Here is a 55,432-nt window from a genome sequence, read left to right on the forward strand (position 1 = left end):
CACCGCCTTCGCAGCCTCGCTATAGCTCGACAACTCCTACAAGTGATCTCCATAGGCGGGAGAAGATGTCTGGCTTCGAATGACATCAAATTGTCATCTACTCACCACTTGTCTGCCACATTCCCTCGCTACTGTCCTCGCCAATGAGATCGATCTCAAGCGAGTGACAATGACTGACTTGAAAGACGTTGCACGGCTGGCTGGCGTATCTCGCGCCACCGCCGCCCGCACCTTTGCTTCCCCCGACCAGGTGCGCCCGACCACCCGTGAACAGGTGTTCGCTGCCGCCCGTGAATTGGGGTTCCGGCCCAATCTGCTGGGTCGCCAGTTGCGCCTGCAAACCACCCAGTTGATCGGCGTAGTCGTGCCCAACCTGCTCAACCCGGTGTTCGCCGAACAGTTCCAGGCCATGGAGCGCGCCGCGCGGTTGCGTGGCTACAGCCTGTTGCTGGCCACCACCGACTACAACAGCGAGCGCGAGAGCATTGTGGTGGAAGAACTGCTGCGCCAACGGGTCGACGGCCTGGTGCTGACGGTCACCGATGCCGAGAGCAATGCCGTGCTCAGCAGCCTGAACACCGAGCAAACCCCGTTTGTGCTGGCTTATCACCAACCGAGCAACCCCAACTACAGCGCCGTGTCGGTGGACAACCGTGCCGGCATGGCCCTGGCCACCCGTTATTTGCTGGAGGCCGGGCACCGCCGCATCAGCATGGTCGCCGGCCCCGCGTTGCAGTCCGACCGGGCGCGCCTGCGCTACGCCGGTTACTGCGACGCCATGAACGAATACGGCCTCGACAGCCGCCCGGTGATCGAAATGCCGGCCCACACCCAAGCTGAATTCGCCGCGATCGAACCGTTCCTGCAGGGGCCGGACGCACCCACTGCGCTGGTGTGTTCCAACGATTTCCTGGCCATCAGCCTGATCGCCGAACTGCGCCGCAACCGCTGGAACGTCCCCGAACAACTCTCGGTGATGGGCTTTGATGGCATCAGCCTCGGCACCCAGATGCACCCGACCCTGTGCAGCGTGGTGCAGCCCATCGCGCTGCTTGCCAGCACCGTGATTGACCAGTTGCTGGCGCAGATCGCCGGCAACGATCCGATTTCCCATTGCCTGCCTTGCCATATCCGGCCGGGCGACAGCACCCAACCCCATGAGGAGACGCCTGATGCGCGCGTTCAGTAAAACCCTGGCAGCCGTGCTGCTGTGTGGTGCCGCCAGCCTGGCCCAGGCCGCCGAAACCGCTATCTGCTACAACTGCCCGCCCGACTGGGCCGACTGGGGCACCCAGCTCAAGGCCATCGCCGCCAGCACCGGTGTGCAAGTGCCGCTGGACAACAAGAACTCCGGCCAGTCCCTGGCGCAGTTGGTTGCCGAAAAAGCCGCGCCCGTGGCCGACGTCGTTTACTACGGCGTGACCTTCGGCCTGCAAGCGCAGAAGGCCGATGTAGTGGGCACCTACAAACCCAAGGCCTGGGACCAGATTCCTGCCGGTTTGAAAGACCCGGCCGGCCACTGGTTCGCAATCCACTCCGGCACCTTGGGCATCATGGTCAACGTCGATGCGCTGGGTGGTTTGCCGGTGCCGCAAAGCTGGGCCGACCTGCTCAAGCCTGAGTACAAAGGCATGGTTGGCTACCTCGACCCGTCCAGCGCGTTTGTCGGCTACGTCTCGGCTGTGGCGATCAACCGCGCCATGGGCGGCGACCTGGACAACTTCGCGCCGGCCATCGACTACTTCCAGAAACTGGCGAAAAACGCCCCCATCGTGCCCAAGCAAACCGCGTATGCGCGGGTGCTGTCGGGTGAGCTGCCCATCCTGGTGGACTACGACTTCAACGCCTACCGCGCCCGCTACAAGGACAACGCCAACGTCGCCTTCGTGATCCCCCAGGAAGGCAGCATCAGCGTGCCCTACGTGATGAGCCTGGTGGCCAACGCACCACACCGCGCCAATGCCGAGAAAGTCCTCGACTTCGTGCTGTCGGACGAAGGCCAGGCACTCTGGGCCAAGGCCTACCTGCGCCCGGTGCGCCCGATGAAAATGCCGGCTGACGTGGCGGCACAGTTCCTGCCTGACAGCGACTACGCCCGCGCCGGTGTGGTGGACTACGAAAAAATGGCCGCTGTGCAGGAAGCCTTCGCCGCCCGTTACCTGAACGAGGTCAAGTAAGTGGCAGCGTCCGCAAAACACGCAAGCTGGGCTTTGGCTCCCGCGTTTGCTGTGCTGCTCGCATTCTGGCTGTTGCCGCTGGCGCACCTGGTGCTACTTGGCGCCGAGAGCCGCGACGCGAATGGCAGCGGCTACTGGCAGGTGCTCAGCAGCGCGCAGTACCTGGGCAGCCTGGGGCAAACCTTGATCCTGGCCGTGGTGGTGACGCTGGTCGCGTTGGTGATCGGCGGCATCAGTGGCGTGTTCCTCGCTCGACACCAGTTCTTCGGGCGCTCGGCATTGGTGGCGTTGCTCACTTTTCCTTTGGCCTTTCCCGGCGTGGTGGTGGGTTTCCTGGTGATCCTGCTGGCCGGCCGTCAAGGCTTGCTGGCTTCACTGGGCCTGCAACTGGCCGGTGAGCGCTGGATCTTCGCCTACTCGCTGGCGGGTTTGTTCGTGGGCTACCTGTACTTCTCGATTCCGCGGGTGATTCTCACGGTGATGGCGGCGTGCGAGAGCCTCGACCGCAGCCTGGAGGAGGCTGCGCATTCCCTGGGTGCGGGGCTTTGGCGCGTGGTGTGCGACGTGATCGTACCGGGGTTGGCGCCTGCGTTGGCGTCGTGCGGGGCGATCTGTTTTGCCACGTCCATGGGCGCCTTCGGTACGGCCTTTACCTTGGGCACGCGGCTCAATGTCACACCGGTGGCGATCTACAACGTGTTCACCAACTACGCCAACTTTGCCGTCGCCGCTGCGCTGTCGGTGGTGCTGGGCGCGGTGACCTGGGCAGTGTTGCTGCTCACCCGGCGCCTGGTGAAAAACGCGGGGACTGTGCTGTGAAACGCTCATCGCTGTTTGTGATTCAACTGCTGTTCACTTTGCTGGTGTGCGCCTTCATGCTGGTGCCGGTGCTGATGTCATTGCTGGCCGGTTTAACCCGCAACTTCTTCGTCGGCCTGTCGAGCGGCTTGACCTTCGACTGGCTGATCCAGGTGTGGCAAGCCTATTCGCCCACCGTGTGGCTGTCGCTGCAACTGGCCCTGGCTTGCGCGGTGTGCGTCTGCGTGATCGGCGTACCGGCGGCCTACGCCCTGGTGCGCATGAACAACCGCTTCAGCCGCGCCTTCGAAGAGTTGATGGTGCTGCCGGTGGCCATGCCCGGCTTGGCCAGTGCACTGGCCTTGCTGTTGACCTACGGCCAGTTCGGCAGCTTTCGCAGCAGTTGGCTGTTCATCCTGGTCGGCCACGTGCTGTTCACCCTGCCGTTCCTGGTGCGCCCGGTGATGGCGGTGATGCAGCGCCAACAACTGCCGGTGCTGGAAGAGGCGGCGGCCAGTCTTGGCGCGGGGCCGATCAAGCGCTTTTTCAGCGTGGTGGTGCCCAACTGCCGGGCCGGGATCCTGGCCGGTGTGCTGATGGTGGTGACCTTGTCCCTGGGTGAGTTCAACCTGACCTGGATGCTCCACACACCCATGACCAAGACGTTGCCGGTGGGCCTGGCCGACAGCTACGCCTCGGCGCGCCTGGAAATCGCCAGCGCCTACACCCTTATCTTTTTGCTGATGATCGTGCCGCTGCTGATTGCGCTGCAGGCCATCAGTGCCCGTTTGTCCCGTGGAGAGCGTCGATGACCGCTATCACTATCCGCCTGCAAGGCTGTCGCAAGGCGTTCGCCGACGGCACCGTGGCCGTGCATGACCTGAACCTGACCGTCGAAGGCGGCGAGACCCTGGCGATCCTGGGCCCATCGGGCTGCGGCAAGACCACCACCTTGCGCCTGATCGCCGGCCTTGAGCGCCCGGACGTGGGCCAGGTGCTGTTTGGTGATCAGGACGTGACCCGCCTGCCCATCGAGCGCCGCGACGTGGGCATGGTGTTCCAGAACTACGCGCTGTTTCCCAACCTGGATGTGGCCGGGAACATCGTCTACGGCTTGAAGATTCGCGGCATGGCCGCGCTGGAGCGCAACAAGCGCTGCGATGAACTGCTGGAACTGGTGGGCTTGCAGCACCACGGCAAACGCAGCATCCATGAACTCTCCGGCGGCCAGCGCCAGCGCGTGGCGTTGGCCCGCGCCTTGGCCCCGCGCCCGAAAGTGTTGTTGCTGGACGAACCCTTGGCCGCCCTCGATGCGCAACTGCGCGAACGCCTGCGCAGCGAACTCAATGAGCTGCTGCGCGGCCTCGGCATTACCTCGGTGTTCGTCACCCACGACCAGGGCGAAGCCATGGCCCTGGGCGACCGGATCCTGGTGATGGAGCAGGGGCGTGTCGCGCAGTTGGCGAGCCCGCGGGAGATCTACCAGAAACCGGCCAATGCGTTCGTCGCGGGCTTTGTCGGCAACCTCAATGCCTTCCCGGTGATCGCGTCGTCGGCCCATGGTTTGAAAGTCTGCGGCGGCGAGTTGCCGTGGCATGCGGCCGAGCGGCCCAGCACGGTGTATTGCCGCCCCGAACACCTGAAGGTGATGGAGAGCGAAGGACACTTGCACGGCCACCTGCTGGCGCAGTTCTTCCAGGGCGCGCAAAGCCGTTTGCTGGTGGAGGTGGGCGGCCCGCAACCGCTGCTGGTGGACAGCAGCGACAACCAGCTCTACGCCGTCGGCGCACCGATTGCCCTGGCGATTGCGCCGCACATGTTGTTTACCCTGAATGCTTGAGACTCTATTAGTGAATCGTCCGTTTCTCGTCGCGCAGATCAGCGACCTGCACCTTAAAGCTGGCCAGCGCCTCACCTATGGGGTGGTCGATACCCTGGGCGCGCTGCGCCGTGCCGTCGACCATTTGAACGCCAGCCACCCACGGCCCGACATCGTGGTCATCAGTGGCGACCTGGTGGACTTCGGCCGTGCCGATGAATATGCCGTGCTGCACCCCGAACTCGCACGCCTGCACATGCCGTGCTACTTGGTGCCGGGTAACCACGACACGCGTGGGCCGTTGTTGGACGCATTTGCCGATCACGCTTACTTGCCAGCGTCGGCCGACGGCCCGCTGGACTGGGTGGTGGACCAACATCCGCTGCGCTTGATCGGCCTGGACTCGACCATCCCCGGTGGCCACGGCGGGCAGTTGATCGACAGCCAGTTGCAGTGGCTCGACGAACAGTTGGCACTGCGCCCCGACGCGCCCACTTTGCTGATCCTGCACCACCCGCCGTTTATCAGCGGCATCGGCCATATGGATCGCGAACCCTTTATCAACGCCGCCGCCCTGGAGCGTGTGGTCGCTCGTCACCCGCAGGTGGAGCGCCTGCTCTGCGGGCATTTGCATCGCCCGATGCAGCGCCGTTTCGGTGGCAGCCTGAGCTGTGTGTGCCCAGGCACTTCGCACCAGATCGTGCTCGATTTGCAGGATGCGGCCCCTGCGCATTTCAACCTGGAACCGGCCGGTTACCTGCTGCACCGCTGGGATCAATCCCAAGGGTTGATCAGCCACAACGCGGTGTTCGGGGACTACCCGGGGCCGTACCCGTTTTATGACGCTCATGGATTGATTGACTAGCCGTTTACGGAGGTCCACTTCGCACAACTAAGTCGTTGAACGTTAGTTAACGCACCGGCCAACCCGAGTTTGGCCGAGTGCTTCCTGCTGCCCATTTTTTGCGCCCGGAACTTGAATTCCGCGCCGGAGCTCGTCCTGATGAAAGCCACTTTGAATGTATTAAGCGTATTGACCGGTACCTTGGGCGTGGCCCTGAGCCCCTTGGCCTCGGCTGATTTCCTGGGGGACAGCAAAGCCAACTTGAACATGCGCAACTTCTACTTCAATAACGATAACCGTGACGGTGCTGCGGCACCGTCGAAGACCGAAGAGTGGGGTCAGGCATTTATCCTCAACTATCAGTCGGGCTTTACCGACGGCACGGTCGGCTTTGGTCTGGATGCGATCGGCATGCTCGGCGTGACCCTCGACAGCGGCGCCGGCCGCCATGTGGGCAGTTCGATGATCCCCAACGATGACGGCAAGGCTGCCGACAGCTGGGCCCGTGGCGGCGCAACGGCCAAGGCGCGTTTCGCCCAGAGCGAACTGCGTTACGGCTACCTGCGGCCGAACCTGCCGATCCTGGTGAGTAACGATGGCCGCCTGTTGCCGCAGTCGTTCGAAGGCGGGCAGATCACCAGCAAGGACATCGACAACCTGACCCTGATCGGCGGCCAGCTGCAACACACCACCGGACGCGGTTCCAGTGACCGCAGTGGGTTGGCGGCGGCCGGTGGCACCCAGGAAAGCAATAAATTCAACTACGCCGGCGCCGATTACCAGGTGACCAAGGACCTGATGGTCCAGTACTACTACGCCAACCTTGAGGATTATTACCAACAGCACTTTGCCGGATTGATCCACGTGTTGCCGCTGGGTGATTACGGCTCGTTGAAAACCGACCTGCGCTACTTCAAGACCACCTCCGACGGCAAAAACAGCAGCGCGGCCGGGCGCGCCGAGGGCTACAAGTTCAGCGGCTATACCAAGAACGGCACGGGTGAAATCGACAACAACACTTGGAGCGCGGCGTTCATCTATTCGCTCGGCCCGCACGCCATCACGGCGGGTTACCAGCAAGTGTCGGACGACAGCAACTTCGCCCAGCTCAACCAGGGTGGTCTGGTGAACAAAGGGGAGGGCGGTTCCAGCCTCTACCTCTACACCGACCGCACCGTGCAGACCTTCATCCAGGCCGGCGAGCGCACGGCGTTTGCGCAATACGCCTACGACTTCGTCGCACTGGGCCTGCCGGGGCTGAAGGCGTCGGTGATGTACCTCAAGGGCGACCATATCCTCACCACCGCCGGCAACAACGCCAGCGAATGGGAGCGGGATATCTCCCTGGATTACGTGGTGCAGAGCGGCACGTTCAAGAACGTCGGGTTTGGCTGGCGCAACGGCGTATCGCGCAGCGAAGTCGCACGGGACCAGGACCAGAACCGCGTATTCGTCAGCTACTCGATCCCCCTGCTATAAACCCGATCTTTGTAGTGAGCGGGCTCGCCCCGCGCCGCGCCAGCCCAGACACCGCCCATTCACGGGAGAAATCGAGTGCCTGGGACAACGCAGCGCGGGGCAAGCCCGCTCACTACAAAGGGTGATAACTGGCATCAAGACACCAGGCGGCCAATCACGGCCAGCGCCAAGGCAAGGGCACCGATACTGAGCAAGGTGAAGACCAGCGCAACCACATGCGCCAACACGACGGTCAACGGGTGCATGGTGTGCTTCCTGAGGAATTGAGGAAGCACGATTATGAAAAGCCCCTGCCAGCGGATACAGACGCTGGCGGATATTTCAGTGATAAGCAAAAGCCAAGGTTTACGCCACCCGGTTCCTGCCCGCGCCCTTGGCCTGGTAGAGCTGCATGTCGGCGCGCTTGAGCAGTGCCGAGGAGTCGCGGTCCGACGGCTCGGCCACGCCTACGCCAATGCTGACCGTCACATGGCCCACCGTGGGGAATTTCGCGGCGGCCACGGCGGCGCGGATTTTTTCGGCGACCACCTCGGGGCTGTCCGGTTCTTCGACTTCGGGCAGCAACACCGCGAACTCTTCACCGCCATACCGCGCGACAAAGTCGGTGGCGCGGGTGGTGCTTTCGATCAGGGCGGCGAGTTGGCAGAGCACGTCGTCACCCACTGCATGGCCGTAGGTATCGTTGACCCGTTTGAAGTAATCGGCGTCGATCAACAGCAGGGCGAAGGTGCGTCCGGTACGCTGGAACAGCAGGCTGTTTTCGGCGAGCTTTTCGTCGAAGCGACGGCGGTTGTAGACGCCGGTTAGCGCGTCGTGAGTGGCCAGTTTTAACAGGTCGGCATTGGCCTGGGTCAGGTCGGCCGTGCGTTGGGCAACGGTGGCTTCAAGGGACGCATTGGCCTCCTGCAATTCACGTTCCTTGTGGAGCAACGATTGGGTCATGCGGCTGATGGATTGCCCCAGTTGGGCGATCTCCAGCACCGGATGCTCCTGGGAAAACACCGCGCCGGGTTGCTGCTCCTGCACGAGCTTGGCGGACTTGGCCAGGCGCTCGATCGGCCGGCTCAGGGTCAGTGCCAGGTAGTACGCCACCAGGCCAAAGACGATGGCGGCGAGCACGCCCAGGATCAGCAATTTGTACAACAGCACCCGCGCTGGTTGCAGGGCGATGTCCAGCGGCTGGCGCACCACGATGTACCACGACAGGTTGGCATTGGACGGGCTCGGCACCGCCACCGAGGCCGTCACGTAGCCGTTGCCGGTGGTCCAGCCGGAAGGTGAGTGCAGATCGGCTTGGGGCATTTGTTCGCCCGCGAGGATCTCGGGGTACAGCACCTTGCCGTCGAAGTCGATGATCAGCGCTTGCAGGCTGGGCGCGGCGTCCTTTTGCATCACCGCCGCATCGACGATCTGGGTCACCCAGCGCCAGTGCGCATGGGCACCGAGCACGCCGATGGTTTCGCCCTTGGCATTGCGAATCGGCGCGGCGAAATCGATGAAACGCAACGGCTCACCCTGGGCCGCACTCGGCAGCAGCTTGGCGAGCAACACGGCTTCGTGGGGATCACCGGTGTATTCGCCGCGCATGCCCGCCTGGAACCACGGGCGCTGCTGCACCGACTGGTTGACCAGCAACCCCTTCACCGCCTGGCGCACCCGGCCCTCAGCGTCGGCTACGCCCATCCACGCGTACTCGGCGCGTGACTGGGTACGCAGCTCCATCAAGGTCATGATGTCTGGCGCGTCCAGGTCGCCCTGGCGGAACAACGGCGCCTTGCTCAGCAGCGACACTTCCAGCTGCCGCTCGCGCAATTGCACCGCCAGCAGCGCCGCGCTGGAACGGGCGGTGCTGAGCAGGGCGTTGCCGCTGGCCTGCTTCACCTGTTCAGTGGCGATATGCCCCACGTAAAAGCCCACGATCAGCAAAGTGAGCAACGATAAACCGGCAAACCACAGGGTCAGGTGAGTACGCAGACTGGCTTTGAGCATTGGGCACGTTCACAGGCTAGGTGTCATTACATGGTAGGCGTAATCTCAGCCCCGGTGCCAGTTGTGATTCGTAGGCTCACCCGCTGCCTTGCCGACCTACGAACGTACAAGAATCCCCCCGACAGGCCTCAGTAGACTCGCCGCACTCCCTCTACTGCAGGTTTTCCATGGACATTTTCCTCTACGCATTCAGCGTCATGTACAGCCCCGGCCCGGTGAATTTCATGGGCCTCAATGCCGGACTCACCGGCCAGTTCCGGCGCTCCACCGGGTTTTTCATCGGCGTGGGCTGCGCGATGCTGGTGCTGTTCGTGCTGTTTGGCTACACCGGCGAGGCGATCATCTCCCAGGCGGCGCTGCCCTACATCTCGTTGGTGGGCGGTGTGTACACGCTGTACCTCGCGTACCAGGTGTTCACCGCGCGCACGGTGGTGGATGAAGCCGCTTCATCGGCGCCAACCAAGACCCTCACGTTTTGGAACGGGCTGGTGATCCAGCTGCTCAACCCCAAGGGCATCATGGCGGTGCTGCCGATCACCAGTGTGATGCTGCCGGCAGCGCACATCACCGGCGTGTCGATTGCGTTGGTGTCGGCGGTGCTGGCCTTTGGTGCGTTTGGTGCGCCGTGGGTGTATGCGCTGCTGGGGGCGGGGCTGGGGCGGCGCATCAACGGGACCTCGGCGTTCACCGTGTTTAACCGGTGCATGGGGATTGCGCTGGCGGTGTGCGCGTACTTCATGTTTCACGCGTTTTACGTGCACATCGCGTAGGCGCTGGGTCCCTGCTGCGATCCGACAAGCCACCCCACAGTTGACCGAGTACACCCGCGGATCTGTCCTCACTGTAGGAGCCGGCTTGCCGGCGATAGCGATCCATCAGCCAGCAGAGTTGCAGCTGAGCCACCGCCATCGCAGGCAAGCCAGCTCCCACAGGGTGGGCGGCTACAGGTATTTGAGCCAGGCCAGGTCGCGGCGGCGCGCCTTGAGCCCGGCGAACCAGCGCACGGGTGGATACAGCGCCAGTGGCAGCAACAGCGCCACCAGCCACACGGCGCCGATGCTGTCGAAGCCGAAATAGTTGCCGTGATTGAGACCAAACAGCGCCACACAGGCGACATACAGGATTTTCAGCACATACAGGTGCAGCAGATAAAAGAACATCGGCGCAGCGCCGAAAGTGGCGAGCAGGGCGATCCAGCGTTTGTGCCCCGCGCGTTCAAAGGCCAGCAACAGCAGCAGACCCACGCCCAAGGTCATCGTCAGGAACAACAGTGAGGGCGGGTACTTGGTCACGTTGAAAAAGCTCATCAGCGTGTACACGCTACTGTCGTAACTCAGCCAGGGTTTTTCACCGTAGCCATTGAATATTCGCACCACACCAAACCCGATCAGCGCCCCCACACCCGCCAGCAGCAGATAACGCTGACGCCTCGCCGGCTGCACGCCATTGGAAAACCACGGGCCCAGGCCGTAACCCAGGGCAATCACGCCGATCCACGGCAGGACCGGGTAGGTGGTGCGCAATCGCAGGGTGTCACTCACGTCGATCCAACTGCGTTCGTGCAAGATCGCCCACAGGTTTTGCAGGGCCGAGCCAGGCGCGAAGTACACGCCATCCAACAGGTTGTGGCCAGCGATGATCAGCAGCGCCAAACCTATCAATAACGAACGCGGCAACCACACCAGTGCGGCAAGAGCGAGCATGCTCACACCGATGGCCCAGATCACTTGCAGGTAGATCACGCTCGGCGGCAGTTGGAAGGTCCAGGCGAAGTTGACCAGAGTGAATTCCAGCACCACCAGAAACAGCCCGCGCTTAAACAGGAATGCCGATACATCCCGCCGGCCCTGATATTTCTGGCCGTACAACCACGCCGACAAACCCGTGAGCAGCACGAACACCGGCGCGCACAGGTGGGCGAGGGTGCGGCTGACAAACAGGGCCGGTTCGGTGCTGTCGAGGGTCATCGGGTCGCTGACCTGGCGGTGCAGCAGGAACGTTTCGCGCACGTGGTCCAGCAACATGAACAGGATCACCAGGCCACGCAGGGCGTCGATGGAAAGCAGGCGTTGGCGCAGGGGGACAGCGTCGGTCATGGGCGAGGGTCACAGGTCAGGCGAAAAATTGGCGTTATCCTATAACATTAATTAATGCGTTGCCGGGCTCTGTGGCTGCAATTAGAATGCGATCAATTCTTAATTACTGCCGGGTTCCGGGTGATCTGCATGTCGTCTTCGCTCAATCTGCCGCTCCAGGCGCTGTACTGCGAACACCACGGATGGTTGTACCGCTGGCTTGACCGCAAGCTGGGCAATGCCAGCGACGCGGCCGACCTGGCCCATGACACCTTCATGCGCCTGCTCACGCGCCAGAACCCCGCCGGCTATGGCAACGAGCCGCGCGCCTTGCTCACTCACATCGCCAAGGGCCTGATGATCGACAGCTGGCGCCGCCAGGAAGTCGAGCGCGCCTACCTCGAAACCATCGCCCATCTGCCGGAGCAGCATGTTCCGTCACCGGAAACCCGCTGGTTGATCCTTGAGGCGCTGTACCGCATCGAAGCCATGCTGCGTGATTTGCCCGAGAAAACCCGCCAGGCGTTCCTGTTGTCGCAGATCGATGGCCTGACCTACCCGCAGATCGCCGATGAGCTGAAGGTGTCGCTGGCCTCGGTCAAGCGCTACATGCGCGATGCCTTCCTCGCGTGCCTGAGCGTGGCATGAACCCGTCCATCGACCCGCAGATCCTCGGCGAAGCCGCCGACTGGATGGTGCAACTGCAGTCCGGCAGCGCCACCGACGAAGACCGCCGCGCCGTGGCCCAGTGGCAGGGCCGCAGTGCCCAGCACGCCCAAGCCTGGCAGCGCGCCGAAGCGATATTGGGCGACTTCAGCAGCGTGCCCGGGGCCATCGCCGGCGAGACCCTCAAGCGCATTGGCCGCAAACCATCCCTGGGCCGGCGCCAGGCACTCGGGCTGTTGCTGCTGGCCGGCCCTGCAGCGTGGCTGGCGTACCAACACAAGCCCTGGCAAGCCTGGACGGCCGACCAGCACACGGCTATCGGCGAACAGCGCACCCTCACCTTGCCCGACGGCACACGGCTGCTGATCAACACCAACAGCTCGTTGAATATCGCCTTCACCGACCAGGTGCGGCGCATCGAGTTGCTGCAGGGCGAGGTGATGATCACCACCGCCAAAGACCCCGCGCCGACGCATCGCCCGTTTATCGTGCAGACCCGCCACGGCACCGCCCGCGCCCTGGGGACGCATTTCAGCGTGCGCGTGGGCGAGCAGGGCAGCCGCGTCGCCGTGCTTGAGGGGGCCGTGGAAATGCTGCCGGAACAATCCAGCCGTGGGGTGATCCTCAAGGCCGGCGAGCAGAGCGCGTTTGGCCGCGACAGCGTGGCGGCGGTGGAGCCGTTGGCGGTCAGCGCGACCACCTGGGAGAACGGCATGCTGCTGGCCCAGCACATGCGCCTGGCGGATTTGCTCGACGAACTGGGCCGCTACCGTTCCGGCGTGTTGCGCTGCCATGAACGTGTGGCGGGCTTGACCGTTTCCGGCGCGTTTCCGTTGCGCGACACCGACGCCAGCCTGCGTTTGCTGCAGGAAACCTTGCCGGTGAAGATCAGCAGCCTGACCGGCTACTGGGTGACCGTCGAACCGCGCTGAAATTTTTTCACTGTTCGCTGAGACCTTTTTCGTTGTCGCCCGGTGTAAGGGAATAACCCTCATCTTTGCACCGCGCCGACAGGAATGCCCATGACCGCCACCCCGCACCCCATTCGCCCCTTGAAAGCCTTGAGCCTGGCTGTTGCCCTGGCGGCCATCGCACCGTTGCACAGCGTGCTGGCCGCCGAGGAAGCGTCCACCCACGCGGCACGCAGCTACACCGTCGCGCCGGGTCCGTTGGGCAATGTGCTGGCGCAGTTCGCGGCGCTGTCCGGGGTGCCGTTGTCGTTTGACTCCACGCTGCTCAATGACCAGCAGAGCCCCGGCCTGCACGGCGACTTCACTGCGCAGTCAGGTTTGCTGCACTTGCTCCAAGGCAGCGGCTACACCCTGCAAAGCACTGGCACCCAGGGCTACACCGTGGTGCCGGAGGCCAATGGTGCGGCGGTGCAATTGGGCGCGACCACCATCAGTGGCGAGGGGAGCGGGGCGCAGGCAGACACCTATGGCGGCGGCCAGGTGGCGCGGTCGGCGCGCCTGGGTGTGTTGGGCAACCGTTCGATCAACGATGTGCCGTTCAGCGTGGTCAGCTACACCGCCCAAACCATTGCCGACCAGCAGGCGCGTACCGTGGGTGATGTGCTGCTCAACGATGCTTCGGTGCGCCAGTCCTCGGGGTTTGGCAACTTCTCCCAGATGTTCATCATTCGCGGTTTGCCGCTGAACACCGATGACATTGCCTTCAATGGCCTCTACGGCGTGCTGCCCCGGCAGATCATCACCACCGAAGCCCTGGAGCGCGTAGAGTTGTTCAAGGGGCCTAACGCGTTCGTCAACGGCGTGTCGCCAGCTGGCACGGGCATCGGCGGCAGCGTCAACCTGGTGCCCAAGCGCGCCGAAGACACGCCGACCCGCAGCGTCAGCCTCGACTACGCCAGCGACGGCCAGACCGGCGGCCACCTCGACCTGGGCCAGCGTTTTGGTGAAGACAACCGCTTCGGTGCGCGGGTCAACCTGGCCAGGCACGGGGGCGACACGGCCATTGATGACGAAAACAAAAGCTCGCAGCTGGTAGCCATTGCCCTGGACTACCGCGGCGATCGCCTACGCGTGTCGACCGACTTCGGCTACCAGAAAGAACGCATCAACAACGGGCGCTCCGTGGTGTACCCCAACGGCACCCAAGTACCGAAGGCGCCCTCGGCCAAGCACAACTATGCCCAGGACTGGAGCTGGTCGGAGCTGGAAGACACCTACGGCATGTTCAACGCCGAATACGACCTCACGGACAGCTGGACCGCCTACGTGGGCGGCGGCGCCAAGCACACGCGGGAGAACGGCGAGTATTCGTCGCTGTACGTGGGCAACGATGGCAGCGGGCGCGTGGGTTTCCTCTATTCGCCCCACGACGAAGACAACAAGAGCGCCATGGCCGGTTTGAACGGGCACTTCGACACCGGGCCGGTGACCCATCAGATGAACCTCGGTTTGTCGGGCATCTGGGGTGAGCAGCGTTCGGCGTTCGAGGCGATCACCCAGGCCAACCGCAAGCCGGGCAACCTGTATAACCCGACCCAGATCCCGCGTCCCACCGTGACCTACTTCGGCAGCGACATCCACGACCCGCGCGTGGTCGGCAAGAACCGCATCAAGAGCGCCGCCGCCTCCGACACCCTGGGCTTTCTCGATGACCGCGTCCTGCTGACCGTGGGCCTGCGCCGCCAGACCATCGAAGTGGACGCGTGGAACACCACCACCGGTGCGCGCAATGCCAACTACGACAAGTCGATCACTACGCCGGTGTATGGCCTGGTGCTCAAACCGTGGGACCACGTGTCGTTCTACGCCAACCGCATCGAGGGGCTGGCCCAGGGGCCGACATCGCCGTCTACGGGGGTGACCAACCCCAACGTCACCTTCGCGCCCAAGCGCAGCAAGCAGACCGAAGCCGGGATCAAGCTGGATTGGGACAGCTACGGCGCGACGCTCGGGGTTTACCGGATCGAGCAGCCGAACAACGCCACCTCGCGCTTGCCGGGCAATAGTCTGGATACGTTCAGCGTCGATGGCCTGCAAATCAACAAAGGCGTGGAGCTGAATGTATTCGGTGAACCCATCGACGGCCTGCGCTTGCTGACCGGTGCGACCTGGATGCACACCGAACAACAGAACACCTCCAACGGCCTGAGCGACGGTAACCGCGTGGCCGGCGTGCCGCGCTACCAGTTCAACGTGGGGGCTGACTGGGACGTGCCGGGCATCCAGGGCGCGGCGGTCAACGCACGCCTGTTGCGCACCGGGGGCGAGTACGTGAATGCCGCCAACACCCTGGACATCCCGGCCTGGACCCGCGTCGACCTCGGTGCCCGTTATGGCTTCAAGGCCGACGACAAGACCATCACCCTGCGCGCCAACCTTGAGAACGTGGCGAACAAGGCGTATTGGGCTTCGGCTTCGACGGCCAATAACTACCTGACCCAGGGGGAGCCGCGCACGCTCAAGGTTTCGGCGACTGTCGACTTCTAACCCTTCCTGGTGTTTGGGGCGACGCTGCGTCACAACGGGTGACTGGTCTCAAGCTGGTCATACCGCTTCACCCGATACACCACCACCGACGCCCCCCAACTCACCACAAAAATCCCGATGATGATGTACCCAAGCAGCCCGAAGCTGTCATTCAGGCTGCCGATAAACGCCCAGAAATCACCCTTGAGTTCCAACTGGTCCGAGATCAACCCCAAGGCCTCGATGCTGCCGATGACCACGGCCACCACCACCGACACCAGAGTAATGCTCATGTTGTAGTAGATCTTGCGGATCGGCTTCATGTACGCCCAACCATAAGCCCCCAGCATCAGATGCCCGTCGAGGGTGTCCACCAGGGACATGCCGGCGCTGAACAGCAGCGGGAACACCATGATCGACCACGGCGACAACCCTTGCGCCGCCTGCGCGGCGGAGATGCCCAGCAGGGCAATTTCGGTGGCGGTGTCAAACCCCAGGCCAAACAGGAAGCCCAGCGGGTACAGGTGCCAACTGCGGCTGATCAGGCGGAACAACGGGCGAAAGATCCGCGCCATGAACCCCCGGTCGGCCAGCAGCAGGTTGAAGTCTTCCTCTACGTACGCGCCGCCTTGGCGCACATGCCGCCAGGCCTGATAGATCGAGCGCAGGATCACCAGGTTCATCAGCGCGATCACCAGCAGGAACAGCGCCGAGACCGAGGTGCCGATCACGCCGCCCACGGCCTTGAACGCTTCGAAATGCTCCTTGAGGGTCGCCGCCGTAAAGGCCACGGCGATGGACGCCAGCACCACCACCGAGGAATGCCCCAGGGAGAAAAAGAACCCCACTGCCACCGGGCGTTTTTGCTCCTGCATCAGCTTGCGGGTGGCGTTGTCGATGGCCGCGATGTGGTCGGCGTCTACCGCGTGGCGCAGGCCGAAGCTGTAGGCGAGCAGGGCGGTGCCCAACAACACCGGGTGCGCGTGAAACGCCGCCAGTGCCCAAAGCCAGGCACCCACGTTGAGGGCGATCAACACACCGTAGATGCCGAATAATTTGCCACGGACCTGGCTGTTCGAATCACTGAAAACCTGGGCAAGACGGTGGATCATCAGGTAAACCCTATTAGGCAATGGCGCGACCGCTCCGACGCAGGAACGGCTCCGGGTGCTCAAATGGTTCAGGCACCCGGGAACGTTAATGGATTCGGCACGCGCCTATGATGAAATCTGCGGGTTGAACAGGGGATTGAGGATGAACACGAACGAACAGTCTGCCCAAGCGGTGCTGGAATTCTGGACACAGGCGGGGCCCAAGCGCTGGTTCGCCAAGGATGCGGCGTTTGACGCGACGTTTCGCGACACCTTCTACACCACCCACCTGCAAGCGGCGCGCCGTGAACTGGAAGGCTGGCTGGACACGGCGCAGGGCGCGCTGGCCTTGCTGATCCTGCTGGACCAGTACCCGCGCAATGCGTTTCGCGGCACGGCGCACATGTTTGCCACCGACCCGTTGGCCCGCCTGTACGCACGGCGGATGGTGGACGCCGGCCTGGACCAGCAGATCGAACCGGCATTGCGCGCGTTCTGTTATTTGCCGTTCGAACACTCCGAAGACAAGGCCGACCAGCAACGTTCGATCGCCCTCAACCAGCACCTGGACGCCAACACCTTCCACTGGGCCAAGGAGCACGCCGACATCATTGAGCGGTTCGGGCGCTTCCCCCATCGCAATGACGTGCTGGCCCGGCCCACCACCGAAGCGGAGCGTGTGTTTCTCGAGGCCGGTGGCTTTGCAGGCTAAGCCTCGACAGGCACCGGGATTTCTTTGGCGCCGGCGGGGCGAAAGCGCCGCAGGCCCTTGAGGTCGACGGCCCAGCGCAGGGCTTCGGTGGCTGACGGGCGCGGGCCATGGCTGATCGCCTGGGCCTCCTTGGTGAGGTTGGCGAGATACCCTTTTGCGCCGCCGCGCTCGCTCCAGTAGTGGGTGTGGCTGAGCCAGGAGCGGGCGAGCCAGCCTTTCCATTTACCCACGGTCACCGGCAAGTCCAGCACACCGGCGCCCATTACCGGGCTCACCGGGCCGCTGACAATGTCGCCAAACAAACCCAAGGGCGCCGGAAAGTAGAGGTTGGTCCAGCGCGTCACCGCAAAGGCGGCCGCGTGGTGCAGGTACTGCGGGGTGAACGGCTTTTGCCCGAGCATCACCGCCTGGCGCGCGTTGTAGCCGTAGCCCTTGGTGTCTTCGGTGGGCGGGCAGGCGGGGGCTTCGCGGCGTTCCATGCGCTGCTTGAAATCACTGACGCTACGGCCGAGCAACAGGCTGGCGTGGGCCATGGGGCTGCCGACCGTGACCAGGTCGGTGATGCGCCAGGGGTTGCCCAGGCTGCGCTGTTCGATGAACGCCTGGGCCTGCTGTTCGCGAAACCTGAAGAGGCTGCCCAGGCTGCCATCCAGTGCGGTGCCGGCAGCGTGCAGGGTTTCGTTGATCACCGGTTGCAGCGGCTCGTTGTCGGCGTATCGCTCAGCCAACTCGCGATTGCTGGGGATCACCTTGGTCAGTTGGTCGTGATGTTCATGCCACAGGTAGCCGACGATATCGTAGGCAATCACGCTGCCCAGGCTGTGGCCGACCACGATGATGCGGTCGTAGTCGCCCTTGTTGTGCAAGGCGCGCAACAACGCTACGCCGTCAGCGCGGATCTGTTCGCGCACCACCACGTTCTGCGGGTTGGGGCTGAGGTAGCGGGCGGCGTCGCCCAGGTACGACAGGGCCGAGTAGCGCAGCCCCAGGCCGACGGCGCCCATCAGCAGCGGGACCAGGGCGAAAGGGTTGTCGTGGTGCTCGAACTTGCCCCAGGCGGTGGCCAGGGTACCGGTGGCCACCAGCAACAGGAACAGCATCACGGTCCAGCGCGTGGTGCGCCAGATCGGCACAATAGCGTCTGGAATGTCGCGGCGCGGGCGCTTGAAGATGTCCCACAGCCAACCCAGCAAGTGCCCGACCTTGGTGCCCTGCATCTTGTGGGCCCAGTAATATTCGTAGAAGTCGGTGGTGGTGCGTCCCGATGACTTCAACACGCGCAGGTCGAAATTGCGTGACAGCCGGTCCGGCTTGCTCCAGTAGAAGGGCGTGCCGTCGGGCGTGTCGGCGGGGATCATCGCTTCTACGAAGCCGCGCAAAGTGTCCATCGGGCGCTGTTCGCCGATGCCGTGGATGACCACAACCGCTTGTTTCATGTGTTGATCATTCCTTGAAAACTCATTCCTTGAGAACCACGAGGGGCGGGGCGATTCGGCACTGTGGCCGATGGCCATAATATTGCCATCAACGCCGCTATTCCCGCCAGGAATGCCCCCATAAAAACCCTGCATTGTCATTCTGGTCGTCGATCTCGTAGCGTGGGTTTCCAACCAAGGAGTTCCGCCATGAGCCAAGCCCCGCTGCGCCTGTACGTTGATGCCCAATTCACCAGCCCCTACGCGATGTCGGTGTTTGTCACCTTGCTGGAAAAGGGCCTGGCGTTTGAAACGGTGACCCTGGACCTGGACGCCGCCCAGAACCAAGCGGCAGATTTTGCCCAGCTGTCCCTGACCCAGCGGGTGCCGACGCTTGAGGACGGCAACTTTGCGCTGTCGGAGTCGTCGGCGATATGCGAATACTTGGAAGAGGCCTATCCCGACGTGCCGGTGTACCCGGCCGACCTGCACCTGCGGGCGAGGGCGCGCCAGGTGCAGGCGTGGTTGCGCAGCGACTTGCTGCCGATTCGCCAGGAGCGTTCGACGCTGGTGGTGTTCTACGGGCAGACGATGCCACCGCTGTCACCCGTGGCCCAGGCCGCCGCCCGCAAGTTGATCGCGGCGGCGCAGGCGCTGCTGGCGGGTAACCCCGAGCACCTGTTCGGCGAGTGGTCGATTGCCGACGTGGACCTGGCGGTGATGCTCAACCGGCTGATCCTCAACGGCGACCCGGTGCCGGCCGAGTTGGTGGACTACGCCCGCCGCCAGTGGCAGCGGCCATCGGTGCAGGCCTGGGTCAACCTGCAACGGCCTGCACTGTAGCGGTCACAGCCATTCCTGGGCCACGCGGCGGTCCAGGTCTTCCCAGTCGGCCATGCCCAATACCCGCGTGGTGTTCAAGCCACGCAGGTAGCCGCGCAGTTGTTGAGCGCTGACGAAGGCCTGGTCGGCGTCGGCGGTTTCGTCCTGCAGCACGGCTTCATAGTCGACCAGGTAATCGGCGACCCGCTCACGAAACTCCGGCAAGACGGCTTCGCGGATACGGTCGAAGGTTTTCTGGTGAGGCTTCATGGCGGATCCTTATCGTTATAGTGAGGTCGGGCTACGCGACACTATCGGTTCAAATGATAGTCACCATCAAGGATCGCAAGTTCTGTTTTTACGCCATTAGTGGACAATTGCCCCATCGAGACGCCGCTCAAGGAGATCGCGCGATGAGGACTTTTATCCAACTGGGTTTGATGATGCTGATGGTGAGTGCCGTGGTGCTGACCAACCCGGCGATTGCCGATGATCTGCGTACAGGCCATTTGCTACCGATCGACGGTAGCGTAGACTCCCTGCAACGCGCGCAGTCGGTGGGTGTGTTGTACACCGAAAACACCCGCGACAACCTCAGCTACCTTGAGCGTTACCACACCATGGCCTTGAACGGCGCCAAGGATGCCCTCGATGGGCGCATCCGCCAGGCGTTCGTCAACAGCTCCGACCCGGAACTGGCCATTGATTGGTTGATGAGCTCGCTGCAGGGCACTTTTCTCTCGGTGACTGTCTATAGCAGCCTCGATGAACTGGTGCAGGCTCATCCCGATGTGGTGGTGATGCTCGATACCCATAACCAACTGTTGACCCAGCGTAACGATCAGGTCGAGGCGCGTTTTGTTGCACGGTTCTATGACGCGAACCTGCAATACATCGCCAAGGCCGAAGGTTCGGTGCGCAAACAGGTACCGTCGGTGTGGGTGCATGACAAGGCGGCGCCCGAGATTGCCGCCCAGATCGAGCAGCAGCGTGACGTACAACTCGATGCCTTGAAACAGTTTGATGCGTCGCTCAAAGCCCTGGTCCGCGCCGGCTGATGCGACCGACACTTTTTATCTATTCAGGATGCTCTATGCGCTCTTTTTTCGTCCCGGCCATGGCCTTTGCTTCATTGTTGCTGGCCGGTTGTGTGTCTGCCCCGAATGCTCCAACCCTGACCCTGCAGTCGACCAAGACCCCCGAAGGTTACCTGCAGTGCGTGCTGCCCAAGCTTGAAAAGCACGGCATCACCTCCACCGTGACCCAGAACTCGCGCCACGCCAAAGTGGTGCTCACCAGCAAATTTGCCGCGGATGACGTGCTGGAAGCGTACAAGTCCCAGGACGGCACCAAGGTGTTCCTGTACGAGCGCAAGCCGCTGGCGTCGACCATCACGCCGTCGCGCCTGGAGCAGGTCGCACAAGACTGCAAATAGTCTCAGGCAACACACATACCAATGTGGGAGGGGGCTTGCCCCCGAAAGCGGAGTGTCAGCCAATGAATAAGGTGGCTGATACACCGCAATCGGGGGCAAGCCCCCTCCCACAGTTTGGTTTGATACAAGGCTAGGGCTTGGCTTCGTGGCTGAAGGTATTCACGGTCTTGATCAGCCCTTGCGCAGCCAGCGCCACCAACTCACCGCCTTTTTCCACCGTCGCCAACGCCGGGTCCGAGCCCATGCGCCCGTCGGGGAAGCGTGCGCGAAAGTCCAGCGCTTCGCGAATCGGCCCGGTGTTGGCGATCTGCGGTGAATACTCGGCGGTCTTGATCGACTCCGGGTAAGCCCATTGCGTCACCGCGATTTCCGACGGGGTGGCATGGCTGCCGTGGCCTACCGGGAACTGGCGCTGGGCCAGGTCGTTGACGCCTTCCAGGTCCCACCAGTTCACCAGCTTGAGCGCGAAGCCGGCCGGGCGACGGGCGAAACTCGCTTCGGCGTACAGTTCGGAAAACGCCGCCTCGATCGTGGCGATATTGCCGCCGTGGCCATTCAGAAACAGGATCTTCTCGAAACCATGCCCGGCCAGCGAGCGCACCCAGTCGCCAATCGCGGCGATAAAGGTGGAAGGGCGCAGGGAAATGGTGCCGGGGAAGCCCAGGTGGTGCTGGGCCATGCCGATGTTGAAGGTCGGCGCGATCAGGAGGTCGGCGTTGTTCTGCGCCTCATGGGCGATGATTTCCGGGCACATCCAGTCGGTGCCCAGCAGGCCGGTCGGGCCGTGTTGTTCGTTGGACCCGATGGGCACCACCACCGTGCGGCTACGTTCCAGAAACTGCCCGATCTCGATCCAGGTGGATTTATGTAGAAGCATTCGACGCTCTCTTTTAGCTATGGGGACAGGCTATCCACCACGGATTGTACGACTACTCGCCACCTGTTGGGGCTTGCAGTTGAGATAGGTCGAAGACTTCAGCCAGCGCTGGTCCGGGTACCACGAAAACATGAACTGCCCATCCTTGAGCTTGTCCACCACCTGGCGGGCCACCTGCGGGCGCACGGCCGGGCAACCCTGGCTGCGGCCGATACGGCCTTCGCGCTTGCTCCAGGCCGGGTTGACGTAGTCGGCGGCGTGAATCACCAGGGCGCGGTCGCGGGCCTGGTCATTGAAGCCCGGCTCAAGGCCATCCATGCGCAGCGAATACCCATGGGTGCCCAGGTAACTTTCCTGGGTGCGGAACAAGCCCAGGCTGGATTGGTGGCTGCCTTCGCGGTTGGAGAACTGGGTGGCGAAATTTTCCCCGGATTTGGCGCCGTGGGCCACCAGGTCGCGCAGTACGAGGGTCTTCTTGCGCAAATCGAAGATCCACAGGCGACGGGCGGTCGAGGGCTGGGAGTAGTCAATGACGGCGAGGCGCTCGGAACGTTCCTCGCCGTTATTGACCGCGCACTGCACCGCGCTCAGGGCGCTTTTAAGCACAGTGGGATTGAGTTCTGGAGCCGAGCGCGCGAGGCTGCTATACAAGGTAGGAGGGTTGCCATTGGCGGCGAGCGCAGAATTGCTCAATACAGCCAGGCCCATGGAAATCAGACCCAGGGTGATCGGGCCTAACCGGTACATAAAAGTCAGCATCTGCAGTACATCCCCCCGCTGCGGATTGGAGTGAAGCCAAGTGTTCAAAAAACACGCATGTTACTTGAGCATTTGCCTGCTCGTTGCACCACTGGTCGCGACAGCCGATGAGGTGCCCCTGGCCGCCGTGCCCGTGCTTTCTCTCAGCCCGGTGCAACAGGCCCTCGCTCAGTTAGCCAGCGTTTGCCCCGACCTCGCCCCCCACATCGACCCGGCCGCCCAGTTGCGGCTGCAAGCGTTCTATCAGCAGCAGGGCGATACGCCGTTGTGGTCCGAGGCTGAGCGCCGCCAAGCGCTGAATGCTCAGTTGCTGATGCTGGCGGATGACGGCCTGGACCCCACCCACTATAGCCTGCCTGCGGCGGATGCCACGGCCAACGTGCTGTGCACCGATATCAGCACCAGCCAGCAGTACCTGCAAGCCTTGCAGGATTTGCACTACGGGCGTCTCCAGCAATCGCGTTTCGAGCCGTTGTGGCATTCCCAACCACCGGCCCGCGACGCCAACACTGAAGTGCTCGCATTCGCCGCCACGGGCCTGCAAGACATGGCGCAAGCCTTCGACCAGGCGCGCCCCAGCGCCGATTTGTATCGCAGTTTGCGCAATGCCTATTCCGCCGTGCGTCTGCAGCCCTTGCCGCATTGGGACCCGGTAGCCACCGGCCCATTGCTGCGTCCCGGCATGGAAGACCCCCGCGTGCCGGAACTGGCACGGCGTCTGATCAGTGGCGGCTACCTGGCCAAGGCACCGAGCGGCAAGCAATACCGCGACGATCTGGTCAAGGCGGTCAAGGCGTTCCAGCTCAGCCACTCGTTGCAAGCTGATGGTGTGATCGGCACCGGCACCGTGGCCGAACTCAATATCAGCCCGGCGATTCGCCGCGACCAGTTGCGTATCAACCTCGAACGTTTCCGCTGGCTGGCCCAGGACCTGGAGCCTGAAGGAGTGGTGGTTAACGTCGCCGCGGCGCAACTGAGCGTCTACCAGAGCGGCATTCCCGTGTGGCAGACCCGCCTGCAAGTCGGCCGCGCCGAACGCCAGACGCCGCTGCTCAAGTCGCGCATCACCCGGCTGACCCTCAACCCTACCTGGACCATCCCGCCCACCATCATGCGCGAGGACAAACTCCCGGCCATCCGCCTCAACCCCGAATACCTGCGCCAGCAAAACCTGCAGGTGCTCGACGCCCAGGGCCATGCGCTGGCGCCGGACCAGGTGGACTGGTCCCGGCCCGGCAACATCCTCCTGCGCCAGGAGGCCGGCCCGCGCAACCCGCTGGGCAAGATCGTGATGCGCTTTCCCAACCCGTATTCGGTGTACCTGCACGACACCCCCAGCCAGCCGCTGTTTACCAAAGGGCCACGGGCGTTCAGTTCAGGCTGCGTGCGGGTTGAACAGCCACTGATGCTGCGCGACCTGCTGGTAAGCCCGGCCGAACGCACGCGCACCGATGAACTGCTGGCCACCGGCCTGACCCACGAATTCCGGCTGGCCACGCCAGTGCCAGTGTTGCTGGGGTACTGGACGGTGGAGGTCAATCGCGACGGCGGGCTGGTCTACGCACCCGACATCTACGGACGCGACCCCGTGCTGATCAAGGCCATGGGCACGGTGCTCTAACGTCACCCTAACGCCGTCTGTAGTGAGCGGGCTTGCCCCGCGCGGCGGCGTGTCAGGTACGTCATGTGTATCTGACACACCGCGGCGCGGGGCAAGCCCGCTCACTACAAATAGCAGGCGTTGATCCAATCGGCCGGGTGTTCGGCCAGTTGTTTGGCCACGGGGAGGTAACGCGTATCCAACTGCGCCGCCAACCAGAAGAGCGTGGCGCTGCTCTTGGGCTGCCAGATGCCGGCGTACCCGGCCTCGCCGACCTTGGCGCGGTCTTTGTCGAATTGCACGTGGGTATGCACGAACTCTTCGTGGCTGCGTTGCCCGGTGGCATAGGGCACGAGCCAATCCAGCGCGGCGCCCAGTGATGCGCCATTGGCGCCAAGCCTCAGCCAGTCGCCGCCGTACGGCTTGGCCGCCAGCGCAGCCTGCACCAAAGGCTCCAGGTCGTAGACCACGTAATGCAAGGCGTCGCGGTCCTGAAAGTCCGTCACCGAACCGTCAGGCAGCACGTTATCGGCAATCTGCTGTTTGAACAGTTGATGGGCCTGCTCCAGCATCGCCCGGTCACCCAGCGCGGCAGCGGCCACGGTCACCAACTTGACGCGATGGCTCTGCCAGTTGTTGGTCTGGGTGCCTTTTTTCTGCCCGTGAAACTGCTGGATATGCGCGATGTAGCCGTTGCCCAGGCGGCTGATCAACTGCCGCGTAGCCTCACGGGTTTGTGGGCGCAGGTGGTCGGCCGTCAGCGCGTAGGCATTGATCAGCATATCGAGGTTGGTTTCGTCGATCGGGTTGAAGTCCGGCTGGTACACCTCGGCCCAGGCGGCGAGGTAGTCATCGACCTGCTTGAGGTAACGCGCATCGCCGCTCAAGCGCCAGGCCAGGGCCGCTTGGCGCAGGATCGGCCAGTCTTTTTCCGCTGCGATGCTCTGCTCGCGAATCCCTTGATGGGGCAGGGTGCCTTCGGTGTGCAGGTGGGCCAGCGGGTGAGGCTGGTCGCCCAGATGGCGTTCGGCGGCGGCCAGCAGGGCTTTGTTCGTCGGGTTGGTGGCGGTGGGCTGGCACAGGTCGGCGGCCAAGGCGGCGTGGGACATCGCGGCCAGCACGGCCGCCAGGGCAAAGGCGATTTTGTTCATGAAGAGCTCGGCAGGATTGGCACGCAAACACGCTAGCACGCGACCGAATCCGCCTGGATGAAACTGCCGTATGCTTAGGCTCCCGTTCAGCTCGCCCACAGGAGCGCCCATGACCTTGCCGTTTGTGAAGATGCACGCCCATGGCGACGACTTCATCATTATCGACCGCCGTGGCCAGGCCGACCCCATCACCGCGCAGGTCGCGCGCACGCTCGGCGACCGCCACACCGGCATCGGTTTCAACCAGTTGGCCGTGGTGCTCGACTGCGACGACGCCGCTGCGCGCATCAAGTTCTGGAACCCCAACGGTACGCCCCTGGCCACCTGCGGCAGCGCCACCCGCGGTGTGGCCGACCGCCTGATGCGCGAAGCCGGCACCGACACCATCGTATTGCGCACCGACCGTGGCCTGCTGACCTGCGAACGTGCCAGCGGGCAGTGCGTCTCGGTGGACATGGGCCAGCCCTCCCTGGACTGGGCAGCCATCCCCTTGGCCGAAGCGCTGGACACTCGCGTGTTACCCATCGAGGGCAACCCGGCCGCGTGCAGCATGGGTAACCCACACCTCACGTTTTTTGTGGAAGACATCCACGCGGTCGACGTCGCGGCACTTGGTCCGGCGTTGGAAACTCACCCGTTGTTCCCGGCCAAGACCAACGTGCATTTCGTGCAGGTGCTCGACCGTGGCCGCATCCGCCTGCGCATCTGGGAACGTGGCGGCGGCGTGCCGCTGGGCTCGGGGTCGTGCTGCTGCGGGGCGGTGGTCAACGGCATCCGCCGTGGGTTGCTGGACGACCGCGTCGAGGTGCAGTGCGACGGCGGCAGCGTGACCGTGCAATGGGACGGGCAGGGCGGCGTGGTGTTGACCGGCCGCGTTGAGCCGATCATGCAGGGTACGGCCTGCGGTTTCTAGAACGTTACAGTAAAGGTGGTGCCCTGGATGGCGCAGGAACTCACGGCCACGTCGCCACCGTGTACCCTGGCCAGTTCGCGCACGATGTACAGGCCAAGGCCCACGCTGCGCACATCACTGCCCTGGTCGGTGCCCCGGGTCATGGGTTCGAACAGCCCGGCCAGCAACGTTTGCGGGATGGCTGCGCCGTGGTTGTGCACCGACACTTCGCAGCCGCTGTCGCCCAGGCGTGAGGTGATGGTGATCGGCCGCAGCAGGTCGCCATACGCCACGCTGTTGGCCACCAGGTTGCCGATGATCTGTTGCACGCGGTCGGCATCCAGGCAAGCCTCGCCGCTGCCGTCGGCGGTGTGTTCCAGCGTGGCCTTGGGGAAGGCCACGCGCAGCTCGTCCACGGCGCGATGAATCACCGCGTGCAAATCCAGCGGCGCGGCCTTGATGGTGATGCCCTGGCCGACCCGGGCCTGGGTGAAGTCCAGCAGGTCGGCGATCATCCGTTGCGCACGCTCGGAGGATTGGGCGATATGCCCCAGCAACTGGCGCTCCTTGGCGGTGCGCTCGCCCCGGTTGAGAAAGTCCGACGCCATGCGAATGGCCGTCAGCGGGTTTTTCAAGTCATGGCTGACGATCGCCACCATCTGCTCGGCAAACAGCGCGCGGCGCTGGGCGATGGCATACGCCTCGCTGAGTTCGGCCTGGGCGTTTTTGAGGGCCAGTTCGGTGGCGGTTTTTTCCTGCAGCAGCGCCTCGGCCAGGTTGCGCGCGTTGAGCAACTCGCGCTCGTACTTGTCGCGGTCGGTGGTGCCGAACAATGCCAGGTCATGCACCACGCCGCCGGCCTGTTCGCGCTTGAGAGCATTGAGCAGCACGGTCACCTTGTGCCCGTCGCGGTGCAGCATGTCGAGCTTCACTTCGGTGACGCTGCCGCGCATGCGCAACATGGGCGCCAGGTGAGTCTGGTGGAAGATCCGCCCGCCCATGGTCAGCAGGTCCTGGAAGCGCCGGCCGCACAACTCGGCGGTGCTGAACCCCAACCAGTCGCTGAAACGGGCGTTGGCTTGCACGATCGTGCCGTCTTCGGCGGTGACCGCCAGGGCACAGGCGGCGCTGTCGAACAGGTCAACTGGCATGGGCGACCGCCCACGGCGCCAGGAACACTTCCATGGCCGCCGCGCACGCCTGTGGCGCGCTCATGTGCGGGCAATGGCCGACGTTATCGACCAGGCAATAGGTGCTGTCGGGCAACACGCTGTGCAGGTATTCGCCCACGGCGACCGGGGCGATCAGGTCATCGCTCGATTGCAGGATCAACACCGGGGTGTTGAGGCCGCTCACGTCCTGGCGGTTATCCGACAGGAAGGTGACCCGCGCAAACTGCTTGGCAATCTCCGGCTCGGTGCGGCAGAAACTGTCGGTCAGTTCCTCGCTCAGCGCCGGTTGCCCAGGCGCGCCCATGATGACCGGGGCCATGGTGCTGGACCAACCCAGGTAATTGCTGTCGAGGGTGTCGAGCAGGTCGTCGATGTCGCTGCGCGTGAAGCCGCCGACATAGCCGACGTCATCGATATAACGCGGGGAGGGGCCGATCATCACGTGGGCGGCGATACGCCCGGGCACCTGGCGGTCGGCGAGGGTGCCGATCATCGCGCTGACCGAATGGCTGACCAGGATCACCGGGCCGACGGCAAAGGCGTCGATCAGCTCGTTCAAGTCACGGGCATAGCCGTCCAGCGTGCTGTACTTGGCCTTGTCGAATGCACCCAGGTCCGAGAGACCGGCGCCGACCAGGTCATACATGACCACCCGGAAGCGCTCGAAAAATTGCGGCGCCAGGTAGTTCCACATGGCCTGGTTGCAGCCGAAACCGTGGGAAAACACCAGGGTCGAGGTGCCGTGGCCCATCACACTGACGTTGTTGCGGTGTCGTAGGTCCATGGGCTTCTCGGTTATGGCGTATTGCTAGCGTGTTGGGAGTTTAGATAGTCAAAGGCGTGGGGTCACGCGTTATAGCGCCGATAGGGTAAAGTCGGCGCCTTCAGGAAGAAACTTCAGGTAATAAAGCATGAGGCGGTGGTTGTACCCATCTATTTTGAGTCTGCTGGTACTAATGGCCACAGGCCTGTTGCGCGTCGCCCTGGCGGACGCTTCGCCTATTGGCGTGGCCCTCGACCAGCGGGTGATCGACCTCACCCACACCCTCGACACCCGCGTCGTCACCCGTCTCACCGACCAACTCGCGGCGCTTGAACAAAGCAACGGTGCGCAAGTGGCGGTTCTACTGGTGCCCACCACCGAGGGTGCGAGTATCGAAGACTATGCCAACCAGGTGTTCCGCGCCTGGAAACTGGGGCGCAAGGAGTTCAACGACGGCATTCTGCTGGTGGTCGCCAAGGACGACCGCAACGTGCGCATCGAAGTGGGCTACGGGCTGGAAAACACCGTCACCGACGTGCTGGCCAAGCGCATCATCGAGGAGCGCATCACACCGGCTTTTCGTCAGGGCGACTATGCGGGGGGGATTACCGATGGCGTGAATGCCCTGGTATCGCTGGTGGAAGATGCCGGCTCGTTCAAACTGGTTGAGCAAGCGTCGCCGCTGGGCATCACTGCTGTGTTGCTGGCGTTTGTGATCGGAGCAGCGGGTGGTGTGCTGGTGGTGAGCCGCAGGCTGCGCATGCGCTACGCCGTGATGGCCACGCTGGTGCTGACGTTGCTGGTAGGGGTTTTAACCCTGTATCAGGACTGGCCGTTGTACCCCTTGGTGTTTGCATCGAACGTGCTTGTAAGCGCTGTGGCATTCGCAATGTTGTGGCGGTTTCCCAGGCTGTTCTACTGCGCGTTGGCGTTACTGGTTTACGTCGTGAGTCTGCTCGTGGTGAACCAATACAACCCGTTCGACTGGTTAGATATTCTGGCGAGCACAGCCGTTTTGCTGGGAGGGGGCTGGCTACTATCGGAGTTCATGAAGATCGCCTGGGACAAGAGCCGAACAGGTTTTTTCGTACGATTGTGTTTGACGGTGGGGGTATATGTTGCGGCGGTATTGGAGGCGGGCGCAGGCCCCGACAGTTGGTTCTCGGCGGTGCGTACTGCTGCGATTGCAGCGCTGTTCATCTTCGGCCTGAGTCCCAGTGATTTCACCTCGAGGTCTCGTCGTGTGCGCTTCAGGTCTCGCGGCAGTGCCTCCAGCGGCGGCTCTTCCAGCAGTGGTTCCTCCGGTGGCGGCGGGTCGGGCCGAGGCGGTTCCAGTGGCGGTGGCGGGGCTTCCGGCAGTTGGTAATGGGGGCTGGGCGCACGTGTTGTACATCGATAGGGTAAAGTCGGCACCTTCAGGAAGAAACTTCAGGTAACAAAACATGATGGCGACTCTGCGGCAATCGATCGTGAGCCTGATGGCCATGCTGTTCATCGGCCTGTTGAGCACCGCCCAGGCGCAGGATTCGCCCATTGGGGTTGCCCTCGACCAGCGGGTGATCGACCTTACAAACACCCTCGATGCGGGCACGACCACCCGTCTAAAAGATCAGCTCGCCGCCCTTGAGCAGCGTAAAGGCGCGCAAGTCGCGGTATTGCTGGTGCCCACCACCGGTGGCGCGAGTATCGAGGACTATGCCAACCAGCTGTTCCGCGCCTGGAAACTGGGGCGCAAGGACGTCAACGACGGCATCCTGCTGGTGGTGGCGAAGGAAGATCACAAGGTGCGCATCGAAGTGGGCTACGGCCTTGAAGGCACCGTAACTGACCTGTTGGCCCACCGCATCATCGAAGAACACATCACCCCGGCATTTCGCCAGGGCGACTTTGCGGGCGGCGTGCAGCAGGCAGTCAATGATTTGACCCTGCTGGTGGACGGCGGTGATCTGCCGGCGCCGGCTGCACGAGAGGTTAACCCTCAGTTCATTGCGCTACTGCTGGCGTTTATCGCCGGGGCCATTGGCGGTGTGCTGATGGCGGCCGGGAAGCTGCATTGGCGCCGTGCGTTGATTGCCAGCGTGGCGGCCACGGTGTTGCTGACCATTTACGGCGGTGGCCCTGACTGGCCGATGTACTTGCTGGTGTTGCCGTTGACCCTGCTGATTGGCGGCGCCACCTTCGGCGCATTGTGGATGGCGCGCGTGGTGTTTTACAGCGTGGTCGCGGTGCTGGCGTATATCGTCGGGTTGTTGGGGGTGGATCACTTCGTGGCAGTGGACTTCGTGCGCTGGCTGGCGATGCCACTGGGTGGCGCCTTGGTGCTGGGGTTATACGCGGGGTTGTTCTTGGTCATCCGCGAATCCTGGAGAAAAAGCCCGCGCTTTTTCATCGTGCGGGTGCTGGCGGTGGCGGCGGTGTACGTGGCGGTGGGGATGTTGCTGGGTCATGGCTACCAGGACTGGCTGGTCGCGATACCGGCGGCCTCGATCGTGGCGTTTATCGTGTTTGTGCAGAGCATTTCCGACGGCGGTTCTGGGTCGGGCGGTGGCTCGTCGGGTTCGAGTTCAGGCAGTTCCAGCTCCAGCAGTAGCAGTTCTTCGGGTGGCGGTGGCTCCAGCGGCGGCGGCGGAGCCTCCGGCAGCTGGTAAATGATTCCCCCTTGTAGTGAGCGAGCTTGCCTCGCGCCAAGGCCCCCGCAGTCCCCCCTGAAAAAACACGGCGCCCGGGCTGGGGCAACGCGTTCTGTCAGGTAGGGCGCAGCGCGGGGCAAGCCCGCTCACTACAAGGGTTTGTGGGCGATCCAACCCTTGAAGCTGAAGCCGGCGTAGAACAGCTCCACGCCTTCGAACCCGGCCTCAACCAGCAAGGCCGCATCCGCCTCGGGCGACAACACCGGTAACTTCTCACTGATCGCCGCAATCGCTCGCTCGGCATCCGCCGCCGGCACACCTGAATCCACCGCAAACGCGGCGTAGCGCTTCAACCACCGGGCTTTCTCATCTGACGCCTGGGGGAAGCTGTGGTGCGCCACAATCAACGGCGCCCCCGGCCGCAAGCGTTGCCACAACGCCTTGAGCGTCTGCAGGCGCTCCTCGGCCGGGATGAAGTGCAGGGTCAGCAGGCACGTGGCTCCATCGAACGGGCCCGCTGGCGCCGTGTCGATGTACCCTTCATGCAACTGCGCGCGTTCCAGCAAGGGCCCCAACGTCGCCTGCGCCAGCTTCAACATCTCTGCCGACGGGTCCACCCCCACAAAGCGCCAACCCGGTTCGGCCTCGGCAAACCGCTTCAACTCCAACCCGCCGCCAGCCCCCAGCACCAGCACATTACCCGTGGCCGGCACGCTTTCGCGCAGCAGCAACGTGGTCATGCGTTGCAGGCCTTCAAAGCCCGGCACCAGGCGCACAGGGCCTTCGGCGTAACGGGCAACGGCATCGGGGTCGGAAAAAAAGCTCATGGCGGGCTCCTGGACGGTGGACGAGGCGACAACCCTACTGCGGCAAACCAGCAGTGGCAATTGCCTCAAGGAATCAGGGATCATGTCGATATGATCTCATCGCTCACAAGGACCGTCACTCGATGAAACTGCTGAAACTCGCCGCCGTCTTGACCCTGCCACTGCTCGGCGCCTGTTCCTCGGACTACCACTACAAGAATTACCAGGGCGATTGGGCCCCGGAAAAACTGCACCCCGTCGACCTCTCCAACAACGCCCCCGACGCCGCACTGGTGTACTTCGACACCTGGCGCGAGCGTGAACTGGGCATTCCGTTCCACCGCCTGGTGCTGGCCCTGGAAGTGGATGGCGTCAAACTGCCCGGTGCCGGGCGCACGTCGATCCTCAACGTCACCGGCGAACAGGCGCTGAAACTCAGCCCCGGCAAACACTCGCTGCGCTGGTGCAACGTATCGATGAATGCCCTGGGCACCGGCGGCGCGTTCTGCAACAACGGCGCCGACGACGTCGACTTCAAACCCGGCCAGCGTTATGTGGTGACCTTCCGCCTGACCGCCAGCACCAAGGGCGTGGGCCCGAACTACAGCACCGAATACCGCACCTATTCGAGCATCCGCAACCTGGACACCCAGGAAGTCATCTTCCCCGTACCGGGGCAGCAGGGTTGAGCGCCGTGATCCGCCAGGCCGCCCCCCGGGACGCCCTGTGCATCGGTGTGCTGGGCATGCAGGTGTTCCTCGACACCTACGCCACCGAAGGCATTCGCTGCGCGATTGCCAAGGAGGCCCTGCACGCCTTTGCACCCGAGTCTATCGCCCAACTGATCGAGCAACCCGGCACGTTGCTGCTGGTGGCTGAAGTGAACAACCATCTGGTGGGGTTCGCCCAGATCACACTCAACGCCCGCCACGCGATGATCGAGGCCGGTGACGTTGCCGAGTTGCAGCGGTTGTACATCCAGGAGCGCTTCACGGGGCAGCGCATTGGCCAGCAGTTGCTCGACGCGGCAGAACAGCAAGCGGCTGCGGGCGGGGCTTCGCTGCTATGGGCGACCGTGTGGGTGGGGAATGAACGGGCGCTGGGTTTTTACCCTCGGCGCGGGTATGTGGAGCTGGGTTCGCCCACTTATACCTTTCAAGGGGAAACCCACGAGAACCGGCTGTTTGGCAAAACCCTGGGCGCTACAACGGCTTAGACAAAAACACCCGGAAACTGCCCTGCGGCTCACAAGGAACCTCGCCAAACCGCACCCAGCCGTGCTTCTCGTAAAACCCCGGCGCCTGGAAACTTAAGGTGTACAACACCGCATTGCGGCAACCCCGGCGCCGGGCTTCGTCTTCAAACGCCTGCAGCAATTGGCTGCCCAGGCCTGAGCCGCGCAGGGATTCGGGCAGGTGGAACAGGTCGAGAAACGCCGTGCCCAGGGTGGTCTTGCCGGTGATGCCGCCGAGGGTTTGATGGGTGACGGGGTCTTTGATCAGTACCGTCAGCAAGCGCCGGTCGTTGTAACCGGCGACTGCCTCATTGAACGTCGCCAACCCGCTGCCCAGGAGTTGCTCGGCTTCGGCGTTGGGTTGGTCACTGATTTCAATCTGCGGCGCCGGCATCAAAGGCTTCTCACCATCTCATGCCACGCCATCCCTCCATGATCCGACGGCGACGGCTGCACGTAGTCATACCCCATGCGCTCATACAGCGGCACATGCTGCTCCTTGCACATCAAATGAATCGTCTGCTTGCCCATGTCACGCATGCGCTGCACAAACTCGGTCATCAACACCTTGGAATAACCCTTGCCCTGCTGCGCCGGGTCGACCACCACCGACATGATCACCACATTCGGCGCCTCGGCCGAATGGCCCACCAGTTCCTTGAAGGCCTCATCCGACATCACCACGTCAAACGCGCAACCGCAGTTGATGAAGCCCACCACCGCGCCATCGGCTTCCAGGATCAGAAAGCCCTGCGGGTACTTTGAGATGCGCGTGGCGATCTTCTCCAGCGTCGCGGCTTCGTCGCCTTCGTAGGCGCTGATTTCGATTTCAAAGCAACGGGCGGCGTCGGCGGGTTGGGCATTGCGGAAGGTGAGGGCGGGCATGGGTATTTCCTGAGGCGTTAAGCGAAAGCCCACATCATAGGCATCAGGCCAGATCACTGCCAGCCATGCCGCCGCCTTCGCGGCCTCGCTAAAGCTCGACGGCTCCCACATTTTTTGATCGCCCGCTGGCCTCCTGTGGGAGCTGACGAGCCCCAGCGAGGCTGCGAAGGCGGCGGCACAGGCACTACAAATCTCTCCTCATATCCCAATTCCCCGTTCACCAAAAACCAGAAAACCCGCCAAAGCGGGTTTCCTCATAGCTCATATCACTTCAAACCCCACCCACCAACTTCCCCCCCTCCATCCGGCGCTTATAAGCACTGTCCCGACTCGCCAACCAGAAATACAACGGCGACGTCACCACCAACCCCACCACCCAGGACAAATCCGCCCCGTTAATGTGCTCGGAGATCGGCCCCACATACAGCGGCGTGTTCATGAACGGAATCTGCACCGCAATCCCCACCGCATACGCCAGCAGCGCCTGAGGGTTGTACTTACCATAGATCCCGCCATCCACGCGGAAGATCGAGGCGATGTCGTATTTACCTTTGTGGATCGCATAGAAGTCGATCAGGTTGATCGCCGTCCACGGCACCAATACCACCAGCAGCACCAGCACCATGTCGACGAAGTGGCCGATGAAGTCCTTGGAGGCGAACACCGCGGCAATGGCGCAGGCCGCCAGCACCAGGGTGGAGATCACCGCGCGGCTCTTGGCCGTGGGGATCCAGCGGTAGGCGAAGGTCTGGATCAGGGTGATGATCGACAGCACGGCGCCGTACAGGTTGAGGGCGTTGTGGCTGATCACGCTGAGCAAGAACAGCACCAGCATCAGCGGGCCGATGGCGCCGGTGGCGAGTTTGACGGCGTCCATGGTGTCCATGCCCACGGGCGTGGCGAGCACGGCGACGGCGCCGAAGATGAAGGCCAGGCTGGAACCCAGGGCGGAGCCCAGGTAGGTGGTCCAGAAGGTCGACGCCACCGGTACGTCGGCCGGCAGGTAGCGGGAGTAGTCCGACACGTAGGGCGCGAAGGCGATCTGCCAGAGCGCCGCCAACGACACGGTTGCCAGCCAGCCGGAGATGTTGAATTCACCGCGCGTCAGAAAGTCGGTGGTCTGTACGTGGGTGAAGATGTAGCCGAAGCCCAGTACGATGCCGGCGCCGAGCACCCAGGTGCCGATGCGGTTGAGCACGTGGATGAAGCGGTAGCCGATGATGCCGATGATGCCCGAACCAATGGCGCCGATCACAATGCCCACGGGCACCGGCACGCTGTCGACCACGCCGTGCAGGGACTTACCCGCCAGCACGATGTTGGAGGCAAAGAAGCCGATGTACATGACGCCGGCGATCACCACCACCAGCAAGGCGCCGAGGGAGCCGAACTGGGCGCGGCTCTGGATCATCTGCGGGATGCCCATTTGCGGGCCCTGGGCCGAGTGCAACGCCATCAGCACGCCGCCGACCAAGTGGCCGACGAGGATCGCGACGATGCCCCACAGCAGGTTCAGGTGGAACAGTTGCACACCCAGTGCACCGGTGACGATCGGCAGCGGCGCGATGTTGCCGCCGAACCACAGGGTGAACAGGTCTCTTACCTTTCCATGGCGATCTTCCGGGGGCACGTATCCTATCGTGTGTTTTTCGATGAGCGGGGCGGAGGATGTTGCAGTGGTAACCATGACGAGCTCCAAGGCAAGGTGAGTACGTTGACGTACTTCGCTGTGCGCCGCACGGGCGGGCGCTTTGTTGTTGGAGTGATCATCTGCAATGGGCGCAGGGAGGTAAATTAGTAAGTTTGTTGCTATAGACCTTAAAAAATATAGCTCGCGCGTGAGCGTGCTCCGGTATGTTGCCTACCTGTGTCTATGGGCAAAGTCCCGCGTTTCTGGAGGTCCCGATGGCTGCCTACAACCTGCGCCAACTCAGATATTTCGTCACCACGGCCGAGTGCGGCAGCGTCGCCGAGGCCTCGCGCAAGCTGTACATCGCGCAGCCGTCTGTCTCCACCGCCATCAAGCAGCTGGAGGACAGCTTTGGCGTGCAGCTGTTTATCCGCCATCACGCCCAGGGTGTGTCGCTGACGCCCAGCGGCGCGCGGTTTTATCGCAAGGCGCTGGAGCTGTTGCGCGTGGCCCACGAATTCGAGCAGAACGCCCTGGCTGACAATGATGTGGTGGCGGGGCAGATCGATATCGGCTGCTTTGAAACCGTGGCGCCGTTGTACCTGCCGCGTCTGATTGCCGGGTTCAAGGCGCTCTGGCCGGGGGTGGAAATCCGCATCCGCGACGGCGAGCAGCAAGAGCTGGTACAGGCGCTGACGGCGGGCAGCATCGACGTGGCGATGCTGTTCGAGCACGACCTGGGCGGCACCATCGAAACCACCCCGCTGATGCCGCCGCAGCAACCTTACGCGCTGCTGCCGGCGGATCACCGCTTTGCGCAGCAGGCCAAGGTCTCGCTGGCGGACCTGGTGCTGGAACCGATGATCTTGCTCGACGTGCTGCCCAGCCGCACCTACTTCGTGAGCATCTTTGAAGAGCGCGGGCTGACGCCGAACATCGTGTTCAGCTCGCCGTCCATCGAAATGGTGCGGGGGATGGTGGGACGGGGGTTCGGGTTTTCGATCCTGGTGACCAAGCCGTTCACCGAGTACACCTACGATGGGCAGAAGGTGGTGTGTGTACCGCTGGCCGAAACCGTGACCGGCTCCGGCTTGTCGGCCGTGTGGCTACGTCGCGCGCCGCTGACCAAGCCAGTGCAACTGTTTGTGGATTACTGCCGCGAAGAGCTCGCAAGACTCCTGGGCTAAACACAGCGCAAAAATGTGGGAGCGGGCTTGTCGAGTCGTCGCACCGCAGCGATAGCGGTGGATCTGTTAGCACATTTGCCAACTGACCTACCGCCATCGCGGGCAAGCCCGGCTCCCACAGAGTTTTGCATTGGGTGAGGGGCCGGTGTTCGGCTTAGGAGGGTGCAGCTGTTTGTGGATTTTTGCCGGGAGAACTGACAAGACCTCTCGGCTAACACAAATCCCCTGTAGGAGCTGGCTTGCCAGCGATGACGGTACACCAGCCGATCACTGTGCTGGCTGATGCACCGCCATCGCCGGCAAGCCGGCTCCTACAAGGGGGCGTCTAACACGTTACGTGCGGATCGAATCCAGCATCCTTTGCAACATGGCATCACAACCTGCCAGCTGCTCAACCCTCACAAACTCATCCGGCTTGTGCCCCTGGTCCATGCTTCCGGGCCCGCACACCACCGTGGGTATGCCCTTGGCGTCAAACAACCCGCCTTCGGTGCCAAAGGCTACGGTGCCAAACTCCCGCGAGTCCGAGAACGCCGCGATCAATTCCGCCGCCTGGCTGCGCTCGTCGGTGACCAACCCGGGATACGCCGACAGTTCGGTAAAACGAATCGCACTCTGCGCGCTCACCGCCTGCATACGCGGCAACACATGCTGCTCGGCGTAAGCCTTCAGCTCAATTGCTACCTCGCCTGGGTCCTGGGATGGCAACGCCCGTACCTCGAAATCAAACCGGCAATCCGCCGGCACGATGTTCAAGGCCTTGCCGCCGCTGATCACGCCGGTCTGTACGGTGCTGAACGGCGGGTCAAACCGCGCATCCTGTGTGTCCCGCAGTCGCTGCCCAATCCGCCCCAGTTCACCGATCAACTCGGCGGCATGTTCGATCGCATTCACGCCATAAGGCGCATACGCCGAATGGCACGCCTCGCCATGCACGTCGCAACGCATAGCCAGCTTGCCCTTGTGACCCAGCACGGGCTTGAGCTCGGTCGGTTCGCCGATGATGCACAGCATCGGTTTCACCGGCCGTTGGTCCAGTACGCTGAGCAACGAACGTACACCCAGGCAACCGACTTCCTCGTCATACGACAGCGCGATATGCACCGGCAGGCGCAAAGTCGCCTCGACCAACGCCGGCACCAGCGCCAGTACGCAGGCGATGTAGCCCTTCATGTCCGCTGTGCCACGGCCAAACAGCTTGCCGTCGCGCTCGGTCAGCTCGAAGGGCGGCAGCGTCCACGGCTGCCCATCCACCGGCACCACGTCGGTATGCCCCGACAACACAATCCCCGGCAGTTCAACCGGGCCGATGCTGGCGAACAGGTTGGCCTTGCTGCGCTCCTCGTTGTAGATCAGCTCGCTGGCCACGCCGAAACCGGCCAGGTAATCGCGTACGAACTCGATCAACTGCAGGTTCGACTCGCGGCTGGTAGTGTCGAACCCCACCAGCGTTTGCAGCAGTTGGCGGCTGCGGCTCATCGGTCGTCTCCGGCCACGCCGTAGCCCGGGGAGCGATCAGGGGCGAGGGCGCGGTCGATGTAGTCCTGCACTTGCGGGCAGTAGGCGTCCCAGAGTTTTTGCAGCGCGGCGATGGGCTGTTCATCGGCCCAATCCACCCGCAGGTTGATGATTGGCCAGGTCAGTTCACCCACCACCACCAGCGCCGCAGAGTGCACCGGGCCGGCTTCGCCACCGGCAGCAATGGCGGCGTGCATCGCGGCCAACAGGCGATCCGCCAATTGGCCTTCGCCGCCTTCAAACGCCGCGACCATGGCCTCGATCACCGCGCGGTCGGCGAGCATATTGCCCGCCGCCACACACTGCTCACCGGAAACCGCATGGTGGGTGCCCAGGGTTTCGCTGCCGCTGAAATGCACGGTGCGACCCAGGTGATCAATCGCCGTCAGTTGCCGGTATTGGCTGTAGCCGTTGCTCGTCAATGCTTTATCGATGGCCTCAGCCGGGGCCAGGCCCTGTTCCAGCAAATCGAGTACGTCCGGGCCCAGGGCCGGCAGGGTGATGTTCTGGGTCGACACCGCGCCCACGCCGGGCCGCAGCCACGGGCAGCGGGCGCCCACGGCAATACTCGATGAGCTGATTGCAATGCCCAACTGGCCGGTCTCGGCGCAACGGGCGACGATTGAAAAGGTCATGGTGGCGCTCCTTATTCGGGAATAACCGCGATCACATCAATTTCCATCAGCCACTGCGGCTGGCCAAGGGCCGACACCACCAGCCCGGTGGAGATCGGGAACACGCCCTTGAGCCACTTGCCGACTTCCTGGTACACCGGCTCGCGGTAGCGCGGGTCGATCAGGTAGGTGGTGGTTTTGACGATGTGCGACAGGTCGGAGCCGGCTTCTTCCAGCAGTTGCTTGACGTTTTTCATCGCCTGTTCGGCCTGGGCACGCGGGTCGCCGAGGCCGATCAGGTTGCCCTCGAAATCAGTGCCTACCTGGCCGCGCACATACACGGTGTTGCCGGCGCGCACGGCCTGGCACAGGTCGTTGTCCAGGCTCTGGTTGGGGTAGGTTTCCTTGGTGTTGAACATGCGGATGCGAGTGTGAGTAGGCATCAAAAAAACTCCGGCAATAGGTGATCAGGCGCTGACAGGGGACTGGCGAACCACCGGGGTGGCTTCGCGGTATTCAAGGTATTGGCGCTGGATGGCGATGTGGTCGGCCACGTATTTGGCGTCGTGCCATACCCCCCAGATAAACGAAGAGCCACGGCGCGACTGCCACGGCAAACCAAGGAAGTAGATCCCGGCTTCGGTGGAGACCCCGCGCTGGTGCGCGGGCTTGCCGGCGGCGTCGAAGGCATCGACTTTCAGCCAGCTGTAGTCCACGGCAAAGCCGGTGGCCCAGATGATCGAAGTAATGCCGGCCGCGGCCAGGTCCAGCTCAAGGATCGGCTGCTTGATGCACTCGGCGTCGGGGAACACGCGGCGCGCTTCGGGTTCCAGCGGCAGGTCCAGGCCGTTGCGTTCGATGTAGGCATCGGCCGCGTCCAGCAGCGCCAGGTAGTTCTCATCGCCACGGGCCAGGTTGTCCACCAGGTTCGGCTGGAAGGTGGCGACGCTGCCGTTGAAGGCCTGGGTGAGGCCGACCAGGGTCATGCCTTGCTGCGCCAGCTCACGGAAGTCGATGGTCTTGCCGCCGTGGGCACCGCTGACCGCGATGGTCACGTGTTCACGCCCCGGCTTCATGGCCGCTTGGTCCCATTCGCCCAGCACACCAAGCCACCAGCAGAAGTCGCGGTTGCGGTAGGCGCGAGGCGGGCGGTCGTGGGCGCCGACCGACAGGTACACCTGGCGCCCGGAACGCTGCAGTTCATCGGCAATCTGCACGCCGGACGAACCAGCCCCCACCACCAGCACGGCACCGGCTGGCAGTTGCGCCGGGTTGCGGTAGTCGGCGGAGTGGATCTGGTGCAGCGCCGTGTCTTTGGGGGCGATGGCCGGGATCACCGGCTTCTGGAACGGCCCGGTCGCCGCGACGACACGGTTGGCTTCAATCACGCCTTCGCTGGTGTGCACGGTAAAGCCTGGGCGGCCGACATTGCGCACGACGGAGGTGACGTCCACACCGGTACGAATCGGCGCGTTGAATTTGCGTGCATAGGCTTCGAAGTAATCCGCGACGCGTTCTTTGGGCGCAAACGCATCGTCGGCGACGTCATCGAAGTGCAGGCCCGGAAAACGGTCATGCCAGGCCGGGCCGTTCGCCACCAGCGAATCCCAGCGCCCGGTGCGCCAGCGCTCGGCAATGCGGCTGCGCTCCAGTACCAGGTGTGGCACACCTTGCTTGCTCAAGTGCTCGCTCATGGCCACGCCAGCCTGACCGGCTCCCACGACGAGGGTGTCTATTTTTGTTATTGCTTGGGTCATGTGTCTGTCCTTGCGTAATGCAGTTGGATTCAGCTTGGGCATGACTTCAAGGCTAGGGGGAGGGCGGTTTTTAATAAAATATTATTAAGCTGGGAAGTGAGCATAAATATCGAATGCAGGCTCACCCTATCGGGTGATTTCGATGAGGGGGCGGGTGTGTGACCATTCTCGCAGTCCCTTGAGTGAGTCTTCGAAGTGGAAAACGACCGGCTTTCTTCCGCGCAGTGGTTTGAACAGATGGCCCGGGTCACCGAGAGCATCGGGCAAGCGGGTTTCGCGGCCACTCTGTTCGAGGCTCTCGGTTACCTGCAACCGATCCAGGCCACGACACTATATTGGTACCCGCGTGACGGCATGCCCAGCGCCTTGTTCGAGCTGGACGGGCCGTGGCTGCCCCAGGGCAACGTGCGCCAATACTTGTCCGGGTTCTATCTGCTCGACCCGTTCTACGGCGCCTGCGTCGAGGGCGTCAGCTCGGGCTGCTATGCCCTGGCCGACGTCGCCCCCGACCATTTCGAACTCAGCGAGTACTTCCAGTCGTTCTACCGGCATTCCCACCTGGAGGATGAACTCAACTACCTCCTGCAGTCGGGCAATGGCTCCAGCCTGGCGGTGTCGCTGGCGTTCACCCAGAAGCTCGACGCCGCCACCACTGAGCAGTTCAAGCGCATCACGCCGTGGCTGCTGGCCGTGCTGGGCAAGCACTTTGTGGGCTTGGACGCCCAGGGCGCGCGTTTTGCCAATGAGTTGGAGCAGCGCATTCACTCGGCGCTGAACAACTTTGGCTCGTCGATCCTGACCGAACGTGAATGCCGGATCGCCCAGTTGATCCTGCGCGGCCATTCCACCCGTTCGCTGGCCGAGCGCCTTGACGTCTCGGAAGACACGATCAAGTCCCACCGCAAACACATCTACACCAAGCTCGATATCGGCGCGCAGTCGGAGCTGTTTGCCCTGTTTATCGACTCACTCGCCGAAGCCCAGGGCGTGCTGAGCAAAGACCCCCTTGAAAGCTACATGAGCAAGCACCGCTGAGCGGCGTTGCTCCCCCTTGCGTCATCACTAATAAGAGAGAACCTCCATGAATCTACCCGCCCACCTGAACCGTCGCACCGAGGATTACCAGGCGTCCGATGCGGCCCACCACATCCACGCTTTCGTTGATCAAAAAGCGCTGAACGCCGAAGGCCCGCGTGTGATGGTGCGCGGCGAGGGCCTGTACCTGTGGGACAGTGAAGGCAAACGTTACCTGGACGGCATGTCGGGCCTGTGGTGCACGCAACTGGGCTATGGCCGCAAGGACCTGACCGCTGCCGCCGCCGCGCAGATGGACCAACTGGCCTACTACAACCTGTTCTTCCACACCACCCACCCGGCGGTGGTCGAGTTGTCGGAACTGCTGTTCAGCCTGCTGCCGGCTCACTACAGCCACGTGATCTACACCAACTCCGGCTCCGAGGCCAACGAGGTGCTGATCCGCACCGTGCGCCGCTACTGGCAGGTGGAGGGCCAGCCACAGAAGAAAATCATGATTGGCCGCTGGAACGGCTATCACGGTTCTACCCTGGCGGCTTCTGCGTTGGGCGGCATGAAGTTCATGCACGATATGGGTGGCCTGATTCCGGATGTCGCGCACATCGACGAGCCTTATTGGTACGCCCAGGGCGGTGACCTGACGCCGGCCGAGTTCGGTCGCCGCTGTGCGCTGCAGCTGGAAGAAAAGATCCTTGAACTGGGCGCTGAAAACGTCGCGGGCTTTATCGCCGAGCCGTTCCAGGGTGCAGGCGGCATGATCTTCCCGCCGGAAAGCTACTGGCCCGAGATCCAGCGCATCTGCCGTCAATACGACGTGTTGCTGTGTGCCGACGAGGTGATCGGGGGCTTTGGGCGCACCGGCGAGTGGTTCGCCCACCAGCACTTCGGTTTCGAGCCCGACACCTTGTCGATCGCCAAGGGCCTGACCTCCGGCTACCTGCCCATGGGCGGCCTGGTGCTGAGCACACGCATCGCCGATGCGCTGGTGGAGCGGGGCGGGGTGTTCGCCCACGGGCTGACCTATTCCGGGCACCCGGTGGCGGCAGCGGTGGCGCTGGCCAACCTCAAGGCCCTGCGCGATGAAGGCATCGTGCGCCAGGTGAAGGACGATACCGGGCCGTACCTGCAAAAGATCCTGCGCGAAGTGTTCGGCAACCACCCGATGATCGGCGAGATCCAGGGCACCGGCCTGCTTGCCGCCTTGCAGTTTGCCGAAGACAAAAGCACACGCAAACGCTTCGCCAACGAAAACGACCTGGCCTGGCAGTGCCGCACCTTCGGCTTCGAAGAGGGCGTGATCATTCGCTCGACCCTCGGCCGCATGATCATGGCGCCGGCCCTGGTGGCCACCCGTGCGGAGCTGGATGAACTGGTCGACAAGACCCGCATCGCGGTCGACCGCACCGCACGGATCGCGGGAAAACGCTGATGTGACCCGCTTACCCCTCCACGCAGAGGGGTGAGTGATCGCCTTCCGACAGCGCTTGAACGGCATCGATCTCATCGCATGCCGCGACGCCCTGCATGCCGATTTCCAGGAGTCACCCATGACGACAATAAAAAACGTGGCCGATACCCCCTCCCATCCTGCGTCCGCTGCACCTTCTGGCGGCCGACGCTTCCGCCAGCCGCTGGGCCTGGTCGGGCTGATCCTGTTCGGCCTGGCCTACATGGTCCCGCTGGCGGTGTTCACCACCTATGGCCTGGTCACCCAGATGACCCGTGGGCACTTGCCGACCGCCTACATGCTGACCCTCGCCGCGATGTTGCTGACCGCCTACAGCTACGGGCGCATGGTCCAGGCCCATCCCTATTCGGGGTCGGTCTACTCCTACACCCGCAAGGCGTTTGGCGCGTGTTTCGGTTTTATCGCCGGTTGGACGCTGCTGCTCGACTACATCTTTTTGCCGCTGCTCAGTTACCTGCTGATCGGCATCTACCTGTCCGAATACTTCCCCGGCGTGCCGACGGCCGTGTGGGTGCTCGGCTCGATTGCCCTGGTGACGGGGCTCAACCTGGTGGGCATCGAGTCGATCACCCGGGTCAACTGGGTGCTGATCGTGGCCCAGCTGGTGTTTATCGTGGTGTTCGTGGCGTTGTCGGTGCACAACCTGAACGAGCAGGCGGCACCGGTTTCGCTGTTTGCGCCGTTCCACCATGAAGGCTTCAGTGCGCCACTGATCATGGCGGGGGCAGCGGTGTTGTGCCTGTCGTTCCTGGGCTTTGATGCGGTGTCGACCATGGCCGAGGAAACCCCCAACCCGCGCCGCACCATCCCCCTGGCCATCCTGCTGGTGTCGTTGATTGGCGGCTTGTTGTTCCTGTTGGTCTCGTATTTCGCGCAGATGGTGTTTCCCGAGTGGAACAGCTTCGCCGACCCCGATTCCGCCTCGGTCGACGTGATGCGCCGTGTGGGCGGGGAAATGCTGGTGACCGCCTTTACCGCCACCTACGTCGCCGGCTGTTTTGCCTCGGCGATGGTGTCCCAGGCCAGTGTGTCGCGGGTGCTGTTTGCCATGGGCCGTGACGGCGCATTACCTCGGGTACTCGGCAAGCTGGTGACGAAAAAGCGCGTGCCGGCCACGGCGATTGTGCTGGTCAGCCTGTTTTCGTTGATTGCCTTGTTCATCACCCTGGACACCGTGGCCAACATGATCAGCTTCGGCGCGCTGTTCGCGTTCTCGGCGGTGAACCTGGCGGTGATCAAGCATTACCTGGTCGACCAGAAATTGCGTGGCCTGCGTAACTACCTGTTGTACGCCGCGCTACCGGCCCTGGGGTTTCTCAGCACGATCTGGCTGTGGACCAGCCTGTCGAGCATGTCCTTCACCATCGGCCTGTGCTGGATGGGCCTGGGGCTGCTTTGCCTGCTGGGTATCACCCGGGGCTTGAGCGTGAAGATGCCCGAATTGCAGATCGCTGAATAACCCTTCTTATCCCTCCGAAATCCATTGGGAGCACACCGTGTTCGATCTTGACTACTGGCAACAGCGTGTTGCCCGCCAGACCTATATCAACACCGCCTTGATCGGAGGCCGCGCCGTGAGCGCGGCCTCCGGGGCGACCTTCGATGCCATCAACCCTGCCACCCACCAGTTGCTCTCACGGGTGGCCGCGTGTGGCGAAATGGAAGTCGACCTGGCCGTACGCAGCGCACGCCAGGCCTTTGAAACCGGCCCGTGGCGGCGCATGGCGCCGGTGGAACGCAAGAAAATCCTCATCAAGCTCTCCGAGTTGTTGATGACCCACCGCGAAGAACTGGCGCTGCTCGACTCGCTGAACATGGGCAAGCCGGTGATGGACGCCTATCACATCGACGTGCCCGGCGCGGCTCATGTGTTCGCTTGGTATGGCGAGGCGCTCGACAAGCTCTACGATCAAGTCGCGCCCACGGCCCACAACGCGCTGGCAACCATTACCCGTGAAGCTCTCGGTGTGGTGGCGGCCGTGGTGCCGTGGAATTTCCCGCTGGACATGGCCGCGTGGAAGCTGGCCCCGGCCTTGGCGGCCGGCAACAGCGTGGTGCTCAAGCCCGCCGAGCAGTCGCCGTTTTCTGCGTTGCGCTTGGCCCAGCTCGCCCTCGAAGCGGGTATCCCCGAAGGCGTGCTCAATGTGGTGCCCGGCCTCGGCGAAAGCGCCGGCAAGGCCCTGGGGCTGCACCCTGATGTGGATTGCCTGGTGTTTACCGGCTCCACGCAGGTGGGCAAATACTTCATGCAGTATTCCGCGCAGTCGAACCTGAAGCAGGTGTGGCTGGAGTGCGGTGGCAAAAGCCCGAACCTGGTGTTCGAGGACTGCCAGGACCTGGACCTGGCAGCGGAGAAGGCCGCCTTCGGGATTTTCTTCAACCAGGGCGAGGTGTGTTCGGCCAACTCGCGGCTGTATGTGCAACGTTCCATCCATGACGAATTCGTCGAACGCGTGATTGCCAAGTCCCGCGCGTGGATGCCCGGCGACCCCCTCGACCCGCGCAGTGCTGCCGGCGCCATTGTCGACCGTGGGCAAACCGCGCATATCCTGCAGTCCATCGAACAGGCCCAGGGCGAGGGCGCCCGGCTCTTGTGTGGCGGGCAGCAGTTGACGATCAACGGCTCGTCAAACTTTATCCAGCCTACCGTGTTCGGCGACGTGACCTCGGACATGGCGCTTGCCCGTGACGAGGTGTTCGGCCCGGTGCTCGCTGTCAGTGCCTTCGACACCGAAGAGCAGGCGATCCAGCAAGCCAATGCGAGCATCTATGGCCTGGCGGCGTCGGTGTGGAGCGACGACCTCAACCGCGCACACCGCGTTGCCCGTGCCCTTAAGGTCGGTACGGTGTCGGTCAACACCGTCGACGCGCTGGATGTGACGGTGCCCTTTGGTGGCGGCAAACAGTCCGGGTTTGGGCGGGACCTGTCGTTGCACTCGTTTGACAAGTACACGCAGCTGAAAACCACCTGGTTCCAGTTGCGTTGATTCAAGTGCTTATCCGGTCGTGCATTCCTGGGTGCACGACCGGTGCCGGTGCAGGCACACTGGGCCCTCACTCAGAGGGCTTTCAGGACCATGGTCAACATTCGCGTGATGAGCACTGCCGACTACGACGCGGTGCTCGAACTGATGCAAGACACCCCCGGCATTTCCCTGCGCGACGCCGACTCCCGCGAGGCCACCGAGCGTTACCTGGCGCGCAACCCCGGCATGAGTTTTGTGGCGCAAGACAGCGGCCGGTTGATCGCCTGCGTGATGTGCGGCCATGATGGCCGTCGCGGTTATTTGCAGCACCTGCTGGTGCTGCCGGCGTATCGCCGCCAGGGCATCGCCCAGGCCTTGGTGCAACGCTGTCTTACGGAGCTTGAGCAACTGGGCATCCACAAATGCCACCTTGACGTGTTCAAGACCAACACAGACGCGGCCCGCTATTGGCAAGGGCAGGGCTGGACACTGCGCACGGATATCGACCGTTACTCATTCACCCGGGCGGGAAATGAAAACGCCTGAATCAGGGATCCCTGTGGGAGCTGGCTTGCCTGCGAAGGCGGTGGCATGGCGGAAACAGATGTTGCCTGAACCACCGCTATCGCTGGCAAGCCAGCTCCTACAGGGGCTTTGTGGTGCCAGCTACAGCTCGCATCGATGAAGGCAAGGGCGGCAGGATAACAAAGGCGTGCGCCTGTATCCCACAAAAGCAGCCAATCTGTGTCTACCGCCCAACCGGGCAGGTCGTCAGTTTCACGCCACGTTAACTGACGACCGAGTACATCATGGATCTCACTGCTGTTGCGTTTGGCACCACCGATTGGTCAACCCTCGAAGCACAGCTTCACCCCGGCATCACGGGCAGTGCGTTATGGCGGACCTGCCACTTCGGCACCACCCGCGTGCGCATGGTGGAATACACTCCGGGCTACCTGGCGGATCACTGGTGCTGGAGAGGGCATGTCCTGTTGTGCCTCGAAGGCGAATTGCACACGGAGCTGGAGGACGGTCGACAGTTCGTCCTCACACCCGGGATGAGTTATCAGGTGGGCAATGACATGGAAGGGCATCGCTCGTCGACGCCTGTTGGCGCGAAGCTGTTTATCGTGGATTGAAACGCAGATAAAAGCGCTTCATGCCTTTCGATAGATCCCACTCAATTCCCGCGCCAGCTCGATGAAGTTTTGCAGCGGTGCTGACGGGTTGAAGGTGCGGCGTACCAGCGTGATCGGCGCCAGCAACTTCGGGCGGGCGTCCTTGATCCGGCAATACACCACGCTTTCGCGGTGCACATCACGCATGGAGGCGGGCACCACCGAGATGCCTTCGCCCGCCGCCACCAGGCTGACGTTGGTCAGCATGCGCTCCACTTCAAAGGCGATCCTGGGTTCGAAGCCGGCGTTCTGGCAGGCCTTGATCAGGTTGGCGTACATGCCCGGCGCGCCGGGGCGGCGGACCAGGATGAAGCGCTCGTCCTTGAGGGCGACCAGGGGGATGGCCGTGTCGTTCAGCAGCGGGTGGCCGGTGGGCAGTGCGAGCAGCATTTCTTCGTTGAGCAGGCGGTGAAAGGTCAGGCTTTGGTGGGTGCTGACCGGTGCGCGGAGGATACCGATGTCGAGGCGTTTTTCGATGCTGTCCTCGGTCACTTCCTGGGCGCTGCCTTCGTTGATCGACAGCTCCACGCCGGGGTAACGCTCGCGATAGGCACGGATGATGCGCGGGATCAGCGGGTGGGCGGCGGCGGAGCTGGTGAAGCCGATCATCAGCGTGCCTTCGATGCCTTGTGCGGCGCGAGAAGCCTTGAGCGAGCCGTGCTCGACCCGGGCCAGGATCACTCGGGCCTCCTCCAGAAACACCAGGCCGCCGGCCGTGAGGTCGACGCCCTTGGGGTGGCGCTTGAACAGGTCGAAGCCCAGCTCTTTTTCAAGGGCGCGGATCTGTTGGCTGAGGGGCGGTTGCTGCATGTTAAGGCGCGCAGCGGCACGGGTGAAATGTCGCTCTTCGGCCACCATGATGAAATAACGTAAATGGCGAAGTTCCATGGTGGTATATCCCGTGACAAGACTTTATTATTTGCGGCCTGCAGTGGCCAGGCGGTCAATATGCCGAAAGCGGCGGATGCCGACAATAACAATAAGTAAAAACATGCCGGAGTGCCGATGCTCGCCCGATATACCCAGAATGGAACCCTGCCTATTCTGATTGCCATTGCACTGGGCATGACGTTGGGCCTGGCGTATCCGGACCTGGCAATCGAGATGAAAGTGCTCAGTGACGCGTTCATCAAGTTGGTCGGTTTATTGATGCCGTTCTTGCTGTTTGTGCTGGTGTCCACCGGTGTGGCCGGGATCAAGCGCGAACCCCATCACCGTTATGTGGTGCGGCGGATCATCGTGTATTTCCAATTGGTGTCCTGCGCCGCGCTGGTGATGGGCATGGCAACCGGCTGGGTGTTCAACCTGGAGCACAGCGCGTTGCCGGCGCCACCGTTACCGGCTGAAGGCTTCCTGCACGAACTGTCGCTGTTGTCGGCGTCTTCCACGCTGTATCACGTGTTTGCCCAAAGCCTGGTGCTGCAGGTGATGTGTGTCGCTATTGTCTGCGGGCTGCTGCTGGGGCGGGGCAGCCGGGTGGGCAACCGCTGCCTGGGTTGGCTGGAAAGCGGCGTACAAGGCCTGTTTTTGGTACTGCGGATTATCTTGAAATTTGCCCCTTTGGCAGCCTTTGGGGCGATGGCATTTGTGGTGGGTAAATATGGCGTTAGTTCGGTATTGCCCTTATTGAAGTTTGTGGTGGTTATTTATCTGGTCAGTGCGTTATTTGTGGTTGTGGTATTTGCCGCAATAACACGTTGGGTCGGCGTTAAGTTATCCAGCCTGATTGTTTATTTAAAAGAAGAGTTGTTGTTGGTGACATTCACCGGCTCTTCCGTGGCTGCGCTTCCGGGGTGCGTGAATAAACTCGAAGCTCTGGGTTGCGACCGCCAATTGGTACGCCTGGTGTTGACCACCGGCTACACCTTCAACCTGGCGGGCACCAACCTCTACCTGACCACCGCGATCATGTTCCTCGCCCACCTGGCCGGTGTGGAAATGGCCATGCCGCAATTGCTCGCGGTGCTGGTGATCTGCCTGATCACCTCGTTGAGCTCTACCAGCGTGGCGGGCTCGGCGCTGTTCACCTTGATCGCGACCTTGAACATCCTGCAACTGGTGCCGCTGGAAGGCGTCGGGTTGTTGCTGGGCGTGGAGCGATTGATGAAGTGCCGCTCGTTGACCAATGTGCTCGGCAACTGTGTGGCGTGCCTGGCGATCTGCGCGTGGCAACGATCAATTGACCGCCAGGCCCTGCACACCCAACTGACACACCCCTCACTGTAGGAGCCGGCTTGCCGGCGATTTGGCCCTCGGATTCAAGGGTGATCCTGAGGACGCCATCGCCGGCAAGCCGGGCTCCTACAAGGTGAGGTGTCAGCCTTTGGTGCTGGCCAGTTTGTCGAAGGCTTTGTCGAGGTTGCCTTCGGCGTTCTGCAGCTTTTCACGTCGTTCTTTCAGCCACTGCTGATCGCCTTCCAGGGTCTTGCGGGCCTCCACCAGCATGCGCTTGACCTCTTGCGGTTGCGGGCCGCCGGTGCCTTTGCGGGTCTGCACCATGGTGGTCGGCGACAGCGCTGCGCGGAAGCCGGCCTCATCAAGTGGCAAGGTGTTGGGCGTCCACTTGTACTTGTCAGCCGCCTGGCTATACAGCTTCTGCGCATCGGCATACGGGAAGGTTTTCGGCGTGGTGCCGTTGCTGCGGGCTTCTGTCACGATCAGCGAGGCAAAGCTGTGGCCGATGCGGAACGGCACCTTGAATTGGCGTTCCAGGGTGTCGGCCAGCTCCATCGAGGTGGTCCATTCTGACTCCAGCTCTTCCAGTGCGCGCTGCGGGTTGATCTGCAACGCGTCGAGCACCGCGTCGGTGGCTTCGAACATCTCCTTGGTGGAGCGGAACACGCCCAGGGAGTCGAAGGCGAACTTGTAGTCGGTCATGCCGGTGGTGACGTTGTGGGCACGCAGGGTCACCGCCTGGGCCAGGCCGACCACGTCCGAAGCGCTCTCACGGGCACGCATCAACAAGCCCGGGTTGCGTTTTTGCGGCATCGCGCTGCTGGTGTAGGTGGCTTCTTCATCCAGCAGCAACCAGGGGCGGATCTGGTGGTACTGGGTGTGGATGTCGCCGATCATCGCGCCCACGCGGATCGCCGAAGACGAGGCCAGGTTGGCCGCTTCAATCGGGATGTCATAGGTCGACACTTGGCTCGAATCCAGCGAGTTCTCACGCACTCCATCAAAGCCCAGCAACTCGGCCAGACGCTCGCGGTTCAGCGGGTACGCCGAGTTCGCCAGCACTGCCGTGCCCATCGGGCTCTTGTTCAGGCGCGTGTACAGCTCACGGATGCGTTGGCCGTCGCGGTCGAACGCGGCCTCGAAGGCCAGCAGGTAATGCGCATAACTGATCGGCATGGCCTGCACGCCATTGGTGTAGGCGGGCACCAGCGTGTCGACGTTTTTATCGGCAATGTTCAGCAGGCGCAGGCGCGTGGCGTTGAGGGCTTCGCTGTAGGCCAACACCTGGCTGCGCAAGGCGGCCAGGCGGTAGGTGGCGAGCATGTCCTGGCGGCTGCGGCCGGAGTGGATCAGCGAGGCCTCGGGACCGATCTTGTCGGTCATGATTTTTTCCAGTTGCAGCACGTCACTCGGGCGCGTGCCACCGGGCTGGTCGGCCTGGGCGATGGCGTAGCGCACGCCACCGGCGATCTTCTGGCCCATCTCGGGCTTGACGATGCCTTCTTCGGTGAGCATCACAATCGAGGCTTTGTTGATGCGGTTCAGCCAGGCGAACTGGGTCTGGGTCGGGTCGCCCTTGGCTTTGTGTTCGGTTTGCGAACTGTCGGGCGTGGCGCCGACTTTCGCCGCTTGGGCAGCGCATTGTTCGGTGGTGGCACACGGCAGCTCGCCGGTATTGGCCGCCTGGGCGCCGAAGCTGTTGAAGAGGGCGAAAGCCACCGCCAGGTGGAGCAGGCTTTTCAGGGCGCGAGGGGATGTGTTCACAGGGATACCCGATTTATTTTTGGAATTGTGGGCCGCTGTCGCGCAGGCGAGGGCGGCAGAATCAGGCTATCGGGTCTGTTTGCAGATTGAAAATATATAGTAAGTGTTGATCGCAGAGCTTTTGTGTATGTCGTTAAGGCTTTGAAGCCATTCTTCACAATGGCTGTGCTATACCGTGCCTTTTCTGCGGAGCAACCTATGCGCCAGGATCAACTCGACGGGCTGGTGACCTTTGTGTGTGTCGCCGAACACGCGAGCTTTTCGGCCGCCGCCGTGCGCCTGGGCGTGTCGCCCTCGGCGGTGAGCCAGGTGATCCGCAACCTGGAGCAGCGCCTGGGTGTCGCGCTGTTCAACCGCACCACCCGCAGCGTGAGCCTGACGGAAGCGGGCGCGGGTTTCCTGGCCAAGGTGCAGCCGGCCGTGAACGCACTGACGGCAGCGGCCCAGGAGGTGGGCGACAGCAGCGGCTTGCCGTCCGGCCTGCTGCGCCTCAACGTGCCCCGCGCCGGCTACCTGACGGTGCTGCAACCGCTGTTGTCGGCGTTTCTGGAAGCCCACCCGCAGATTGACCTGGAACTGACCCTGGAAAATGCCCTGGTCGACATCGTGCGCCTGGGCTTCGATGCAGGCATTCGCTTTGGGGATTTCGTCGAGCAAGACATGGTGGCGGTCAAGGTCGGGCCGGCGTTGCGTATGCATGTGATCGCGTCCCCTGGCTATCTCGCCCGATACGGCACGCCGAAACACCCGGGCGAATTGCTGCAGCACAACTGCATCGGCTTTCGTGCGTCGAGTGGCGTGGTGGAACGTTGGGACTTGGCCCGGGGCCAGGAAACGCTGTTGTTGCCGGTGAGCGGGCGGATGATCGTCAATGACTCATCGGCGCTGGTGCAAAGCGTGCTGGACGGCTTGGGGATCGGCTACATGATCAGCGGGCATATCGACCCGCTGATTGCGCGAGGTGAACTGGTGAGCCTGTTCGAAGACTGGTGCCCGACGCTGCCCGGGTACACCCTGTATTACCCCGACCGCCGCCGCGTCAGCCGCAAACTGCGGGCCCTGATCGACTTCCTGCGCCAACCGCCTGCTGTTCCGATGGGCGATCGGACATAGGTGTTGTGATGACTGTGGCGAGCGGGCTTGCCCCGCGTTGGGCTGCGAAGCAGCCCTAGGTTGTGGGCCACTGCGGTGTATCAGTTAAATCGAGGTGCCTGGGTTTGGGGCCGCTTCGCGACCCAACGCGGGGCAAGCCCGCTCGCCACAACAAGCCCGCAATCCAGAACAGGCCTGCAGCCGATAACATCAGACCCGCTCAGTGCATTTTGCTGTGGTCCATGCCGTCGAGGGCACGGGCGGGGGCCTTGATGTCGATCGTTTGTTTGTTGCCTTTGGCGTCTTGCACCGTGAGGGTCAGCGGCACCTGGTCGCCTTCCTTGATCTGGCCGGTCAGGCCCATCAGCATCACGTGGTAGCCATTCGGGTCGAGGGTGACCGCCTTGCCGGCGGGCAGGGCAACCGAGTCCACCGGGCCCATGCGCATCACGTCGTCCTTCATGCTCATCTCATGGATCTGCACGTCCTTGGCCACCGGCGAGGCTACGCTCAGCAGCTTGCTGTCGCTGTCGGCGGTGACGGTCATGAACGCACCGCTGGACGGCTGGCCCGGCACGCTGGCGCGCACCCAGGCGTCGGTGACCAGCACTTGGGCGCTGGCGTGGGCGGCGAGGCCCAGCAGGGTGAGGCCGAGGGTCAGGCGCTTGAGGTGTTGAACGGCAGTCATTAGCAGACCTCCATGACGGTGAGCAGGTCTTCTGCGCACTCTTTAGCGGTAAGGGACGCCTGCAGGCCCAGGCGCAGGTTGCCACGGGTGTCGAAGACAAAACTGGTGGCGGTGTGGGACAGGGTGTAGGTATCACCGGCGGGTATCTTTTCATAAAAGATCCCGAATTCCTTGGCGGCCACGGCGATCTCTTCCGGGGTGCCGTACAGCGCTTCGAAGCTGGGGTCGAAGGCCTTGACGTACTTGTCGAGAATTTCCGGGGTGTCGCGTTCGGGATCGAGGGTGATGAACACCACCTGCATGATCTCGCCGTCGCGGCCCATCAGCTTCTTGGCCTGGGCGGCGCGTGCCAGGGTGGTGGGGCACACCGCCGGGCATTGGGTAAAACCGAAGAACACCACCGGCATCAGACCACGGTACGAACTCAGGGTGACGGTCTCGCCGTCGGTGTTCTTGAGCTTGAAGGTGCGGCCCATGATCTTGTCACTGAGGTCCTTGCCGTACTTGAAGTTCAGCTTGGGGCTGTAGTCACAGCCGCTCAGCAGGCTGCCCAGGCCCAACAGGCCCATACCGGTCAGCACTTTGCGGCGGGTGAATAACGTACTCATCAACTGTGCATCCTGTGAAACGCCTGCATTGCCCTGGAGCTGCACATCAGGCTTGGGAAAGGAGTAACGATGCGGGTGCACAGTCTACCAACCCGGGCCAGCCCACGTAATCTGCGACGTTCTGCCACAGGGGCGCGTCGTGCTTCATCCGGGCGCGGCTTCGGTGGTAGAGTCGCCGCCATGAAATTGAGCCACCCCGACCGCGCCCTGATCGCCTGGACCCTGTACTTCTGCGTGCTGATGAACGTGTTCGTCTGCGGTTTGGGGCATGGCCAGATGATGGGCCAACAGCTCAACGGGATCGGTGGCGCGTTCTGTTCCGTGGAGGGCAAGCAGGCGCCACTTTCCGACAAAGGGTTGAGTAACCCGGCGTCCAGCAACATCTCGAACTACTTTGCCTGCCCGGTGTGCAACGCGGTGACCGTCGCCATCGTGTTCCTGATCGGCCTGGCCTGGTTGCTCGGCCTTGGGCAAATCCCACGCCCGGCCCATGAACGGCGCAGCAAGGCGCCGCCCCGATATTCCTGGCCGTCGGCCAACCCTCGCGCTTCTCCCGCTTTCTGACGTGTGCCTTGGGCCTCCTGTGACCAGGGGGCGTTCTATCGTCACGACTGTGAGTGCGTTCCATGAACCCTGTATTGCCTGCCGGCGCTCGCCGCCTGGTCAGCAAGGCGTCCCGTCGCCTGCGCGCAGAACCGACTCTGCCTGACTATCCGAGCAATTCCCGTTGTTTCGTGCACCTGGATGCACGCCTGCTGCCCCATTGGCACACCTTGTTCGACATCTGCCCGGCGTTGCTCAAGCTCGACCCACCGGAAGGCCTGAACCTGTTCCGCAGCTTCATGACCTGGGCCTACCGTAACCAGCCGCCGCTGGACTGGACTTATCACCTGAATATCTGCCGCTGGCTGCTCGGCTCGGCCTATCGCACGCAGATCGACGACGAACCGATCGAAGCGTTCATGGCCGCTGCGGCTGCGTGCTGGGTCAACACGGACGACAGCCAGGCCCGGGGTGTGGTCCTGGCCTGGCGAGGTACGCGGGTATTCGATTGGAAGGGCGACGCGTTGCCCGCTGCCGAGCGTCAGCCGTTGCCGACGCCGGTGGGGGATTTCGCCTGGTGCCCGTTGACGGTGCGGGGTGAGTTCAGCGGGTGGTTGCTGGTGCCGTGAGGTGCTGGCGGATCCAACTTTTGACGTCTGTCACCGCAATCTGGTGCTGTGCATTGAAGGTCACGGCGGGGTCCCAGGCCACGCCGTGGCCTTGGGCGAACACGGCGCGGTATTTCTTCAAGTTGTCGTCCGGCGTCTCTGCCAGTTCCGCCTGCAAGAACGGCACTGACCAGGGCGTGCGTTCGAGGCTAATGCCCAGCACTGCGTCCACGGTATCGGCCAGTTGCCCGTAGGTCAGGGTGTCGCCGGCGGTGAACACCACTTGGTTGGTGAGTGGCGGTTCAGCCAGCACGATCTGCGCGGTCAGCCGGCCGATATCCTCTGGGGTGGTGACGGTGACAGCGGTGTCCCAATCACCCAGGGCATGCACGGTATTGTTGGGTAAATCGACCACACCAAAGGACGGTTCAAACAGGAAACTGGTGAACATCCCGGTGGAGATGATCAGCCACTGCGTGCCTTGTTGGCCGCGCAGCAGGTCGCGTACATCCAGTTGTTCATCGAAGGTGTCCTGCGGGCTGCCACGGCCGATCACGTCGTAGTCCACACCAAACTGCCACGGCACATAGCGTTGCACGCCGCCTTCGATGGCCGCCCGTGCGAGCTTGCGCTGGGTGCCCGGGCCTGCGGCAAACCCGGTGCAACAGATGACCGTGGCGAAGGGCGCGAAAAGCGCGGCGAGGGTGCTTTGGCTATCGTTCTGCAAGTCGCCGGCGAGCAACTCGATACCCAATGTTTGCAGCTGCCGGGCGGTGGCCGATTGCAGGCTGGCAGGGCGCAGCACGACGGCTATTCGCGTGGTGTGTGACGCGGCTGAAGCGGCCAGCGCTTGCAGCACAGCCATGCCCAGTTCCCCGGCGCCGAGTACCAGAATGGAAGAAGGGGTCATAGGGTTCTCCGTCGAGGTTGAAAGTCGTGGCATGCTTGCAGAATTAGTCGCCACGCATAAGAAGGCACACCAGTGATACCGGGAGAACAGCATGGATAACCACGAGATCATCCGACGCTCGCAAGCGGCCTGCGATGCCCTGAGCGCAGACGATGACGGCCTC

The 55,432-nt window shown here is 62.9% G+C and carries 56 protein-coding genes (1 of these 56 cut by a window edge); 33 read left to right on the plus strand and 23 right to left on the minus strand.

The features are described from left to right. Positions 1 to 169 precede the first annotated feature (169 nt). The 7 genes from HX792_RS08475 (at position 170) to HX792_RS08505 (ending at position 7,117) form a co-directional block, all read left to right on the plus strand. Entirely contained in the window at positions 170 to 1,189 is a 1,020-nt protein-coding gene (locus HX792_RS08475; RefSeq protein ID WP_176995643.1) for a LacI family DNA-binding transcriptional regulator, read from the plus strand. Next, a complete protein-coding gene (locus HX792_RS08480) occupies positions 1,173 to 2,177 on the plus strand; it encodes an ABC transporter substrate-binding protein (RefSeq protein WP_176995644.1) in 1,005 nt (334 codons plus the stop codon). The genes HX792_RS08475 and HX792_RS08480 overlap by 17 nt, the downstream gene beginning before the upstream one ends. Next, positions 2,178 to 2,996 carry an ABC transporter permease gene (locus tag HX792_RS08485; protein ID WP_176995645.1) on the plus strand — a complete coding sequence of 273 codons (819 nt, stop codon included), beginning with the start codon at positions 2,178 to 2,180 and terminating at the stop codon, positions 2,994 to 2,996. Beyond that, positions 2,993 to 3,787 (plus strand): ABC transporter permease subunit, encoded by a 795-nt coding sequence (locus HX792_RS08490; protein ID WP_176995646.1) that lies wholly within the window; start codon positions 2,993 to 2,995, stop codon positions 3,785 to 3,787. The genes HX792_RS08485 and HX792_RS08490 overlap by 4 nt, the downstream gene beginning before the upstream one ends. After that, positions 3,784 to 4,815 (plus strand): ABC transporter ATP-binding protein, encoded by a 1,032-nt coding sequence (locus HX792_RS08495; RefSeq protein ID WP_176995647.1) that lies wholly within the window; start codon positions 3,784 to 3,786, stop codon positions 4,813 to 4,815. Before HX792_RS08490 ends, HX792_RS08495 begins: the two co-directional genes overlap by 4 nt. A 10-nt stretch (positions 4,816 to 4,825) precedes the next feature. Continuing rightward, positions 4,826 to 5,659: a phosphodiesterase gene (locus tag HX792_RS08500; protein WP_176995648.1), complete on the plus strand. Its 834-nt coding sequence runs from the start codon at positions 4,826 to 4,828 to the stop codon at positions 5,657 to 5,659. A gap of 138 nt (positions 5,660 to 5,797) precedes the next feature. Further along, a complete protein-coding gene (locus tag HX792_RS08505) occupies positions 5,798 to 7,117 on the plus strand; it encodes an OprD family porin (protein ID WP_176995649.1) in 1,320 nt (439 codons plus the stop codon). 345 nt (positions 7,118 to 7,462) lie between these two features. Here the strand turns inward: HX792_RS08505 and HX792_RS08510 are convergent, their stop codons facing one another. Further along, positions 7,463 to 9,106 (minus strand): sensor domain-containing diguanylate cyclase, encoded by a 1,644-nt coding sequence (locus HX792_RS08510; RefSeq protein ID WP_176995650.1) that lies wholly within the window; start codon positions 9,104 to 9,106, stop codon positions 7,463 to 7,465. Between the two features lie 167 nt (positions 9,107 to 9,273). On the opposite strand from HX792_RS08510, the gene HX792_RS08515 reads away from it, so the two are divergent. Next, a complete protein-coding gene (locus tag HX792_RS08515) occupies positions 9,274 to 9,876 on the plus strand; it encodes a LysE family translocator (protein ID WP_176995651.1) in 603 nt (200 codons plus the stop codon). A gap of 171 nt (positions 9,877 to 10,047) precedes the next feature. Here HX792_RS08515 and HX792_RS08520 read toward each other — a convergent pair whose 3' ends face one another. After that, the gene (locus HX792_RS08520; protein WP_176995652.1) at positions 10,048 to 11,202 is read right to left on the minus strand and encodes a DUF1624 domain-containing protein; all 1,155 of its coding nucleotides are present in this window, start codon (positions 11,200 to 11,202) and stop codon (positions 10,048 to 10,050) included. A 129-nt stretch (positions 11,203 to 11,331) separates the two neighbouring features. Between HX792_RS08520 and HX792_RS08525 the strand changes: the two genes are divergently transcribed. The 3 genes from HX792_RS08525 to HX792_RS08535 all read left to right on the plus strand — a co-directional run bounded on the left by HX792_RS08525 (position 11,332) and on the right by HX792_RS08535 (position 15,305). Continuing rightward, positions 11,332 to 11,829 (plus strand): sigma-70 family RNA polymerase sigma factor, encoded by a 498-nt coding sequence (locus tag HX792_RS08525; protein ID WP_176995653.1) that lies wholly within the window; start codon positions 11,332 to 11,334, stop codon positions 11,827 to 11,829. Then, positions 11,826 to 12,779, plus strand: coding sequence for a FecR domain-containing protein (locus tag HX792_RS08530; RefSeq protein WP_176995654.1), 954 nt, complete (start codon positions 11,826 to 11,828; stop codon positions 12,777 to 12,779). Before HX792_RS08525 ends, HX792_RS08530 begins: the two co-directional genes overlap by 4 nt. Before the next feature lie 90 nt (positions 12,780 to 12,869). Further along, positions 12,870 to 15,305, plus strand: a complete 2,436-nt coding sequence (locus HX792_RS08535) for a TonB-dependent receptor (RefSeq protein ID WP_176995655.1) — start codon at positions 12,870 to 12,872, stop codon at positions 15,303 to 15,305. A 29-nt stretch (positions 15,306 to 15,334) separates the two neighbouring features. Here the strand turns inward: HX792_RS08535 and HX792_RS08540 are convergent, their stop codons facing one another. Beyond that, positions 15,335 to 16,396 carry a HoxN/HupN/NixA family nickel/cobalt transporter gene (locus tag HX792_RS08540; protein WP_176995656.1) on the minus strand — a complete coding sequence of 354 codons (1,062 nt, stop codon included), beginning with the start codon at positions 16,394 to 16,396 and terminating at the stop codon, positions 15,335 to 15,337. A 142-nt stretch (positions 16,397 to 16,538) separates the two neighbouring features. Here HX792_RS08540 and HX792_RS08545 point away from each other — a divergent pair, with 142 nt between their 5' ends. Beyond that, the gene (locus tag HX792_RS08545; RefSeq protein ID WP_176995657.1) at positions 16,539 to 17,087 is read left to right on the plus strand and encodes a DUF924 family protein; all 549 of its coding nucleotides are present in this window, start codon (positions 16,539 to 16,541) and stop codon (positions 17,085 to 17,087) included. On the opposite strand, the gene HX792_RS08550 is transcribed toward HX792_RS08545, so the two are convergent. Next, complete coding sequence (locus tag HX792_RS08550; RefSeq protein ID WP_176995658.1) at positions 17,084 to 18,523, minus strand: hypothetical protein; 1,440 nt, start codon at positions 18,521 to 18,523, stop codon at positions 17,084 to 17,086. The genes HX792_RS08545 and HX792_RS08550 overlap by 4 nt on opposite strands. Positions 18,524 to 18,712: 189 nt before the next feature. On the opposite strand from HX792_RS08550, the gene yfcF reads away from it, so the two are divergent. Beyond that, on the plus strand, positions 18,713 to 19,345 hold the full coding sequence (yfcF, locus tag HX792_RS08555; RefSeq protein WP_176995659.1) for a glutathione transferase: 633 nt from the start codon (positions 18,713 to 18,715) through the stop codon (positions 19,343 to 19,345). A 3-nt stretch (positions 19,346 to 19,348) separates the two neighbouring features. Here yfcF and HX792_RS08560 read toward each other — a convergent pair whose 3' ends face one another. After that, complete coding sequence (locus tag HX792_RS08560; RefSeq protein ID WP_176995660.1) at positions 19,349 to 19,594, minus strand: hypothetical protein; 246 nt, start codon at positions 19,592 to 19,594, stop codon at positions 19,349 to 19,351. Positions 19,595 to 19,737: 143 nt separating this feature from the next. Between HX792_RS08560 and HX792_RS08565 the strand changes: the two genes are divergently transcribed. Next, a complete protein-coding gene (locus HX792_RS08565; protein WP_176995661.1) occupies positions 19,738 to 20,382 on the plus strand; it encodes an ATPase in 645 nt (214 codons plus the stop codon). A 35-nt stretch (positions 20,383 to 20,417) separates the two neighbouring features. Beyond that, a complete protein-coding gene (locus HX792_RS08570) occupies positions 20,418 to 20,759 on the plus strand; it encodes a hypothetical protein (protein WP_176995662.1) in 342 nt (113 codons plus the stop codon). 130 nt (positions 20,760 to 20,889) lie between these two features. Here the strand turns inward: HX792_RS08570 and HX792_RS08575 are convergent, their stop codons facing one another. Together HX792_RS08575 and HX792_RS08580 are read right to left on the minus strand one after the other, a co-directional pair. Further along, a complete protein-coding gene (locus HX792_RS08575) occupies positions 20,890 to 21,636 on the minus strand; it encodes a creatininase family protein (RefSeq protein ID WP_176995663.1) in 747 nt (248 codons plus the stop codon). 30 nt (positions 21,637 to 21,666) lie between these two features. Then, entirely contained in the window at positions 21,667 to 22,395 is a 729-nt protein-coding gene (locus HX792_RS08580) for a murein L,D-transpeptidase catalytic domain family protein (RefSeq protein ID WP_176995664.1), read from the minus strand. A 40-nt stretch (positions 22,396 to 22,435) separates the two neighbouring features. Here HX792_RS08580 and HX792_RS08585 point away from each other — a divergent pair, with 40 nt between their 5' ends. Then, positions 22,436 to 24,016, plus strand: coding sequence for a L,D-transpeptidase family protein (locus tag HX792_RS08585; protein WP_176995665.1), 1,581 nt, complete (start codon positions 22,436 to 22,438; stop codon positions 24,014 to 24,016). Between the two features lie 104 nt (positions 24,017 to 24,120). Here HX792_RS08585 and HX792_RS08590 read toward each other — a convergent pair whose 3' ends face one another. Further along, entirely contained in the window at positions 24,121 to 25,146 is a 1,026-nt protein-coding gene (locus HX792_RS08590) for an alginate lyase family protein (protein WP_176995666.1), read from the minus strand. 109 nt (positions 25,147 to 25,255) lie between these two features. Here HX792_RS08590 and dapF point away from each other — a divergent pair, with 109 nt between their 5' ends. Then, a complete protein-coding gene (gene dapF / locus HX792_RS08595; RefSeq protein ID WP_176995667.1) occupies positions 25,256 to 26,059 on the plus strand; it encodes a diaminopimelate epimerase in 804 nt (267 codons plus the stop codon). On the opposite strand, the gene HX792_RS08600 is transcribed toward dapF, so the two are convergent. Continuing rightward, the gene (locus tag HX792_RS08600; RefSeq protein WP_176995668.1) at positions 26,056 to 27,189 is read right to left on the minus strand and encodes a PAS domain-containing sensor histidine kinase; all 1,134 of its coding nucleotides are present in this window, start codon (positions 27,187 to 27,189) and stop codon (positions 26,056 to 26,058) included. The two genes, dapF and HX792_RS08600, sit on opposite strands and share 4 nt — an antisense overlap. Continuing rightward, positions 27,179 to 27,994 carry an alpha/beta fold hydrolase gene (locus tag HX792_RS08605; protein ID WP_176995669.1) on the minus strand — a complete coding sequence of 272 codons (816 nt, stop codon included), beginning with the start codon at positions 27,992 to 27,994 and terminating at the stop codon, positions 27,179 to 27,181. Before HX792_RS08605 ends, HX792_RS08600 begins: the two co-directional genes overlap by 11 nt. 139 nt (positions 27,995 to 28,133) lie before the next feature. On the opposite strand from HX792_RS08605, the gene HX792_RS08610 reads away from it, so the two are divergent. Together HX792_RS08610 and HX792_RS08615 are read left to right on the plus strand one after the other, a co-directional pair. Further along, positions 28,134 to 29,339 carry a YgcG family protein gene (locus HX792_RS08610; protein ID WP_371319334.1) on the plus strand — a complete coding sequence of 402 codons (1,206 nt, stop codon included), beginning with the start codon at positions 28,134 to 28,136 and terminating at the stop codon, positions 29,337 to 29,339. Positions 29,340 to 29,415: 76 nt separating this feature from the next. Then, positions 29,416 to 30,621: a YgcG family protein gene (locus HX792_RS08615; RefSeq protein WP_176995671.1), complete on the plus strand. Its 1,206-nt coding sequence runs from the start codon at positions 29,416 to 29,418 to the stop codon at positions 30,619 to 30,621. Positions 30,622 to 30,752: 131 nt separating this feature from the next. Here HX792_RS08615 and HX792_RS08620 read toward each other — a convergent pair whose 3' ends face one another. Next, positions 30,753 to 31,430 (minus strand): class I SAM-dependent methyltransferase, encoded by a 678-nt coding sequence (locus HX792_RS08620; protein ID WP_176995672.1) that lies wholly within the window; start codon positions 31,428 to 31,430, stop codon positions 30,753 to 30,755. A 122-nt stretch (positions 31,431 to 31,552) separates the two neighbouring features. On the opposite strand from HX792_RS08620, the gene HX792_RS08625 reads away from it, so the two are divergent. Continuing rightward, on the plus strand, positions 31,553 to 32,098 hold the full coding sequence (locus tag HX792_RS08625; RefSeq protein ID WP_176995673.1) for a hypothetical protein: 546 nt from the start codon (positions 31,553 to 31,555) through the stop codon (positions 32,096 to 32,098). A 56-nt stretch (positions 32,099 to 32,154) separates the two neighbouring features. Further along, a complete protein-coding gene (locus HX792_RS08630; protein WP_176996167.1) occupies positions 32,155 to 32,625 on the plus strand; it encodes a GNAT family N-acetyltransferase in 471 nt (156 codons plus the stop codon). Here HX792_RS08630 and HX792_RS08635 read toward each other — a convergent pair. The 3 genes from HX792_RS08635 to HX792_RS08645 all read right to left on the minus strand — a co-directional run bounded on the left by HX792_RS08635 (position 32,612) and on the right by HX792_RS08645 (position 35,215). Then, the gene (locus tag HX792_RS08635; protein WP_176995674.1) at positions 32,612 to 33,037 is read right to left on the minus strand and encodes an N-acetyltransferase; all 426 of its coding nucleotides are present in this window, start codon (positions 33,035 to 33,037) and stop codon (positions 32,612 to 32,614) included. The two genes, HX792_RS08630 and HX792_RS08635, sit on opposite strands and share 14 nt — an antisense overlap. Further along, a complete protein-coding gene (locus tag HX792_RS08640) occupies positions 33,037 to 33,528 on the minus strand; it encodes a GNAT family N-acetyltransferase (protein ID WP_176995675.1) in 492 nt (163 codons plus the stop codon). Before HX792_RS08640 ends, HX792_RS08635 begins: the two co-directional genes overlap by 1 nt. A gap of 271 nt (positions 33,529 to 33,799) precedes the next feature. Continuing rightward, on the minus strand, positions 33,800 to 35,215 hold the full coding sequence (locus tag HX792_RS08645) for a cytosine permease (protein WP_176995676.1): 1,416 nt from the start codon (positions 35,213 to 35,215) through the stop codon (positions 33,800 to 33,802). A gap of 218 nt (positions 35,216 to 35,433) precedes the next feature. Between HX792_RS08645 and HX792_RS08650 the strand changes: the two genes are divergently transcribed. Next, the gene (locus HX792_RS08650; RefSeq protein WP_010171799.1) at positions 35,434 to 36,345 is read left to right on the plus strand and encodes a LysR substrate-binding domain-containing protein; all 912 of its coding nucleotides are present in this window, start codon (positions 35,434 to 35,436) and stop codon (positions 36,343 to 36,345) included. Positions 36,346 to 36,678: 333 nt separating this feature from the next. On the opposite strand, the gene argE is transcribed toward HX792_RS08650, so the two are convergent. From argE to HX792_RS08670, 4 genes are read right to left on the minus strand one after another with little or no spacing between them, the layout of a single operon-like run. After that, positions 36,679 to 37,824, minus strand: coding sequence for an acetylornithine deacetylase (gene argE / locus HX792_RS08655; protein ID WP_176995677.1), 1,146 nt, complete (start codon positions 37,822 to 37,824; stop codon positions 36,679 to 36,681). Beyond that, positions 37,821 to 38,498, minus strand: coding sequence for a DUF1028 domain-containing protein (locus HX792_RS08660; protein ID WP_176995678.1), 678 nt, complete (start codon positions 38,496 to 38,498; stop codon positions 37,821 to 37,823). Before HX792_RS08660 ends, argE begins: the two co-directional genes overlap by 4 nt. Before the next feature lie 11 nt (positions 38,499 to 38,509). After that, entirely contained in the window at positions 38,510 to 38,920 is a 411-nt protein-coding gene (locus HX792_RS08665) for a RidA family protein (RefSeq protein ID WP_016969085.1), read from the minus strand. A gap of 24 nt (positions 38,921 to 38,944) precedes the next feature. Then, positions 38,945 to 40,276, minus strand: a complete 1,332-nt coding sequence (locus tag HX792_RS08670) for a flavin-containing monooxygenase (protein WP_371319335.1) — start codon at positions 40,274 to 40,276, stop codon at positions 38,945 to 38,947. Positions 40,277 to 40,471: 195 nt separating this feature from the next. Between HX792_RS08670 and HX792_RS08675 the strand changes: the two genes are divergently transcribed. The 6 genes from HX792_RS08675 (at position 40,472) to HX792_RS08700 (ending at position 46,842) form a co-directional block, all read left to right on the plus strand. Continuing rightward, the gene (locus HX792_RS08675; RefSeq protein WP_176996168.1) at positions 40,472 to 41,269 is read left to right on the plus strand and encodes a helix-turn-helix transcriptional regulator; all 798 of its coding nucleotides are present in this window, start codon (positions 40,472 to 40,474) and stop codon (positions 41,267 to 41,269) included. A 46-nt stretch (positions 41,270 to 41,315) separates the two neighbouring features. Beyond that, positions 41,316 to 42,698 (plus strand): aspartate aminotransferase family protein, encoded by a 1,383-nt coding sequence (locus HX792_RS08680; RefSeq protein ID WP_176995680.1) that lies wholly within the window; start codon positions 41,316 to 41,318, stop codon positions 42,696 to 42,698. 118 nt (positions 42,699 to 42,816) lie between these two features. Continuing rightward, entirely contained in the window at positions 42,817 to 44,196 is a 1,380-nt protein-coding gene (locus HX792_RS08685) for an APC family permease (protein ID WP_176995681.1), read from the plus strand. Between the two features lie 37 nt (positions 44,197 to 44,233). Continuing rightward, complete coding sequence (locus tag HX792_RS08690) at positions 44,234 to 45,724, plus strand: aldehyde dehydrogenase (protein ID WP_176995682.1); 1,491 nt, start codon at positions 44,234 to 44,236, stop codon at positions 45,722 to 45,724. Between the two features lie 90 nt (positions 45,725 to 45,814). Beyond that, positions 45,815 to 46,249, plus strand: a complete 435-nt coding sequence (locus HX792_RS08695; RefSeq protein ID WP_176995683.1) for a GNAT family N-acetyltransferase — start codon at positions 45,815 to 45,817, stop codon at positions 46,247 to 46,249. Between the two features lie 263 nt (positions 46,250 to 46,512). Beyond that, positions 46,513 to 46,842, plus strand: coding sequence for a DHCW motif cupin fold protein (locus HX792_RS08700; RefSeq protein ID WP_176995684.1), 330 nt, complete (start codon positions 46,513 to 46,515; stop codon positions 46,840 to 46,842). An 18-nt stretch (positions 46,843 to 46,860) separates the two neighbouring features. Here the strand turns inward: HX792_RS08700 and HX792_RS08705 are convergent, their stop codons facing one another. Next, positions 46,861 to 47,769 (minus strand): LysR family transcriptional regulator, encoded by a 909-nt coding sequence (locus HX792_RS08705; RefSeq protein WP_176995685.1) that lies wholly within the window; start codon positions 47,767 to 47,769, stop codon positions 46,861 to 46,863. 117 nt (positions 47,770 to 47,886) lie between these two features. Between HX792_RS08705 and HX792_RS08710 the strand changes: the two genes are divergently transcribed. Continuing rightward, positions 47,887 to 49,107 carry a cation:dicarboxylate symporter family transporter gene (locus tag HX792_RS08710; RefSeq protein ID WP_176995686.1) on the plus strand — a complete coding sequence of 407 codons (1,221 nt, stop codon included), beginning with the start codon at positions 47,887 to 47,889 and terminating at the stop codon, positions 49,105 to 49,107. Positions 49,108 to 49,197: 90 nt separating this feature from the next. On the opposite strand, the gene HX792_RS08715 is transcribed toward HX792_RS08710, so the two are convergent. After that, on the minus strand, positions 49,198 to 50,820 hold the full coding sequence (locus HX792_RS08715; protein WP_176995687.1) for an argininosuccinate lyase: 1,623 nt from the start codon (positions 50,818 to 50,820) through the stop codon (positions 49,198 to 49,200). A gap of 198 nt (positions 50,821 to 51,018) precedes the next feature. Between HX792_RS08715 and HX792_RS08720 the strand changes: the two genes are divergently transcribed. After that, a complete protein-coding gene (locus tag HX792_RS08720; protein WP_176995688.1) occupies positions 51,019 to 51,933 on the plus strand; it encodes a LysR family transcriptional regulator in 915 nt (304 codons plus the stop codon). 199 nt (positions 51,934 to 52,132) lie between these two features. On the opposite strand, the gene HX792_RS08725 is transcribed toward HX792_RS08720, so the two are convergent. Both HX792_RS08725 and HX792_RS08730 read right to left on the minus strand, forming a co-directional pair. Continuing rightward, complete coding sequence (locus HX792_RS08725) at positions 52,133 to 52,600, minus strand: copper chaperone PCu(A)C (protein ID WP_176995689.1); 468 nt, start codon at positions 52,598 to 52,600, stop codon at positions 52,133 to 52,135. Then, positions 52,600 to 53,208, minus strand: a complete 609-nt coding sequence (locus tag HX792_RS08730) for an SCO family protein (RefSeq protein ID WP_176995690.1) — start codon at positions 53,206 to 53,208, stop codon at positions 52,600 to 52,602. The genes HX792_RS08725 and HX792_RS08730 overlap by 1 nt, the downstream gene beginning before the upstream one ends. Positions 53,209 to 53,388: 180 nt before the next feature. Here HX792_RS08730 and HX792_RS08735 point away from each other — a divergent pair, with 180 nt between their 5' ends. Both HX792_RS08735 and HX792_RS08740 read left to right on the plus strand, forming a co-directional pair. Continuing rightward, complete coding sequence (locus tag HX792_RS08735) at positions 53,389 to 53,772, plus strand: DUF2946 domain-containing protein (protein WP_176995691.1); 384 nt, start codon at positions 53,389 to 53,391, stop codon at positions 53,770 to 53,772. Positions 53,773 to 53,834: 62 nt separating this feature from the next. Next, positions 53,835 to 54,380: a putative natural product biosynthesis protein gene (locus HX792_RS08740; protein WP_176995692.1), complete on the plus strand. Its 546-nt coding sequence runs from the start codon at positions 53,835 to 53,837 to the stop codon at positions 54,378 to 54,380. On the opposite strand, the gene HX792_RS08745 is transcribed toward HX792_RS08740, so the two are convergent. Beyond that, the gene (locus tag HX792_RS08745; protein ID WP_176995693.1) at positions 54,355 to 55,269 is read right to left on the minus strand and encodes an aromatic alcohol reductase; all 915 of its coding nucleotides are present in this window, start codon (positions 55,267 to 55,269) and stop codon (positions 54,355 to 54,357) included. The two genes, HX792_RS08740 and HX792_RS08745, sit on opposite strands and share 26 nt — an antisense overlap. A 91-nt stretch (positions 55,270 to 55,360) precedes the next feature. On the opposite strand from HX792_RS08745, the gene HX792_RS08750 reads away from it, so the two are divergent. Beyond that, positions 55,361 to 55,432: the start of a helix-turn-helix domain-containing protein gene (locus tag HX792_RS08750; protein ID WP_176995694.1), read on the plus strand. Its footprint extends 339 nt past the window's final position; only the first 72 of its 411 coding nucleotides appear in the window; the start codon lies at positions 55,361 to 55,363; its stop codon lies beyond the right edge, outside the window.

The sequence above is a fragment of the Pseudomonas sp. B6002 genome (assembly GCF_013385985.1).
Classification (GTDB): Bacteria; Pseudomonadota; Gammaproteobacteria; order Pseudomonadales; family Pseudomonadaceae; genus Aquipseudomonas.

Excerpts from the sequence above, each read along its gene's own strand:
- HX792_RS08725 (WP_176995689.1), bottom strand. The coding sequence starts at position 52,600 with ATGACTGCCGTTCAACACCTCAAGCGCCTGACCCTCGGCCTCACCCTG.
- dapF (WP_176995667.1), top strand. The coding sequence starts at position 25,256 with ATGACCTTGCCGTTTGTGAAGATGCACGCCCATGGCGACGACTTCATC.
- HX792_RS08535 (WP_176995655.1), top strand. The coding sequence starts at position 12,870 with ATGACCGCCACCCCGCACCCCATTCGCCCCTTGAAAGCCTTGAGCCTG.
- HX792_RS08640 (WP_176995675.1), bottom strand. The coding sequence starts at position 33,528 with ATGCCCGCCCTCACCTTCCGCAATGCCCAACCCGCCGACGCCGCCCGT.
- HX792_RS08710 (WP_176995686.1), top strand. The coding sequence starts at position 47,887 with ATGCTCGCCCGATATACCCAGAATGGAACCCTGCCTATTCTGATTGCC.
- HX792_RS08745 (WP_176995693.1), bottom strand. The coding sequence starts at position 55,269 with ATGACCCCTTCTTCCATTCTGGTACTCGGCGCCGGGGAACTGGGCATG.
- HX792_RS08530 (WP_176995654.1), top strand. The coding sequence starts at position 11,826 with ATGAACCCGTCCATCGACCCGCAGATCCTCGGCGAAGCCGCCGACTGG.
- HX792_RS08580 (WP_176995664.1), bottom strand. The coding sequence starts at position 22,395 with ATGCTGACTTTTATGTACCGGTTAGGCCCGATCACCCTGGGTCTGATT.
- HX792_RS08650 (WP_010171799.1), top strand. The coding sequence starts at position 35,434 with ATGGCTGCCTACAACCTGCGCCAACTCAGATATTTCGTCACCACGGCC.
- HX792_RS08545 (WP_176995657.1), top strand. The coding sequence starts at position 16,539 with ATGAACACGAACGAACAGTCTGCCCAAGCGGTGCTGGAATTCTGGACA.
- HX792_RS08520 (WP_176995652.1), bottom strand. The coding sequence starts at position 11,202 with ATGACCGACGCTGTCCCCCTGCGCCAACGCCTGCTTTCCATCGACGCC.
- HX792_RS08680 (WP_176995680.1), top strand. The coding sequence starts at position 41,316 with ATGAATCTACCCGCCCACCTGAACCGTCGCACCGAGGATTACCAGGCG.
- HX792_RS08475 (WP_176995643.1), top strand. The coding sequence starts at position 170 with ATGACTGACTTGAAAGACGTTGCACGGCTGGCTGGCGTATCTCGCGCC.
- HX792_RS08510 (WP_176995650.1), bottom strand. The coding sequence starts at position 9,106 with ATGCTCAAAGCCAGTCTGCGTACTCACCTGACCCTGTGGTTTGCCGGT.
- HX792_RS08570 (WP_176995662.1), top strand. The coding sequence starts at position 20,418 with ATGCGCTCTTTTTTCGTCCCGGCCATGGCCTTTGCTTCATTGTTGCTG.
- HX792_RS08620 (WP_176995672.1), bottom strand. The coding sequence starts at position 31,430 with ATGAGCTTTTTTTCCGACCCCGATGCCGTTGCCCGTTACGCCGAAGGC.
- HX792_RS08720 (WP_176995688.1), top strand. The coding sequence starts at position 51,019 with ATGCGCCAGGATCAACTCGACGGGCTGGTGACCTTTGTGTGTGTCGCC.
- HX792_RS08525 (WP_176995653.1), top strand. The coding sequence starts at position 11,332 with ATGTCGTCTTCGCTCAATCTGCCGCTCCAGGCGCTGTACTGCGAACAC.
- HX792_RS08730 (WP_176995690.1), bottom strand. The coding sequence starts at position 53,208 with ATGAGTACGTTATTCACCCGCCGCAAAGTGCTGACCGGTATGGGCCTG.
- HX792_RS08590 (WP_176995666.1), bottom strand. The coding sequence starts at position 25,146 with ATGAACAAAATCGCCTTTGCCCTGGCGGCCGTGCTGGCCGCGATGTCC.
- HX792_RS08515 (WP_176995651.1), top strand. The coding sequence starts at position 9,274 with ATGGACATTTTCCTCTACGCATTCAGCGTCATGTACAGCCCCGGCCCG.
- argE (WP_176995677.1), bottom strand. The coding sequence starts at position 37,824 with ATGAGCCGCAGCCGCCAACTGCTGCAAACGCTGGTGGGGTTCGACACT.
- HX792_RS08625 (WP_176995673.1), top strand. The coding sequence starts at position 31,553 with ATGAAACTGCTGAAACTCGCCGCCGTCTTGACCCTGCCACTGCTCGGC.
- HX792_RS08560 (WP_176995660.1), bottom strand. The coding sequence starts at position 19,594 with ATGAAGCCTCACCAGAAAACCTTCGACCGTATCCGCGAAGCCGTCTTG.
- HX792_RS08645 (WP_176995676.1), bottom strand. The coding sequence starts at position 35,215 with ATGGTTACCACTGCAACATCCTCCGCCCCGCTCATCGAAAAACACACG.
- yfcF (WP_176995659.1), top strand. The coding sequence starts at position 18,713 with ATGAGCCAAGCCCCGCTGCGCCTGTACGTTGATGCCCAATTCACCAGC.
- HX792_RS08505 (WP_176995649.1), top strand. The coding sequence starts at position 5,798 with ATGAAAGCCACTTTGAATGTATTAAGCGTATTGACCGGTACCTTGGGC.
- HX792_RS08695 (WP_176995683.1), top strand. The coding sequence starts at position 45,815 with ATGGTCAACATTCGCGTGATGAGCACTGCCGACTACGACGCGGTGCTC.
- HX792_RS08685 (WP_176995681.1), top strand. The coding sequence starts at position 42,817 with ATGACGACAATAAAAAACGTGGCCGATACCCCCTCCCATCCTGCGTCC.
- HX792_RS08615 (WP_176995671.1), top strand. The coding sequence starts at position 29,416 with ATGATGGCGACTCTGCGGCAATCGATCGTGAGCCTGATGGCCATGCTG.
- HX792_RS08665 (WP_016969085.1), bottom strand. The coding sequence starts at position 38,920 with ATGCCTACTCACACTCGCATCCGCATGTTCAACACCAAGGAAACCTAC.
- HX792_RS08705 (WP_176995685.1), bottom strand. The coding sequence starts at position 47,769 with ATGGAACTTCGCCATTTACGTTATTTCATCATGGTGGCCGAAGAGCGA.
- HX792_RS08660 (WP_176995678.1), bottom strand. The coding sequence starts at position 38,498 with ATGACCTTTTCAATCGTCGCCCGTTGCGCCGAGACCGGCCAGTTGGGC.
- HX792_RS08480 (WP_176995644.1), top strand. The coding sequence starts at position 1,173 with ATGCGCGCGTTCAGTAAAACCCTGGCAGCCGTGCTGCTGTGTGGTGCC.
- HX792_RS08630 (WP_176996167.1), top strand. The coding sequence starts at position 32,155 with ATGCAGGTGTTCCTCGACACCTACGCCACCGAAGGCATTCGCTGCGCG.
- HX792_RS08635 (WP_176995674.1), bottom strand. The coding sequence starts at position 33,037 with ATGCCGGCGCCGCAGATTGAAATCAGTGACCAACCCAACGCCGAAGCC.
- HX792_RS08605 (WP_176995669.1), bottom strand. The coding sequence starts at position 27,994 with ATGGACCTACGACACCGCAACAACGTCAGTGTGATGGGCCACGGCACC.
- HX792_RS08540 (WP_176995656.1), bottom strand. The coding sequence starts at position 16,396 with ATGATCCACCGTCTTGCCCAGGTTTTCAGTGATTCGAACAGCCAGGTC.
- HX792_RS08550 (WP_176995658.1), bottom strand. The coding sequence starts at position 18,523 with ATGAAACAAGCGGTTGTGGTCATCCACGGCATCGGCGAACAGCGCCCG.
- HX792_RS08565 (WP_176995661.1), top strand. The coding sequence starts at position 19,738 with ATGAGGACTTTTATCCAACTGGGTTTGATGATGCTGATGGTGAGTGCC.
- HX792_RS08495 (WP_176995647.1), top strand. The coding sequence starts at position 3,784 with ATGACCGCTATCACTATCCGCCTGCAAGGCTGTCGCAAGGCGTTCGCC.
- HX792_RS08735 (WP_176995691.1), top strand. The coding sequence starts at position 53,389 with ATGAAATTGAGCCACCCCGACCGCGCCCTGATCGCCTGGACCCTGTAC.
- HX792_RS08575 (WP_176995663.1), bottom strand. The coding sequence starts at position 21,636 with ATGCTTCTACATAAATCCACCTGGATCGAGATCGGGCAGTTTCTGGAA.
- HX792_RS08670 (WP_371319335.1), bottom strand. The coding sequence starts at position 40,276 with ATGCCCAAGCTGAATCCAACTGCATTACGCAAGGACAGACACATGACC.
- HX792_RS08600 (WP_176995668.1), bottom strand. The coding sequence starts at position 27,189 with ATGCCAGTTGACCTGTTCGACAGCGCCGCCTGTGCCCTGGCGGTCACC.
- HX792_RS08675 (WP_176996168.1), top strand. The coding sequence starts at position 40,472 with ATGGCCCGGGTCACCGAGAGCATCGGGCAAGCGGGTTTCGCGGCCACT.
- HX792_RS08700 (WP_176995684.1), top strand. The coding sequence starts at position 46,513 with ATGGATCTCACTGCTGTTGCGTTTGGCACCACCGATTGGTCAACCCTC.
- HX792_RS08740 (WP_176995692.1), top strand. The coding sequence starts at position 53,835 with ATGAACCCTGTATTGCCTGCCGGCGCTCGCCGCCTGGTCAGCAAGGCG.